Raw genomic sequence first — 57,671 nt, forward strand, 5'->3', positions numbered from 1 at the left:
GGTGCTGCAAAATGAAGGCGCTATTAACGCCACCGGTAAAGTAGAAGGAAAGGTGGTAGATGAGCCTATTCATTTAAGCACCTATTATAAAACCGAGGCCGAACTTGCCGAACAGATCATCCGGCAGGACGCTAACGGCAATTCGGTGCGCCTTCGTGATGTAGCTAGCCTGAAACGTGAATATGACGAGCCGGACAGCTATGTAACATCAAACGGTACCAAATCTATCGTGATATCGCTGGAAATGATCACCGGCAAAAACATCGTGCAGTTTGGTAAAGAACTGGAAGAACACATCGAAAAAGTAAAGCAGCGCCTGCCGCCCGATATTCAACTGGTAAAACTGGCCGATCAGCCGGAGGTGGTGGATGATTCGATCAGCCACTTTATGAAAGAGTTTGCTTTTGCGCTTATCGGCGTGGTGTGCGTTGCCTTACTCTTGCTTCCTTTTAGGGTTGCCGCGGTTGCAGCCGCAACTATACCGATTACCATAGCCGCAACGCTGGGTATTATGTATATGACCGGTATAGAACTGGACACCGTTACGCTTGCAGCGTTGATTGTGGTACTGGGGATTGTGGTTGATGACCCTATTGTGGTAATTGATAACCACGTAGAAAAGCTGGACCACGGCATGTCTGTTTGGGATGCCGCCATTAGCAGCGCCAAGGAATTGTTTCCATCAGTGTTTACTGCTACGCTGGCCATATCAGCAACCTTTGTACCACTGGCATTTTTTATGACCGGTACGGCAAAAGATTTTATCCGCCTGTTCCCGGTAACGATCATGATCGCTTTGACACTGTCGCTGATCATCTCCATGATGGTGGTGCCGTTTTTCAATACGCTGTTCATCAAAAAAGGCTTGCTGCATAATAAGGCGGATGAAAAAAGATCTTTCCTGGATCGATTACAGGATTTCTTTAATAACCATATCGGCAATTCCATGAAACATTACAAGCTAACCGTATTTTTTGCGGTGCTGTCGGTAGTGATCGGCATAGGGATTATGGGAGTACTGCCGCAACAGTTGTTTCCTAAAGTAGAGCGAAACCAATTTGCAATGGAGATCTACCTGCCATCGGGCTACAGGCTTTCGCAAACGGATAGTGTGGTGAAGGGAATGGAAAAGATATTAAAGCAGGATAAACGTATTCTTAATTATACCAGCTTTATCGGCAGTAGTTCACCGCGTTTCCACTCGGTATATGCGCCAAATCTTCCATCAAAAAATTATGCACAGATCCTGATCAAAACAGTATCTGAAGACGCAACCGCAGAGGTAATTGTTGACTATCAGCATAAATACAGTAACCTGTTTCCGGCTGCTTATGTTCGGATGAAACAATTAAACATGATCAATGCGCTGGCACCTATCGAGGTAAGGATCAGCGGAAATGATATTTCAGCCTTAAAACAGGTAGCTAACCAGGTTTTAGCCATTGGTAAAACGCATAAACAGGTTACCTGGGCCCGGACAGATTATAACGAGATCCAGCCAACCCTTAAAATAGATGTAAAAACAGCGGAAGCTGCACGGCTTGGATTAAGCAAGAGTGATATCGCCAACGCAGTAGCCATGCATTCAGAAGGTATTACAGCAACACAAGTTTGGGAAAACAATTACGCCATAGATGTAAAGATAAAATCGCCTAAAGCGTCCCGGAGTGACCTTTCAGCCCTGCGTGACCTGAATATCGTAGCCCCACAAACTAAATCCCTGATCCCTTTAAGGCAGGTTGCAGACGTAAACCCGGAGTGGAATGATGGCCAGATTGCCCGCAGAAACAGTGTACGTACGCTGACAGTACGTATGGACGTAACCCAGGAAGCTGTTGCCAATGCCGTATTGCTGGAACTGCAACCGGCCATCGAAAAAATAAAACTTCCCGCCGGCGTTGACCTGCGTTACGGGGGCGAACTGGAATTGCAGGGAGAGAACCAGGGCCCAATGGGTATCGCGCTTGGTGTAAGTATCATATTGATATTCCTGATTTTATTATGGCACTTTAAACACCTTAAACATGCCCTATTGAGTATTACCACTATGCCATTAAGCTTATTGGGTGCCTCTTTTGGCCTTTTTATTATGGGCTATCCCTTTGGCTTTACGTCATTCCTCGGTTTACTTGCGCTCTGCGGAATTGTAGTTCGTAATGGTATCATCCTGATAGATTTTGCGGAAGAACTACGATTACATGAGGGTAAATCTGTTTTTGAAGCTGCAAAGCTTTCTGCCGAACGCAGGATGCGGCCAATCTTTTTAACCTCTTCGGCAGCGGCTGTGGGTGTAATACCGATGGTGATCAGCAGGTCATCCTTATGGGGGCCGTTGGGTACTGTGATCTGTTTCGGGTTACTGTTATCCATGTTGCTGACTCTATTCGTGCTGCCAACGCTATACTGGCTGTTCTTCCGCAAGGAGGATCAAAAGCATCCGGAAAGCAAAACACCGGAACTTGTAACTGCATAAGCTCATTATCATGAAAACATTCCTATTATCAATATTCACTTTTACATGTCTGCAGGCCGGGGCCCAGCAGCATATCATATCCCTGCAGGAAAGTAAACAGGCTGCCATAGCCTACAGTTACGCTTTAAAAAATGGTGAGCTGAGGATAAGCTCTGCAAAAACCGATGTGGCTGCAGCCAAGTCAGATTATCTCCCATCGGTCAGCGCAACCGGGGTGGGTTTATTCGGGTTTAAAGACTTCGTATCGGCCGCGCCGCCATTATTGGAAAAAGGTATCAATAACTTTTACCTGTTTGGCGTAACCGGTACGGAGTCTCTGTATGCTGGCGGCAAAATTAAAACGGGTAACCAGTTAGCGGCATTGCAGCTACAGGTTAGCCAGATCAGGAAAAAACAGTCAGCAGATTCTGTAATATTGCTTACCGAGCAGAAATACTGGAACCTGGTAAACATACAGGAACAACAGAAAACCATACAGGTCAATGAAACATTGCTTAACGCAGTACTAAAAACGCAGAAAGATATGCTGGCATCCGGATTGATTGCCCGGAACGATCTGCTCAAAGTAAAAGTTCAGCTTAGCCAGTTGCTGGTTAATAAAAGCAAGCTGCAAAATGGCCGCCGGGTGGCCCTGCTGGATTTTTCTATGTACACCGGCATTGCCTTTGATTCACTCATGGTGATGCAGGACACCCTTAATAAAAACGGCACCCCTGTATTGCCTTCCTTGCAGCCCGATACCAATTTGGCCCGCAATGCCAATTATCAGTTATTAACCAAACGCATAGTGGGTGAAAAACTACAGACCCGGTTAGCGGGTGCCGACAACCTGCCGAGCCTGGCAGTCGGTTTAAGTGCATCGCAGACGGGATCGATCAACAGCGGGATCGGGAGTAATTTTGCACCCGCCAGTTTTGTCACTTTAAGTATTCCTATCTCCAGCGGTTTATGGGGCCGGGGTAAGCAAAAGATGCAGAAGCAAAGGATCAATGAGCAAATAGCTCAAAATGATTTCCGGGATGGACAAAACCAGCTGACAGTGGGCATAATACGCTATTGGTATGATATGCAGGACCAGCTTACGCAGATCAGCTATGCAAAAGACAACCTGGAACAGGCTACCGAAAATCTGAAAGTTAACCAGGATAATTACAAGGCTGGTTTGGCCACCATTTCTGAGGTACTGGATGCTCAGACTGCTTACCAGCAGGCATCAAGCACAGTTGCTACCGCATTTGCCGATTTTTATGTAAGGTCAGCGGTATATAATTATGTTACTGCGAAAACAGAAAATCAGCCCTGAAGCCAGCTTAAGAAACAGTATCCTTGAAGCGTTAGCCGTCAACAACTAAAGCAACCGGAATGGTAGATAAAAGAAAACGTCTGATTGATATTGCTATAGAGCTTTTTATCAACCATGGTATCATCAGTGTAACGATGGATGAACTGGCAAGTACTGCCGGTATGTCAAAGAAAACCGTTTACCAATGTTTTGCCAATAAGGGAATCCTTGTCGAAGCTGTTGTTGACCAGCTGATAGGACAATCTAAAAATATCATCAGCTCAAATACCGACGCCTCGGATGACCCGGTGCAGGAGTTGGTTCTTCAGCAAGGTCTTTTTAAACATTTGATCGTCTTACGGTACCTTTTTAACGACATGATGTTGAAAAGGTACCCGAGGGCCATGAAAGCGTTCCATGAATTTAAAATCAATCACCTGAAGACGGTTATTGAATCAAATTTATCAAATGGCATTGCAGTGGGATTGTACCGGACTGGTCTGGATGTGCCGGCCACTGCGGGCATCTATATATCGGTAGCAGACTTTTACCTGTTTAATAATACTGTAAGAACCCCGGCTGATATATTTGAAGCGCTCCAGTTATTTATAAACGGCATAATTACCAATGACGGGCGTCGTGTTCTCGCAAATTATAATAAGTAAAAGCAAACGGCTCAGTTTATAACCTGTTGTTAAGCAGATTATTCAGGTAGCGCCACTTCAATTAATTTTCAGGATCACCCTGATTGTCATCCTCCTATCATAAAGAATATAATATACTAAAAAGTCTGTTTAATTAAACTTTTTAGTATATTTTAGTATCGTAAAATCTATTGACATGCTTACTAAAGCCGAAAGAACAAAGCAATTCATCCTGGAAACAGCAGCGCCTATCTTTAATCAGAAAGGAATATCCGGCGCTAATATAGACGACGTGCTTGCTGCCACAAAATTGACTAAAGGATGCCTTTACGGTCATTTTGAAGGAAAAGAAGACCTTGCCTTACAGGTTGTTGATTTCATGCTGAATACTAACGGCGAGAAAATGTTGTTAACTATCAGCAAGGGTAAAACAGCGAAGGCTAAGGTATTTGCTTTTCTCGATTTTTATAAAGATCCCTTAAATACTTACCTTAAAGGCGGATGTCCTGTATTTAACATTGCGGTGGAATCCGATGATAACTTTCCGGCAATTAAAGAAAAAATAGCTGGAGTCATCCGACATGGACAGGAATTGTTTGTGAGTATTTTAAACCAGGGCATTGCCAACGGTGAATTTTCTGACCAGCTTGATCCGGCTGTTTATGCGTTCAAAGCGGTGTCTGCAGTTGAAGGAGCCGTTGTGATGTGCAGGGCGATGAATACGGCAAAGCCAATGGCCGGTTTGCTCAGGAGCCTGAAAGCGGAGTTAGAAAGTTATGCGATATAATTTTTTTTAATATAAAATATACTAAAAGGTTTTTTTTAAACGCGAAAGCTATTTTTCGACAGCGTACTCAGTCCGCTTCCGCAGACATTATTTAGTAAAGACGACAAGCAATCAGAACGATAAAAAATATACTAAAAGGTATAAAATAAAAATTAAACAACGATGAACCAGGGCTGTAAACCTGCTTCCTGGTACAATTTAAATGCAAAACAATGAATGATCAAATAATTTTCGAGCCATATAATTTAAATGGCCTTTCTCTGAGCAACCGCATGGTAATGGCACCGATGACCCGCAGCCGTTCGGCTAATCCGGGCAATGTGGCTACAGAACTGACGGCACGCTATTATCAGCAGCGCGCTTCTGCCGGCCTGATCATCACTGAAGGAACTTATGTAAGCCGTGAAGCTGTAGGGTACCTTAATGTACCCGGAATTTATACAGCAGAACAGGTTGAAGGCTGGAAACTGGTTACAGATGCGGTGCATCAGCAGGGCGGGAAGATTTTCGCCCAATTATGGCATGTGGGACGATTATCACATCCCGATCTGCTTGACGGGGAGCTTCCGCTGGCACCATCAGCACTCAATCCCCTGGCCCAGGCTTTCACGCCCGAAGGGTTTAAGGACACGGTAGATGCCAGGGCGATGACACCGGGGCAAATTAAAAAGACCATTCATGATTTTAAACAGGCTGCCGCAAACGCCGTGGAGGCGGGTTTCGACGGTGTTGAACTGCATGCAGCCAATGGCTACCTGTTGCACCAGTTTTTCAATCTTTATTCCAATAAACGCCAGGATCAATACGGCGGCTCTATTAAGAACCGTGCGCGCATTTTATTCGACATCCTGGATGAACTGCACACGGTAATCGACATAAGGAAAGTAGGCGTAAGATTAAACCCTTCTCTTCACGGTATCCAGGGTATGATGCTCGACGAGGAAACCGTGGCTGTGCACGATTACATCGTTGCCAAATTGAATGAATACGACCTGGCTTACCTGCACCTGACCGAGCCTTTTACCGATCTATCGGGCAATCCTTGGGCTATTGAAGAAGTTGCCAAACGTTACCGCCCGCTTTATGACGGCACTATTATCATTAACCGCGGATTTAACAAGGTTACAGCCAGCCAGGTATTGAACGACGGTGATGCCGACTTGGTATCATTTGGGGTTCCCTTTATTGCCAACCCTGATCTTGTTGAGCGCTTTAAAGCAAACGCGCCGCTCAGCCAGGCCGACCCGTCGACTTTCTACACGCCGGGAGAAAAAGGTTATACGGATTATCCAACGCTAGTTCAATTATCATAGTCAGCAAAAACGATAATAAATAGAATTAACAAAAGAAATAAAACCATGCAATTAAAAGGAAAAACGGTATTGATCACAGGTGGTGCATCAGGTATCGGGCTGGAAGCAGCAAAACAATTTTTAGCCAATGGCGCAAATGTCATCATCACCGGCAGAAACCAGGAAAAGTTAAATGAAGCAAAGAAACTGTATCCTGCTATCACGGCCATTAAAAGTGATGTGTCGGATGCGGGTGACGCCCAAAAGCTTTTAACCCAAGTACAGCAACTGGGCGGTATAGACATTTTATATAATAACGCAGGAGTGTTAACTGCCCCTATCAACCTGGGAATAGTAAATGATCAGCATATTGAAGACGCGGCGTATGAAATGAACGTCAATTACCTGGGGGTGATCCGGCTTAATAACCTTTTCCTCGATATGCTGAAATCAAGGGCGGAAGGCGCCATTATCAACACAACTTCCATACTCAGTTATGTTCCATCATTACTGGAAGCAACTTACTCGGCTTCTAAAGTAGCATTGCGGTTTTACACAGAAACACTTAGAAAGCACCTGCAAATTATAAACAGTAACCTGAAAGTATTTGAACTTTTGCCTCCTGTTGTGGCTACAGAAATGACGGCTGAGAGGAACGGCAAAAAAATGACTACAGAAGGTTTGGTAAAAGCGCTTATTGCAGGTATCAAGAAGGATCAGTTTACCATCCGTGTAGGTGATACAAAAGCATTGTATATCGTCAACCGGCTTTTTCCAGGAATTGCTTTTGGTTTGGTTAATCCCAAGAAAAGTTACGGGCTATTACAATCGTAGAAACCATTCTCATCAAACATATAAAATAAAAAAATGAAAGCATTCATTATAGACAAGTACAAAAGCAAGGATGGCGGACGCATCGGGCAAATGCCTGTACCGGAACCACAGGCAGATGAAGTATTGGTGGAAGTACATGCTGCCGGTATCAACCTCTTGGATTCCAAAATCAGCAACGGGGAGTTCAAACTCATTTTACCGTATAAAACCCCGTTTGTTTTGGGCCATGATGTGGCAGGTATTGTGACCAGGGTTGGGGCCCGGGTGCAACAATTTAAAGTTGGGGACGAGGTTTATGCGCGACCGGCAGATCATCGGATTGGAACTTTTGCGGATTTTATTGCTGTTAAGGAAGCTGATTTAGCGCTTAAGCCGAAAAGGCTGAGCATGGAAGAAGCCGCATCTATCCCGCTGGTGGGCCTGACCGCCTGGCAGGCACTGATCGAAAAAGGGAACCTGAAAAAAGGGCAAAAAGTATTCATCCAGGCAGGCTCCGGTGGCGTGGGCACATTTGCCATTCAACTGGCGAAACATTTGGGTGCTACCGTAGCTACTACTACAAGTGGAGCTAACACCGAGCTGGTTAAAAGCCTCGGAGCAGATGTGGTTATCGACTATAAGAAAGATGACTTTGAGAAAGTGCTGCATGGGTACGACCTGGTTTTGAATAGTCAGGATGGAAAGACGCTCGAAAAATCGTTGCGCGTATTAAAACCGGGTGGAAAACTCATCTCGATCTCTGGCCCGCCTGATCGGGACTTTGCAGAAGAAATCGGGGCCCCCTGGTACGTAAAATTAATCATGCGCCTTTTGAGCGCGGGAGTAAGAAAAAAAGCCAAACAGCTTAATGTGGGCTTTTCCTTTCTGTTTATGAAGGCGAGCGGAGCCCAGCTAAAGGAGATCACTTCTCTTATAAATTGCGGTACTATCATACCTGTTGTAGATAAAGTTTTTCCATTCGAATCGATCCAAGAAGCAATCACTTATGTTGAAAGCGGACGGGCCAAAGGAAAAGTCGTTATTAAAATTAAATAAAGTTGCCGGTTGTTCAACACAATGTTTTAAACCCAGAAGTGAAATATACAGCTGTACCCTTGAAACTAAAGGGTACTAAGCTGAATATCAGGAGATACGTTGGTATGTCTTTATTTGGCCTGACAAGTGCCTGGGAAAGGGCAAAGTAATGCAATAGCGACAATGTATGCTTTACCAGTGATGAGAAATCAACTGACGCATTAACAGGTAGTGTGCTCAAACGTTTAATTACAGCGGCTCAGCATTTTGCCGCTCCTTCATAATGCAACAACCTTAACGCTTATACATGAGAAAGATAAAGGGCTATCAGCAATCTTTGCTGCGACCTGGTTTAAATTGATACTATGACAGAATCGTAGAACGTGTTATACGCAAAGGTGTTATGAGCGTCTTGTTCTTCCTGCAATACCCTTTTCATTTTGCTATTTATCAATTACGGAAAAGGAGTAATTTCCAGATCCCACTTCAATGAGCGCTTTGCCATTTTCAAATCTTAAAAGTTTTATATTTTTATTGGTGCTTATGCGTTTACCACTTTCCCTGATTAAACTATTTTTTTTGGCCGGTAAATAAATAATTGCGCTGGCATTAACCGGGATAGTTGTGTTCATATAAAACGTAGCGGTTGTTTTTTTCCATTCGTTACTAATATTACCATACGGGGATTGATAATTTACTTTCACCTCGTCTACATCACCTACCGGCTCGGGGCGAATGATGATATGGCGAAAACCTATTGATCCGGTGTCTGTCCTGACGCCCCCAAGGCCACTGTAAAACCATTCCATTAAATGGCCCAACATAAAATGGTTATTGCTGGATATGCGGTTCCCTTGCCATGATTCGGTAAGTGATGTCGCTCCCTGCGCAATCTGGTAACCATAACCCGGCACATCTGATCTGTTATTCATATCAAATATCACGTCGGATCGGCCCGCGTCATCCAATACCCTTAATAAATAGCGGTAACCAATATCTCCCGCTGTAATTCCGTTGTTATGGTTACGAATATCCTGTACAATGTTGGCCACCACCTTGTTTTTATACCCGGGCGCAACCAGTCCCATATATACCGACATGGCGTTTGCCGCCTGGCTACCTGTACCGTACTGGCTTGTTTGCGGATTAAAAAACGTTTTGTTGTAAGCCATTTTTACCTCGGTGCCTAAAGCAGCATATTTTTTTTCATCTTCGGGCTTGTTTAGTAAACGGGCAATTTTTGATAGCAGTGTTAAATCATAATAATAAATGGCGGTACTGGTTATTCCTGATGGCGTTAACTGCGATGGCCCCAAATCCCTCGGCCCTATATCATACCAATCGCCAAGACCAAAGTACAGGATATGGCCCTTTGATTTTTTTTCAAGGTAGGCAACATAACGGGTCATCATATCATAACTTTCCTGCAATATTTGTTTATCACCATACCATTGGTAAACATAATAAGGCAAAATAATACCGTTGCTTCCCCATTCCGGCGAATCGCGGAAACCACCACCAAACTGCACAAACTCGGGCGCTATATCTGGTATTAAGCCATCTTTGGTTTGCGCGTTTATCATATCCTTTATCACTTTGCGGCAAAGCGTAGCTATATCGTAGTTATAATGTATTGAGCTGCCAACCAGGTGCGCTTCTTCCAGCCAACCAAGTTTTTCCCGGTGAGGGCAATCGGTAAAAACACTGGCTGTATTGCTTTTTATAGCCCAATCAATCAGCTTAAATATTTTATTAAACAATTCATTTGTACAGTTGAATGATCCTATTGTAGCAGCGCTATTGCGGGTATGGAGGCTCTTGATTTCTACTATGGCAGGCAGTTGCGAACTCCCGGCCTGGTCTGCAGGCACTGCGCCTTCAACCTGAACATAGCGGAAACCATAATACATAAACTGCGGATGCCATGTTTCTGTACCCTGCCCGTTAAGCGTATAATTAAAATAAACAGGGCTTCCAACGGGTGCCTGCATAACCAATCCGTTATCATCCAATAACTCGGCAGGTGTAATTTTTATAACAGCTCCACGCTTGCCTTTTACCGTTATTTGCGGAATGGCCGATGCATTTTGACCCATATCATATACCCAAACCCCTGGCTTGGGTTGTGTGATTTTTTTAACTGTAAACTGATCAAATATCTTTAACGGCTCCTCTGCCTGTGCTTCAAGTACCGGCGGACCAGATACCACAACCGCTTTTCTATACTGCGTATCATTAAAGCCCGTTTTATTCCAACCCTCGCGGTATAAGGTGGCATCATAATCCTCGCCGCCATAAATGCTCGAAAACGTAACGGGGCCGGGAGCAGTCTTCCAGGTTTCATCACTCACCATATTCTCTGTTGTACCGTCTTTGTATTCAATTAATGTACGGCATATCATTTTGGGATAGCCGTAAGCACCCTTCAGTTTATGATAGCGCTCGCCGGGGATGTAATAAAAGCCATTCCCCAACATCACTCCAAACACGTTATTGCCTTTTACAAGGTTGTTAGTAATATCAAAAGAAACGTATAAAGCATGCTTATCATATTGGGTCCAACCTGGATCTAAAAAATGGTCGCCAACCTTTTTGCCATTGATACTCAAATCAAACTGACCAAGGCCGGTAATAAATATAGTCGCCTTTTTAATTTCCTTGTTTACGCTAAACTCCTTGCGCATTAAGGGTAAAATATCTTTGCCTTTATTCCACCTGCTATCATCCGGGTTAGCTATTGCGGGCACAATACGCAATGAATCGGGGATTTTTTCATAGGCTATCCATTTTGCACCCTTCCAGTCACCGGCAGTTAATAAACCCATTTGCCATTCTGAAGGCTTGCTCCAGGCCGATGGTTTACCATGATTATCCCAAACCATCAATTTCCAGTAATAAACCTTTGCAGCTGTTAATTTTTTGCCTGAGAAAATAACTTGTATGGATTGATCGGACGCCGTCTTCCTGGTGTCCCAAATGTTTCCCTCGTTTTTCTGCAACAGCAATGGATCATCAGCAACCAATATGCGATAGGCAGTTTGTTTAACATTTTGGGCTTTAGATGACAAAAGCCAGCTAAGCTGCGGATTTGGCGTATTGATGCCCATAGGCGCATCCCTGTATTCGCACCGTAAAGCCGATACAGCGACCTGGGCGGATATTTTTAGCGAGGCAAATAGCAATAAACCACATACATAAACATTTTTAACACTTCGGCTCATATATTTTATTTATTAAAAAGAATTAAAATTATTCACTGGTAATAGTTACCGGGCCAAGCAAACCCGAGGATATCAACGGCGAGTTTTTATCAAAATAATTCCAGGTTGTAAAACAGTAACGCCCTTTTGATGGCCGGCTTTGGTTATTAAGGAACCAATCCGGGAACTCCTTTAAAAAATGACCTTCGCGATGGCCAGGCAGCCATTCTGTGTCAGCGGGTTCCTGCTCATCGCCAATGAGGCGGTTGGCCCATACATTGGTAACTTCAATTACAAGTGTATTTCCCTTTGGCTTTAGTAAATTGGCTGGTAGTTTTACGCTCCAGGGCGCGGTCCATAAAACACCCAGGTCTTTATTGTTTAAAATAACGCGGGCAAGATGTTTTACCACACCCAGGTCAAGGTATAACGAATCTGTGCTGTTGTTTAAAGGCGCATCAAATGTTTTTTTATAAACAGCTGTACCGCTAAAGTATTTAATACCCTTTTCTGGTTGTTGGGTCCAATCCTGCAACGTTTTAAAAGTCACAGGCTTTGCAGGACCACCCCATTGTTTATCAAACTTAACCTCCCACGGGCCATTTATAGCAAGGGCTTCCCTTTTCGGCAGAAAGTTTTCTTTATAGGCTGCAGTATTAGTAACTGCTTTTTTTCTGAATACTATAAAAAAACTTTGTGCTTTATCAAAATCAAGAGGGATTTCTGTGTTAACGCCATCTGCTTTAAAATTGGGTAAATCGCGCATTGTACCTGTTAATGGGTCCCACAATTCTGGCTGTATATCCATCACATTAAAGCTGCAAACGGCTTTGCCCGCATTGCGCGAAACATTGGCTACAAAATACACATCAACAAGCTTTTGCTTGCGATGAATGTACTTTACAACTATATTTCCGGTAGATTGACTTACCAAAAAATCATTTGCCGATGGTAGTGCAATTGTACCCCATTGTAATAATGCCTGGCAACGTTGCCAGTATTTGATCATGGCTTTGCCGGGTTCCCACCAGGTTTGAGTACGATCAAAGTGGGTACCCCATTCTCCCATAGTTAGTCCTGGTTTGTATTTGTCATCCCATGGCTGCTGTACAAACCGGTGTATTACCATGCGGTTTACGCCGTCGCAAAAAGCGGCATCGCCCATTGGTTTAAGCCATTCTGGTGTTTCATCCCATTTGCTATCGTGCGGATCGCCGGTGAACGCCTCAGCCTCAATAATATTCTGTCCTGATTTTCTTAACGCAGCCACAGTTGGCTGAAGCTCATAAGGAGAATATCTCCCGCCAAAAGTCCAAAACTCGGTCATTACCCGCTCTACATAAGGCATCACCTCATCCTTCCTCCAGGGGCCGCCATAGGGCTCGCATAAAAATATAAGGTTTGCTTCGCGTAGTTTTTTCGCTATAATGGCGAAGTAAACATCCCTGTACAAATCCTTTACAGTTACATTAAAATCGTTTACAAATAATGATGAATCGCGGCGGTCTGTCCCTATGATCCTGCCGGCAAATGTTGGCAGGTACTTAGTAATTTCGTACCCTCTTCTGGCAGCAAACTCCTGGCTCATTTTTGGGGTCCAGGTAGGGTAACCGGCTTCGTAGCTGTCAAAATGAACACTTTTAAAGCCTGTACCTATCAGGTCGCCAAGGTGTTTTTTTATTTCGCCCACCACGTGGTCAATATGAAAGGTTACAGCCTCCCGGCTCATTTTATCACATTCAAGTCCGGTCGCTTTCCATTGGGCGGGCTGTATTAACGTGCCGGTTGTAGTATGGCCAAACCTGTATATAATCCATTTTCCGGCTGGCACTTCCCAATTTAATTGACCATTGGGTTGCATTTTACTGGTAAGGTCTATTACTTTATCAGCAGGTACAATGCCGCTAACTGGCAGAGCCAATACAGCTATATCTTTATAGTAGGTACTTCGCGCTGCAATTTTAGGAATTTCAACAAGGCCAGTTTCCTCATTATAAACCGGGTAGGGGGTATGACCTCGTGGGTTTACTTTTGGGCGGGCGAGCTTAATATGATCAGATACTCCACCTGTTACTGTATCTGTTGACCAGCAAATTTCCTGCATCGAGTTTTCCGGAGTTATCCACGGGCCACCGCTTGATTCATAGCCAGGTCCATTAAACATCCCGAAGTCCATTCCAAGCCTTTTTGATTCTTCTGCCGCGTGACGCACCATTTTCCACCAGGGTTCGGTCCACGAAATAATTTCGGGCGTCGGGCTTTTTTTAATTTCTCCTGCCCATGGAGTAGTGGCATCTGCAAGACTAAACATCGTTGTGCTGTTAAATCCTTCTTTTTTCAATGCCTCCAGATCTTTGGTTATACCGGCTTTGCTTAGGTTAGATCCCATCCACATCCATAATACTCCAGGGCTTGCACTTAACGGAGGAGACAAAAATACCTCTGCTGGGTTGGACGATTGCTTTTGGATATTGCCGCCTGTAGTTGGTTTATCCTGCTGTGCTTGGGTGATAGATCCCCAAAAAACAAAAAATACGGACAAAAGGCATTTTAAAGGTTTAAAAAAACTCATGGAATGATTATGGGCTTAAAAAATGAACAAATTGGTTTGACGTGGAATTAAATAGGTTATTATTGGTTATAACGGTATCTGATGCCAAATCTAAGTGGATTGCAATATTTCATATTACCCATTTTGATATTTAGCTTATCTGTTTTGATAATTAGTAATCAAAATAGCATGCAGCTAAGTTAATAAGCATTCCACGTACAACAATTTGTTCAATCGCCCTTGTAAACTCTTTTTAATGATCAAGAACCAACGGGTTACTCCATCTTTTTAAAAGTTACCTTTCCAATAGTGTTAGGTTTTCCTTTTTCGGGTGCTGAAAGTGTACCTTTTAAAATGCCATTTTTGGAAACTATGTTGATCTCTCTGAAAGAGTATGCGCCTTTCTCGTAGTCAAAAGTTTCGCCATCATCGTCATATAATAAATAATGCCCTGGCTTTTCTCCATAATAGCGTACCTCCAGGTTAACCTTTTCATTTTTGGATGGCGCGTGTAACATAACCGGCATCATGGGTATAACTCCGCCATCTTTTACATAAACGGGGATCTTATCCAAACCCGGAGTAACACTAATCACTTCGCCGTTGCCTACGTATTTGCCGGTATAAAAGTCATACCACTTACCCTTTGGTAAAATGACCTTCCTGGTGGTTTCACCCGTAAACATTGGCGCTACCAGCAGGTATTCGCCTGCCATATATTGGTCTTTAATTTCTTCTGTTGTTAATTTGCCGTAAGGGTTTTCTTTAAGGTTTGTGTTATCTACACTATTTTTTTGTTCGCTATTTGCAAAGCCTGGTTCCAATGCCATGGCCTTAAAAACCGGGGTGCCTTTAAAATGGTATTTTGCAAATTCGCTGTACCAATAAGGCATCATTTTCATGCGCAGGGTTGCCAATTGTTTTACCTGGTCTGCAACTTCCGGGAATGACCAGGGTTTGGTGCCACTTGCCCACGCGTTAATCATAGCCATGGGCGAGAATATATTGGATTGAAATCTTCTCAGCCATTCTTCCCCTGTTTTGGAATCCCGGACCTCAGGAGTCCACAGCACGCCGGCGAAACCACTATTAATAAGCGCTGTAATAAAATCGCGATGATCATAATAATCATTGTAGATAACAAAAGGGAACGATGAGCCACCACCATTTGATGCCCTTACCAGCCCGAAGGTACGCTCGTTTTTTTCGTGATACATTTGCGTTACGTAACGTTGCATCATTAAACCATAGGTTTGTCGCATTTGCTCGGCGCTGTGTCCGGAGGGAAAAGTAGCAACATCGGGCCACAGGTATTCGTCTCCGCCGTCAACTTCATCAATTTTATAACCACTGATACCTATATCTATCTTATTCTTTGACATTTCGCCAAAGAAAATATTCCTGGCCTCGGGCATTGTTATATCGGCAACCGCGCCTACCCAAACACTATGCGAACCTGTATATGGCGCTATTTGCTTGTAAATAGTTGCTTCGGGCGAAATATATGGATTGGTCCACAAGTTTAATCGTATCTTCTGTTTAAGCATTCCCTGAACAAATGCACGGGGATCTGGGAAACGGGTTTTATCCCATTCAAAAGTGCATGGGTATGATTTACTTTGCCAGCCTGGTTCAAGCCCTATAAAATCAAGCGGATACCCACGCTCACTGAATGCCCTCGCTTCATTAGCTACATCGGCCGCGTTTGACAAGCGTTGTACCCGTTGTGTAAAACCAAGTCCCCAGCGCGGCGGCAGGCATCCGCCGCCGTTAAGCAGGTTGTACCGGCGCACAGCATCAAGCATGGTTGGACCTCCTAAAACATAAATTTCTACCCCTTCGGCAGGTATCAACATTTCCACGCCATCAGAGTAAGGGCGGGCCGACCAGTTTTCATTCGTATTCCTGTCCTGCACTTCGGGAGGATTCTTACTATCCGTTCTTACTGCCGAACCGGCGTAAATTTTAATATACCTTGCACTGTTTATAAAAACGCCGTACCCTTTTGATGACAAATAAAATGGCGTAGGAGCATGGGTTCGCCCGTTATCCCGTCCTTCATAATTGTCTACGTGCAGTGTTAATATTTTGCCCCGTTGTTGTACTGTTTTAAAATTCAGGCCAAAACCGTACAATTGTTCGGCCCGGTCCAGCGGAAAACGCAGGTATGTTTTGCCATCAGTTATCTTAGCAGAAATATCTGTTTCCAAAAACGGAAATGGCGTACCTCCCATATCTGTTAACCCGGCATGATACGCAATAGCGCCCGAAGCTGTTAGCAGATTAAAGCTTTCTGGTTTGCCAACAGTTGCTTTCCAAATTCCAGGTTCAATTTCGTTCCATTTGATGGCTTGGGCATGCAGGCAGGATATAGCGCTGCATAAAATAAAAAAAGTTAAAGTGCTCCTTATAAGCCTCATAATTAATAGAAAGTTAAGAAATGTATATCGTCCTTCGTTGTCAAAGGATGGTGTATTGAATTTTGTGGTCGCATATAAACAGAAAATCGTTAGCTGGTTGCTATCTGAAAATCATCCCAAAAAAAGGTTTTGTAAAATAAGGTTCATTTATGTGCCGTATTTTTTCAAGCCATTGTTTCTGTAATCCTGCGGTGTTAGCCCGGTTTTTATCTTGAACAGCTTGGAGAAATAAGGTATTGATTCAAAATTTAAGAGGTAAGCAACACTTTTAACTGAGTTTTCAGGAACTAACAGCAACTCTTTTGACTGCTGAATTTTAAGTTGAATAAGGTATTGATTTGGAGCCATCCCCGTGTACTTTTTAAAAGCTTTCCTGAACCAGGAATATCCTACCTGTAGTTCTTTAGCAACGTCTTCGGGTGTAATGCGTTGGTTCATATGATCGCGTAACAAAAAACGGGCGCGATCAACGATGAGCTGTATATTATCTTCGTCTGCAAATGAGGCTTGTTTAATTTCGGCAAACAAGGTTCCAAGCAAATGGACTGCCGCGCCGGATATAGCAGGCTGATATCCGGGCTTTTCGCTTTTGGTTTTTTCAATAATATCTGTAAACAGGTTAAATAAGGGGTCTTTAAGCCCAATATCTATTATTGGCGAATTGATGCTGAAAAACTCATTTAGCATAATGTTTTCCATAATAGAACCTTTTAAGCCAATCCAGTACTCATGCCAGCCGGTTTTCTCATTTGGTTTATACCGATGGCGCTCATTGGGGAATAGTAAAATTATACTACCCTCTTCAACAGGCTTTAGTTTGCAATGCTCAGATTCAAAAACTCCTTCGCCCTGGGTTATATAGATGATTTGATATTCATGCAACACCCGGCCATTTTTCCAGGTAAAATAATAATTGGAAGGATGGTCCTTGCTTGGGTAAATAGCCGATTTAGGGATGTGAGTATACCCCGCATTCAATATTGTTAAACCCCATGCTTCATCTTCCGGATTTACGGGCAGGTATTTACAATAATTTGTCATTTGAATAATTGGTTTGTGAAAAAACAGTACGATTTGTTTTATCCTGTTCCCTTTTTTTGCTGGGTTGGGCAATACAAATAAAAGGTTAAATAAGCTGAAAATAAAGCATCCCGATCTTTTTGTCAGAAAGTATAACCTATTTATCAAAAAGGATAATTCTGAACGCTCACTTCACGATAGATTTGATTTTGTAAAACCAGGTAGTTATCTATTGTTGAATATCAGGGAGTTATAAGCCAATTAAAGCCAATTTAAATTTATGGGAAAAATTTACCTCTTTAAACCGGGAATAAGTGTAATGCCGTATAGCCCGGCTGGCCAACAAAAAAGACCTTTATCCTAAATCACAATTAGTTCCAGATCATGAATGTATTGAATGATGATTTTCCTAAAAAAGGGTTGTTCCATTACCTAATTCCGAAGCTGCCCTTAATCCCCTATTTTTAATTTAAATATCAAATACATGGCAACTTATTGTTGCCATGTATCTTTATGATACAAACTGTTTTTTTATATTCATCAACAGATTTTAGTAAATGCAATTACCGGGGAAAAAAATAATGGTCTTATGTTTTCTTAATATAATAGGATTGGCGGCTTATGCTCAAATATTCCCGGTAAAGTTAGCTTGCGAGCTTCGTCATGATCCGCTGGGGATAGATGTTGGTAAACCCGGTTTAAGCTATATGCTGATCAATAGCCACATAAATGAACGGGGGACAAGGCAAACAGCCTATCAGATCATGGTATCTGGCACTCCGGAATTTAAGCAGGGCGCGGACCTCTGGAATTCGGGGAAAGTGATTAGCGACCGGATGGCGTATATCAGTTACGCAGGAAAATCTTTGACATCTAATCAAAAATGTTGGTGGAAAGTTCGGGTATGGGATCAGCAGGGTAAAATTTCTGCATGGAGTAAACCTGCCTGTTGGGCGATGGGCATATTAAATGCAGGTGATTGGCAAGCCAAATGGATAAGTGCCGATGGCGCGGATAAGTATGCGTTAAGTTCAGTTGGTTACAAATCTGCAAACGCCGAATCTGAAAGGTCGGAAAAATGGGTACAGATTGACCTTGGCCGGTCCCAGCCTTTTTCTGAGGTAGCGTTATACCCTTTGTTTTATGCAGATAGGGGAGGATATGCCTTTCCACGCAGGTTTAAATTGCAGGTATCGGATAAATCGTCATTTGAAAATGTAGTTACCATTGCCGATTATACCGCCAGCGATTTTAAAGCTGAAAGGTATGCCCCGGCGCGAATTTATAAGGGTAATACTACCGGCAGGTATGTAAGATTAGCTGTAAGTAAACTTGCGGCTGAAGGAGCAGGATACGCCTTTGCTTTAAGGCAAATAGAAATTATTTACAACGAAAAAAATATAGCGGCTGGCCAAAAAGTTGAAGCATCAGACAGCTATGAAAGTGAGGGTTTTAAAAAGAGCAATCTTACAGATAGGCCACAGGATTATAAAACCATACCCAATTACTCATCTGTGTTTTTAAGAAAAGAATTTAAAGTGAAAAAGCGCCTGGTAAGTGCGGTGATCTCCGTTAGTGGTTTATCGGCATATGAACTAACCATTAACGGTAAAAAAGCAAGTAATTACCTGTTTAGCCCCGGTTGGACGGATTATAGGAAAACAGTACTATATGATACTTTTGATATCACCGATAAAATAAAAAACGGTGATAATGCTCTTGGTATTATTTTAGGGAATGGCATGTACAATATTCAGCCGGATACCCTGAGGTATGTTAAGTTTTTAAATACTTTCGGGCCGGCAAAAGCTATCGCGCAACTCAGGTTGGTATATGACGATAAAACTGTAGAGACCGTTTGTACCGATAAAAGCTGGCATGTTTCATCCGGGCCTGTTACATATTCAAATTTTTATGGTGGCGAAGATTATAATGCCAGTCTTGAGCCCGACCGGTGGGATCAGGCAGGCTTTTCAACGGGAGATAAATGGGTTTCTGCTATAGAAACCGATGGTCCGGGGGGAAGCCTAAAAGGTTTATCATGCGCGGCACCGCCGGTTGTTGCAATAGACACCATTGCGCCGGCTAAAATAACCAGGATAAGTAATAAGCTTTACATATATGATTTTGGCCAAAATGCTTCGATGATGCCAGGGCTTAGGGTGAGCGGTCCTAAGGGCTCATCGGTAAGGATGATCCCATCTGAGCTTTTGGGCGCAAATGGACTTGCGGATAGGAGTTCGGCAACCCAGGATGGCGTTCGGCCTGCCTGGTGGCAATATACACTCAAAGGCGGGGGCAAAGAAAAATGGTTCCCGAAATTCTTTTACCAGGGGGCAAGGTATCTGCAGGTTGAGTTGTATCCTTCAGCTGATGGTGTATATCCTGAAGTTGAAGAATTAAATGATATAATTGTTCATTCTGCATCCCAGCCCATAGGGAAATTTGCCAGTTCAAACAAATTGTTCAACAACATTTACGGATTGGTACGCTGGGCTCAAAGGAGTAATATGATGAGTTTTATGACAGATTGCCCTCAACGCGAAAAAATGGGGTGGTTGGAAGAAAATCATTTAAACGGGCCTTCTTTGAGGTACAATTTTGACATGGCGCAGCTATTCAGGAAAACAATGAACGATATGGCTGATGCCCAGTTAGATAATGGATTGATACCCAATATAGCTCCCGAGTATTTTATCGCCGGGTCGCCCCAACTGACAAACGGGTTTCGCAATTCGCCGGAGTGGGGGAGTTCATTTATCATTGTGCCCTGGCAGCAATACCTGTTTTCGGGAGATATTTCATTGTTGGAACGCTATTATGACAGGATGAAGCGCTACATGGCTTTTTTATCAGGCGAAGCAAAAGACAACATCATTTATACCGGACTTGGAGATTGGTATGATATAGGTCCTAAAGAACCCTGGGGATCGCAGCTAACGCCTGTTTCATTTACAGGTACTGCAATTTACTATTACGATAACTGGATCATGAGTAAAATTGCGCGGGTATTAGGCAATCAAAAGGATGCTGAAAGCTTTGATCAGGCCAGTAAAGCGATACGGGCTTCTTTTAATAAAACGTTTTACAACAAGCAAAAGGGTTTATATGCAACCGGTTCGCAAACTACCAGCGCGATGCCTTTATTTTTCGATATAGCCGATACCGAAAACAGGCATCAACTTTTAACAGCGCTTGTAGATGATATCCGTAAAAACCACAATAGCTTTACTTCGGGTGAGGTTGGGTACCGGTTTTTGCTGCGTGCATTAGCCGATGAAGGCCGGTCGGATGTGGTTTATGATATGAATAATCAATCAGAACGTCCCGGATATGGTTATCAGCTAAAAATGGGCTCTACCAGCCTTACAGAAAAATGGGATGCCGGAGTTGGTAATTTCGGCTCCCAAAATCATTTTATGTCTGGCCAGATCAACGAATGGTTTTTCAATGACCTGGTAGGAATAAGTACGGATATACAAGGAGTTGGTTTTAGGCGGTTTATTATAAAACCCGAAATGTTAAGTAACCTGAGTTGGGTAAAAGGCTCTTATTCATCTGTTAGCGGGGACATTAAATGTGAATGGCAAAGAGCGGGCAAAAAACTGACGCTTAATATTACAGTACCTGTAAATACCACGGCAACAGTTTATTTGCCAACAATTAATAAGCGGGATGTTCAAGAGGGAGGTAAGCCAATCTCAAGTGTTAAAGGAGTTAAACTACTTGGCGCCAGCAATAACAGGTTAAAATACGAAGTTGCATCTGGCAGCTATCATTTTTCTTTTGTTAGTAATGAATCTCAAACAATTGGAAAATAGTAGAAACGTGCGCTACATATAGCGTAAAAGTGATTAATCAATTAAAAATAACAAGTATTAAAAATATTACATGCAGCAAAGCACATTAAAAATCGGATTATTTGGTATTGGCCTGGATGCTTACTGGGGGCAGTTTAATGAATTAAAAGAGCGCCTTGAAGGCTATTTATCTGTGGTGGAGAAAAAAATAGCCGATATACATCCATCGGTAGTTAATCTTGGATTGATAGATACTCCCGAAAAGGCGTTTGCCGCCGGTAGCGCCTTCCGCAGAGAGGATGTAGATATAATTTTTTTATACGTTACTACCTATGCGCTTTCATCTACAGTTTTACCGGTAGTACAACGGGCCAAAGTGCCGGTGATTATATTAAACCTATCTCCGGATGCTGCAATTGATTATGCAGCTTTTAACAGCATGAGTGATCGCACCCGTATGACTGGCGAGTGGCTGGCTTTCTGTTCTGCCTGCCCTGTACCGGAGCTTGCTAATGTATTTAAACGTACCGGCATCAAATTTCACCAGATCACAGGCATGTTGCATAACGATCCGGAATGTTGGGATGAAGTAACAGAATGGGTTGAAGCGGCCAGAGTTGCCAACATCATGGCTTTTAACCGCCTGGGATGTATGGGGCACTATTACAGTGGGATGCTTGATATATATACAGATCTTACGCAGCAATACGCCGCTTTTGGGGGGCACATAGAGTTGCTGGAGGTAGATGAGCTGGCTAGTTTGCGTAAAGGCATCTCATCCGAAGCAATTGAGGAAAGGGTACTGCTATTTAAAGATCAGTTTGATGTGCAGGAGGGATGTACCGCAGTGGAATTGCAACGTGCTGCCCGCACCTCGCTGGCACTTGATAAACTGGTAGAAAACCATAAGCTTGGTTCGCTGGCCTATTACTACAAAGGGACAGGGAACTTTGATAACGAGGATACCATCAGTTCGATCATTTTGGGTAACTCTCTCCTTACAGCCAGGGGAATCCCTGTGGCGGGTGAGTATGAAATAAAAAATGCGCAGGCCATGAAAATTATGGACAGTTTTGGAGCCGGCGGCTCGTTTACTGAATATTACGCAATGGATTTTAACGCAGACGTTGTATTAATGGGCCACGATGGCCCGGGCCATATAGCCATTGCAGAAGGGAAAACCAAAGTAAGGCCATTATTGGTTTACCATGGCAAGGTGGGGCAGGGCCTTTCGGTAGAAATGTCAGTGAAGAACGGGCCTGTAACGTTGCTTTCGGTAGTTGAACAAGCTGGCGGCAAACTGATGCTGCTGGTGGCAGAGGGGGAATCGGTTGCCGGGCCAATTTTAGAAATCGGCAATACAAACAGCCGTTATAAATTTCCTATCGGGGCCAGGAGGTTTGTTAACGATTGGAACAGCCACGGGCCTGCTCACCATTGTGCCGTAGGTATAGGTCACATTAGCTCCAAATTGCAAAAACTTGGTCAGTTGCTTGGGCTGGATGTGGTGAAGGTTTGTTAAATCAAAAACCGTTGTGTTGCACAACAGATGAAACAGTAGGATATTGCATCTATTTAATAATTAGTAAATTAATAATGTCATATTTTTCAAATTGCAACAGCCAACTAAAAAAAGCGATCAGTAAGCGCAATTTTGGGGTTTTAAACCACGGAGGGCGTCAGATATTACCGGTCCCTCTTCCTTCCTCAAGTTTGTGATTAAACACTCAGCTGTCCTTTTTATTTCTTTCAATCTCCAAAGGTTTTATATATGTCTGATGTTAATCAGGTGTAAAGCACAATGGATGATTCGCCTGAATTTTAAATTTAGCTTTCTGATTTTGTTTTGGGGGATTACCCGGTAATCAGGAAGCTAAACATCAGGTTCTTACTGTTTTTCAACATCGTTATTTATATCAAATTAGATAAGAGAAATGTCATTTTATATATCCTTTTAGATGTGATCTGCAATACTTTTGATAAAGATGATTATGGGGTTCCTTCCTCAAAATCGTCTCATAAACCAATTGTAATAGAATTCATTTTTAACCTGTCGCAGTATAGGTAACTCAATAATAATTGTTACTGTACTACGCTAACCCTTAGTAAGATAATTTGAAAAAAGAAAAGAAAAAAACATAAGCAGGATATTTTAGAAATACCCCGCTTAGTTAAATGATTTTATTGCCTGGTCGAATAGATAATACAATCATTTAGTCAATCAATTAAATAACTAACCTAATTCAAAATTATGACTTTTTTTACAAATTTACACTCCTTTTTAGGAGGTAGGCATCGCTTTTTCTGTTTTTCGATGCTGGTTTTGATTTTCGTAGGCGCCGCCTCCCCAATGGCGATAGCTACCGAAAAAAATAGCAAACCACTTTTTGAAGTATCTGGTAAGGTAACCGGCGAAAATGGCGAAGCCCTGGTTGGCGTAACAGTTACCGAAAAGGGTTCAACTAACGGTGTTGCTACCGATGTAAGCGGCAATTTTAAGCTTAAAGTGAGCAGCGGCAGTGCCGTTTTAATAGTACGATACATTGGATATGTAACAAAAGAAGTTGCCGTTAATAACACATCTGTATTAAATATTCAATTAACAGGAGGTTCCAAAAGCCTTAATGAAGTTGTGGTTGTGGCTTACGGATCGCAACGAAAAGGAGATATAACAGGTGCGGTAACGTCTATAAAGGCTACTGATGTACAAGACCAGCCGGTAACCCAGTTTACGCAAATGATACAGGGAAAAACGCCGGGCGTGCAGGTAAATCAAACAACAGGTGTACCGGGTCAGGGCATACAGATCCGAATTCGTGGCGCGGCATCTTTTGGCACCAATTCCCAGCCATTATATGTGGTTGATGGTGTTCCTTTGGTGAGCGATATTAATAACCTTAACCCGGAAGAAATAGAAACCTTTACCATATTAAAGGATGCATCTTCAACCGCCTTGTATGGTTCAAGGGCTTCAAATGGTGTGGTTATCATTACCACTAAACATGCTAAGGCAGGCCAAAACTCGTTGACTTTCAACGCTTTTTATGGTGTGCAGAGTGTTCCCCAAAAGGGGCGGCCAGATGTGATGAATGCACAGGAGTTTGCGCAATATGAGCAAGATGTGTTTACAGAAAAAATTCGTCTCGGGCAGGCTACAAGCATCCCCGTTGAATACCAAAATCCATCGCAATATGCAGGTAAAGGTACCGACTGGTATAATGTTTTATTGCGTAACGCGCCTATTCAAAGCTACAACCTGGCTTTAAACAGCGGCACCGAAAAATCAACCACTACCGCTACCCTTGGCATGCTGAACCAGGACGGCGTACTTATCGCATCAAATTATAAGAGATATTCTCTGCGTGTTAACTCCGAGTATAAGTTTAATAGTAAAATTACAGTTGGTTTAAACGTAGCGCCAACTTATGAAAAACAGGCTAACGGCAATAGCGATGGTAATATTTTTGGCGGCGGTATCATTCAAAACGCGATAACCAGCTCGCCATTATCACCTTATAAAAATGCCGATGGTTCTTTGCCTTTAACTTCACAGTCGCCTGGTCTTTTTGGTAACCCCAACTGGTACCGTGTAGCAACAGAAGCAAAGAATAACACGCAAAAGGGGCGTTTGTTATCCAACGCTTATGCTAACCTGGAAATTATAAAAGACCTGAATTTCAGGACCTCTTTAAATATCGATTATGTAAATGAGCAAAATAAAGTCTGGAATCCCTCTACATCCGGCGGATTGTTTGCCCCACCTCCAAACCAGGCCAATGCATCTTCAAGAAGCAACATTTATTATTCATGGCTTACCGAAAATACGCTGAATTATAAACATTCTTTCGGGGATCATAATTTTGATGTACTGGTAGGTTATACAGCTCAAAAATATCACCAGGATAATAGTTATATATCCGGCTATGGTTTTCCTAATGATAACATACCATCATTGGCAGCCGCCACGCTTTTTAATAATCCTCAAACGGATATCCAGGAATGGTCATTGGCTTCGTTTGTATCGCGTTTAAATTATAATTATAAAAACAGGTACCTGGTTTCTGCTTCATTCAGAAGGGATGGATCATCCCGTTTTGCGCCGAATACCAAATACGGAAATTTCCCGGCGGTATCAATTGGCTGGAATGTTTCTGAAGAGCCCTTCATGCAGAAGATCTCCTTCGTATCCGATCTTAAATTGAGAGCCGGTTATGGTGTTAATGGTAATTTTAATATCAGGAACTACGGTTTCATACCTAATACCCAAACAAGTAACTATACATTCAACGGAACTTTAACCCCAGGTACTTCTATTGCCAATATCGGTAATAATAATTTAAGCTGGGAAAAATCCAGGCAGCTGGATATTGGTGCGGACTTTAATTTGCTTAACGGACGCATAAGTATCAGTTACGATTATTTCCGTAAAATCACCTCTTCGCTGTTGTACCAGATTAACGTGCCGCAGGAATCAGGTTTTTCCAATATATCTGACAATGTTGCCAAATTGCAGTTTCATGGCCATGAATTTTCCATTACCAGCCAAAATTTAGTTGGCAATTTAAAATGGACAACTAATTTCAACATCAGTTTTGTTCGCAGCAAGATCCTGAATTTAGGCCCTTACGGCAGTTATTTGCCAAGAAATATAAATGGTTCAAATATCGAAATGATAGGCCAGCCATTAGGAATGTTTTATGGCTATAAATTTATTGGTGTTTATAAAAATCAGCAGGATTTTGATAGCTCGGCAAAATACCTTGGCAGCGATTCTCCGTCGCAGGTTGGAACGGTTAAATATGCCGATATCAATAAGGACGGTGTAATTGACCTTAAAGATCAAACCTTTATCGGTAATCCTAACCCGGATTTTACCTACGGTATGACAAATAACCTGTATTACAAAAAGTTCGATTTTGGTGTTACCGTATCTGGCGCTTATGGTGGCGATCTGCAAAACCGTACGTTAGAGTATACCCAGAATCTGGATGGTGTATTTAACGTAACCAAAGATGTTGCTAACCGCTGGAAATCGCCAACAGACCCTGGTGCCGGTGTGCATCCCCGCATTGTTGTAGGTACCGCTTTGGCAAGGTATACCAATTCAAGATGGGTAACCGATGGCAGTTACCTTACCGTTAAAAACGTAACGTTAGGCTACACTATCCCGCTTAATAAAAGCAATAATTATATTAAAAGTATAAGGGTTTACACCAGCGCCCAGCAACTGTTTGTATTTACAAAATACAAGGGTGCCAACCCGGAAGTAAGCGGACTTGAAGGCAGCAGCCCTTTGAATATCGGTATAGACAATACCTCATACCCGGTGCCGCGCACTATCAGTTTTGGTGTAAATGTTAATTTAAAATAAAAGATATAATCATGAGAGTCAGGATATTATTAACGGCGGCATTGGCATTAAGCTTATCTGCCTGCAAAAAAAGCTTCATTGAATTAGTGCCCCAAACGGTTGTAACCGAAGCAACTTACTTTAAAACAGCCAATGACTATACCCAGGCAGTTGTAGGATCATATGTGCCTTTGCGCAATATATACAGTGATGCCTATGTAATGGGCGAAATGCGATCAGACAATGCTACTTATTTTGCCAGCCCCGGTTTGCAGGGTGGCCAGTTTAGCGATAAGTGGAACATTTCGGGCTTTTTGGATATAACTATCAATATGAACGGCCTTAACAAATACGCAAATTGCTACGTTGGCATAGCCCGTACCAATGCTATTTTAGATCGTATTGATAATTCAACCATTGATGCTGCTGTAAAAGCCAATTTAAAAGGGCAGGCGCAATTTTTACGTGCCTATTATTATTTTGAGCTTGTGCAGTATTTTGGAGGGGTACCCCTCCATTTAAAAGAAGTTACCTCAGTAGCAGAAGCTTCTTTACCACGCTCAACTGCAGATGACGTATACAAACAGATCATTGCTGATGCCACCAGCGCCGCCGGTTTATTGCCGGCAAAGCAAACTACCATTGGTATGGTTACCAAAGGTTCGGCTAAAACATTGCTCGGCTACGTTTATATGACGTTAAAGCGATATCCTGAGGCCGAAACCGCCTTGACAGATGTTACCGCTTTGGGTTATAGCCTGGTGCCCAATTACGCAAATATTTTTGCCAGCCGCAATACAGCCGAATCTATTTTTGAAGTGCAATATTTAGAGGGACCGCAAGGACAGCAAAGCAATTTCGCATTTCAGTTTGCGCCTAATATTTCAAACATAAAAAATATTTTAGGCCCGTCTGGAGATAATAAAACAACCGGAGGTTGGAACAAGCCAACCCCGGATTTGATTGCCGCTTATGAAGCAGGAGATACCCGTAAAGCAGCATCTATTGCTTTTAGCTATGTAGATGGCGACGGCAATACAGTTAATGATACCTATTGCAAAAAATACACTCACGGGCCCTATGCAAACTTTAACAATACCGGCGACGACTGGATAGTTTACCGTTATGCAGATGTTTTACTATTGCTGGCCGAGTGTTTAAACGAAGAAGGTAAATCAGGCCAGGCCATTCCTTATCTTAACCAGGTAAGGGCAAGGGCAGGGCTGGGCATAACTACAGCTGTAGCCCAAGCAGATTTGCGTACCGCCATAGCAAAAGAGCGCCGTGTTGAGCTGGCTTTTGAAAATCACCGCTGGCTTGATTTGGTACGTACCGGACAGGCTATAAATGTAATGACAGCTTTTGGAACTAAGATTAAGCAGCAGCAGCCTTACCTTCCTACGGCAGCATATACAAACATTACACAAACCCGGTTAATATTTCCGCTACCCCAAACAGAGATAGATATAAATCCCAAGCTTAAACAAAATCCTCGGTACTCATAATTGGTTTACAATGGTTAATAGTTGGTTGGAGTATAGCTTTAGGGCTGTACTCCTTTTTTAACATGCATTAGCCCTATCCGGGTAACTACCAATTGTTTTCCAGTAAGTAATTCGTCCTTATTGATCATTATGAACAAGCCAGCTAAATTTTAGGGTTTGTAAGTACAATGCAGTTAGTAAATGAAATCAGTTTAAGAATAAAGCAATGCGGGCTTTATTAAAGACAATTAATATCAAAAAAGAATACTGTATACAACGCAAGGGTGTAAAGGATGGAAATAAAAAAAGTTCATTTACCTTCATAAAGCAACCATTACTAACCAAATTGAAAATAAATTATAACTATTTTACGCATCTACCAATATGTACAAGACAATACTAAGGTCATTGGCATTTATTTGCTTTTTCATTTGTTGTATTACACGTTCAAATGCCCAGGAACGCTTTCAGCCCGATTGGAACTCATTAAAGAGATACCAGACGCCAGAATGGTTCAGAGACGCCAAGTTTGGTATATTTATTCATTGGGGCGTATACTCCGTTCCCGCATATAAATACGAATGGTATCCGAGGCATATGTACCGTGAGGGGAGTGATGAATATAAACATCAGGTAGCTACTTATGGCCCGGAAAACAAATTCGGTTACAAGGATTTTATACCAATGTTTAAGGCCGAAAAATTTAATGCCGATGCCTGGGTAGCTTTATTTAAAAAAGCTGGTGCCAAATATGTAGTGCCGGTTGCCGAGCATCATGATGGTTTTGCCATGTATAAAACGGCTTTATCTAAATGGAACGCGGCAGAAATGGGACCGAAACGGGATATTATAGGTGAATTGGCAGCCGCAATACGTAAAAATGGACTGATTTTCGGCCTTTCATCTCACAGGATAGAACATTGGTGGTTTATGGGAGAAGGGACAAAGTTTAATTCGGATGTGAGAGATCCCGATTTTGCAGATTTTTACGGCCCTGCAAAAGTGTATGATCCGTTTAGTAAAAGCCCCGATAATGTAAGGCCAATAATGAGCACCGAGTTTATGAACGACTGGTTAATGCGCAATATTGAATTGACCGATAAGTACAAACCACAATTGTTTTGGTTTGATTGGTGGATAGAACAACCGGAACTTGAGCCTTATCGTAAATCATTTGCATCGTATTATTATAATAAGGGGATTGAATGGAATAAGGGCGTTGTACTAAATTATAAAAATGACGTAGCCTTCCCGGAGGGCACAGCTGTATTTGACATGGAGCGCGGAAAGCTGGATGGGATACACAAACTGCCCTGGCAAACAGACGACGCTATCGGAAACACCTCATGGGGATACGCGAACGGAAATACCTTTAAAACGGCTCAATATGTAATAACCAACCTTATAGATATTGTAAGTAAAAATGGCAACCTTTTATTAAATATTGGTCCCCGTCCTGATGGCAGTATTACCGACGAAGAAACGCAGGTGTTACTTGGCACAGGCAAATGGCTTAAAGTAAACGGCGAGGCTATTTATTGCACTCGTCCGTGGAAAATTTATGGGGAGGGGCCAACCAGGTCGGCCAGCGGCCAGTTTGTAGATCAAAAAATACCTTTTAGTTCAAAAGATATTCGGTTTACAATAAAGGGTGATAAACTTTATGCCATAACACTTGGCTTACCTGCACCAGGCGAAACGGTGTCTATCACTTCGCTGGGATCCGATGCCGGAAATGGAACCGTAGCGGGAGTTGAGCTTCTGGGTAGTAAAGTTAAAGTTAAATGGAAACAGAATAAGAATGCGCTGATAATCAATAATAGCGCGGTTTACCCCACGCAAAATGCGGCTGCATTCAAAATAATATTTAAAGGGCTTAAATAAAATTCAACTTATATGAAATATCTGATAACCAGGCGCACGCTTACTTTAGTCTGTTTTATTGCCGTTCAATTAATAACTTTTGATTGCTTTGCTCAGGGTAATAAATTATGGTACAAAAAACCGGCGAAATTGTGGACGGAGGCTTTGCCTTTAGGAAACGGGCGCTTAGGGGCTATGGTATTCGGGAATCCCGGTGATGAACTTATCCAGCTGAACGAGGCCACGTTGTGGTCTGGTGGGCCTGCTAAACAAAACCCGAACCCCGGGGCTTTCAGTTACCTGGAAAAGATAAGATCTGCACTCTTTAAGGGAGATTATAACCTGGCACATGATCTCGACAAAAAAATGCAGGGGGTATATTCTGAAAGCTTTTTACCGCTGGCAGATCTGCACATCAAACAAAATGTAAATACATCTAAAGCAAATGCTTATTACAGGGACTTAAATATTGACGATGCCGTAGCCACCACAGTGTACACCATTAACGGTGTAAAGTATAAACGGGAGATTTTTGCATCAGCGCCCGACCAGGTTATTGTAGTTAGAATAACAGCTAGCGTTCCTAAACAGTTAAACTTAAAGATTACGGCTTCAAGCCAGCTTCGTTTTAAAAAGGAGTTGACAGAAAATAACTTATTAATACTTAAGGGAAAAGCACCTTCCCACGTTGAACCAAGTTATGTCGATTACAAACAGGACCCTATCGTTTATGATGATAACAATCCTTGTAAAGGAATGCGTTATGAATTGTTAACAAAAGCCGTAAGTGATGATGGGAAAATAACAGCCGATACAAGCGGAATTACAATTAAAGGAGCATCGGCAGTTACACTTTTCCTCTCGGCCGCAACCAGTTTTAACGGCTATGATAAATGCCCTGATAACGACGAGCACGCTATCGCGTTAAGTTACCTCCATAAAGCCGCTGCAAAGTCTTATCAAAAGTTACTGGCTGCTCATCTTGCAGACTATCACCGTTTTTTCAATCGTGTTTCATTAACATTGAATAATAATGAGGGCAGCAGGGCTGATCTTCCTACCGATGAAAGGCTTGCCGCTTACACAAAAACGGGGAAAGACCCTGGAATTGAAGCTTTGTACTTTAAATATGGCCGTTATTTATTAATCAGTAGTTCCAGAACAGCTGGCGTTCCCGCAAATCTCCAGGGAATCTGGAACAAAGAATTGCGCGCGCCCTGGAGTTCAAATTATACCAGTAATATCAATGTTCAAATGAATTATTGGATGGCGGAAGATTGTAACCTGACGGAAATGCACATGCCTTTGTTTGATCTTATAAAGGCATTATCGGTAACGGGTACCTCTGTTGCAAAAGATTTTTATCATGCAGGCGGATGGGTTACACATCATAATACCGATATATGGGCGTTGGCTAACCCGGTTGGCGATTTTGGGCACGGTGATCCAAAATGGGCTAATTGGCCTATGGGGGGCGACTGGCTTACCCGTCATTTATGGGAGCATTATTTATATACAGGTGACAAGCAGTTTTTAAAAAATACGGCATATCCGATTATGAAAAATGCAGCCAGGTTCACATTTGACTGGCTGATCCCGGATAGCAGCGGTCACCTCGTCACTGCTCCGTCCATGTCACCCGAAAACGATTTTATTTATGGCAAAGGCAAAGTTGCAGATGTTTCCATTTCAACCACCATGGATATGGGCATTATAAGAGACTTGTTTGATAATTTAATAGCGGCCAGTAAGGTGCTTGATGTTGACAAGGCTTTCAGGGATACCTTAACGCTTAAAAAAGCAAAGCTTATACCTTATCAAATTGGCAGCAAGGGTCAGTTACAGGAATGGTTTAAAGATTTTGAATCACCTGATCCGCATCACCGGCATGTGTCTCATCTATATTCCGTTTACCCGGCAAATGAAATATCGGTATCAAAAACACCCGATCTTGCTGCAGCGGCAAAAAGGTCATTGGAACTCAGGGGGGATGAAAGTACCGGGTGGAGTTTGGCCTGGAAAGTGAATTTATGGGCACGCTTGCTTGATGGTAACCACGCCTATAAATTATATAAGGACCTTTTAAGGCTTACCGGCGAAAGTGGTTATAATTATAACGAAGGCGGCGGTTTATACCCCAATATGTTTGATGCGCATCCGCCGTTTCAGATAGATGGAAACTTTGGTGGAACATCGGGAGTTGTCGAAATGCTGTTACAAAGTCAGGATGGCTCAGTTAGTTTGTTACCGGCCATACCGGATGCCTGGAAAGCAGGCAGGGTAAAAGGCTTAGTTGCCAGGGGCGGATATGTGGTAGATATTAATTGGCAAAACAACCAGGTAAGCAGTGCCTCGGTTTATTCCAGAAACGGGGGAGAATGCCGCGTATATTCCAAAACCCCTTTAACGTTAAAAAACGCCGCTATTAAGCCAAAAAAAGTTGTTGGTGGTTTCGAACTTGTTTTTGCAACTGTCGGCGGTAAATCCTACCAACTAATCAAATGATCCTATCACAATTTAAAATGATCCGAAATAAAAAGAGCATTACTGTAATCTTATCAGTTATTTTAAGTTTAAATTCCCTAACCATGATATTTAAAAGAATCGTTTTTGTTGTTTTGATGTTGCTCTCCGCATTTGTTCATGCCCAGGTTCATCAAAAAAAAGAGGTTTATTTGTTTGCCTATTTTAAAAATAACGGCGAGGATGGACTACACCTGGCCTATAGCGATGATGGATTTAAATGGTCGGCTTTAAAAAATGACAGCTCATTTTTAACGCCAATGGTATCCAATGATAAGTTGATGCGCGATCCCTGCATCATCCGCGGTGCCGATGGCTTATTCCATATGGTTTGGACGGATAGCTGGAAAGATAAAGGCATCGGCTATGCCAGCTCAGCAGACCTGGTACATTGGTCAGGGCAGCAACAATTACCAGTTATGGAACAACAGCCAGGTGCACGTAACTGCTGGGCTCCAGAAATTACTTATGATGCAGTCACCGGGCTATATATGATCTATTGGGCTACTTCTGTTGATGGTTTGTTCCCGGTAACGGATAGCCTTGCCGAGAGTAAGTATAACCATCGTATTTATTACATCACCACTAAGGATTTTAAAACCTATACTTCGGCAAAAATGCTGTTCGATCCGGGTTTTAGCAGTATTGATGCAACCATTGTGCCCGATGGAAAGAGATTTGTAATGGTGTTTAAAGATGAAACCCTGCATCCTGTGCAAAAAAATATCAAAATAGCTTATGCTAAAAACTTAACCGGCCCTTACTCAAAACCCCAGGGCCCTATAACCGGTAAATATTGGGCCGAAGGACCAACTACCTTACGAATTGACAATAAGTGGATTGTTTATTTTGACAAATACACCGAACATAAATATGGAGCCATCACTTCAACTGACCTGAAAAAATGGACAGATATTTCTGATCAGATCGATCTCCCTAAAGGCATCAGGCACGGTACTATTATCAAAATAACACCGGCTGAGCTGGAAAAACTGAAACAATAGTATTTATACAGCGTACCACCCGTGGTACTTTTTATACCGAAATAAAATATTTTTTTAATACAGAGATGCAATGGCCCAAAGTGATGTTAATATTGAATTTTATTACCAAACACACTCAGGGTTAAATGAACAATATGATACTTTATAAAAAGTTACACTTATATATTACTTTATTATTGTCGGTTGTAACCACATCCATATTTGCGCAGGATGTAGTTAAATATGTGCAGCCTTTGGCGGGTACCGCTGTTGCTACAACAGCATCGGCACTAAAACATGGCTCGGGGTATGCAGCGTCACAGGCCAATACTATACCTGCGGTGAGTACACCATTTGCAATGACACAGTGGACGCCCGAAACCCAGGCTACTGAAAATAAGTGTGTGCCGCCCTATCTTTATAAAGATAGCCTGTTTTACGGCATTCGCGGTTCGCATTGGCTAAGTGGTTCCTGTACGCAGGATTATGGTAGTTTTACCATTATGCCACTTACCGGTAAATTAAACATCAGGGGTTACGAAACACCATTTAAACATACTGACGAACTGCTGACCCCATATTTATACCAGGTCAATTTAGCTAAATACAACTTACATGCCGCTGTAACAGCAACACCACGCTGTGGTATGATGCAGTTTACAATGGATAAAGCAGATAGCCTTTATTTGTTAATTATGCCCAACAGCGATAGGCATGAGGGTTACATAAAAGTGGATGAAAAAAGCGGCGAAATCTGTGGTTACAATCCTGCCCATCGTATTTACCAGGGCTGGGGTAAAAGCGCTGGCTTTAGCGGCTATTTTGTGATCCGGTTTGAAAAAATTGCAGGCAGAGTGGGCACTTTTACAGGGGATAAGGTTTTAACTGCCACAAGTGTAAAAGATAAGCCGGGGGTAGGCGCGTTTGCAGGTTTTAAACTGAGCAAGGGCGAAAAGCTGGTAATGCGCATAGGTACGTCCTTTACCAGCCTGGATGGCGCCCGTAAAAACTTAGATGCAGAAATGCCCGGGTTTAATTTTGATAAAGCGGTTGCCGTTTGTAAAGCAGTATGGCAAAACGCCTTAAGCCAAATTAGTGTGACTACCGATAATCTTAAGGATAAAAATATTTTTTACACAGCTTATTACCACACCATGCAGCAACCCCGGTTGTTTAATGATGCGGACGGCAGCTACCCTATGTTTGCCGGGAACTATAAAACAGCAAAGCTGGCCAAAGGCGACTATTATGATGATTTTTCGATGTGGGATATATATCGCGCCGAAATTCCTTTGTATGAAATATTGAAACCCGCTTTTGTGAATGATTTGGTCAGGTCATTAATTATTAAAGGCAGGCAGGGAGGCTGGATGCCAATATTTCCGTGCTGGAACAATTACACATCAGAAATGGTAGGCGACCATACGGCCTCGGTGATTAGTTCGGCTTATCTTAAAGGTATCAGGGATTATGATGTAAACGAAGCCTATGGCTTATTGCGGCATAACGCTTTTGACATACCTGCAAATAAAAGTGATTATGAAGAAGGTAAAGGCCGCCGGGCATTAGATAGCTATTTAAAATATCACTACATACCCCTGGAAGATAGTGTGCCCGATGCTTTTCATAAAAAAGAGCAGGTTAGCCGCACTATGGAGTATGCTTATGACGATTATGCGCTATCACAATTCGCCAAAAAGACAAATAAAACAGCAGATTATAAATCACTTTTAAAACGCGCCGGCTATTATAAAAACGTATTTGATGTTCCTACGGGTTTGGTACGGGGCCGCTATGCCAACGGTAGTTGGATATCAGATTACGACCCCGATAAAAAGGAAAGCTATATTACTGAAGGCACGCCCCGTCAATATACATTTTATGTTCCACAGGATATTCCGGGCCTTACACAATTGATGGGAGGCCCCGCCCAGCTGGAAACTGCATTGGATAGTTTGTTTTTGAAAAAAGAATACTGGCATGGTAATGAACCTGGCCATCAGATCCCTTTTATGTACAATTACACCCCTTCGCCCTGGAAAACGCAACAGCAGGTTCGCCAGATACTCGCTACAGAGTATAGTGATGGTCCGGGCGGCCTTGGCGGCAATGACGATGCCGGGCAAATGTCGGCATGGTATGTGTTCGCGGCCATGGGTTTTTACCCGGTAAACCCCATATCGGGCGAATATCTTATTTGTGCCCCTATTTTCGATAAGGTGATATTGAAATTGCCGAAAGGGAAGGAGCTGGTAATAACTTGCCACAAAAAAAGTAAAAGTTCGGCATACATCCACCAGGTGAAATGGAACGGCAAATTAAGCGGAAACAATTACATTAATTATAAAAACATGATGGCGGGAGGAAGCCTTGAAATTTTCTTGCAGGATAAAGCAGATAAGAAATGGGCTGCCCAACCACAATACCAGCCTGCAGGGGCATTGGAAAAATGATATGGAAAAGGAGGGGTTCTGAATAGGTTTTGCTGCTGCTTGTCTCATCAGGAATAATCAAATATCGTTTAGTTAATATGCAGTTAAAGTACCTGATCGAAAATCAAATTAATTTAATTTCAGGAAATATTATACCACCTTTGTTTATATAAAAAAGTACTTTAAAAATCATTAACCAATTAACCTGGTTTAAAAATCAGTGTAAGTAGCTTATCTAAATGGGCAATTATTTAATGCATACTGATGAAGACCTTGTTTCGTTACTGAAGCAAGACCAGGTAGGGGCTTTTGAAACTATTTATACACGCTATTGGGATAAGCTATTTGACTCTGCCTACAAGCGGCTGCAAAACACAGCCATTTGCGAAGAAATTATACAGGATCTTTTTGTTAAGCTATGGGAAAAGCGGTTTGTTTTGAATTTAACTACCGGCTTAAAAAACTACTTATATACTGCAGTAAAATACAAGGTTATAGATCATTATCGTAAAGAACTGCTGCAAAGTTCTTTTGCATCTGCCAGCAAGCATAATCCCGATATGGATAATGCAACGGAAGATAGTATTTTTCTTAACGACCTTAAAAAACACCTGGAAGGTATTATAAACACGTTACCACCTAAATGCCGCAATGTTTATGAATTAAGCCGGTTACAACATAAAAGTAATAAAGAGATAGCTGTAATTTTAAATATATCCGAAAAAACGGTTGAGTGGCACCTTACCAAAGCATTGCAGCATATTCGTTTGGCTGTCGGCGATACGTTAGTACTCCTGGTGGTTTTTTTACTGAAATAATTTTTTTTCAAAAAAAAGCAAGGGTTGTCTCTCCTTGCTTCGACTTACCTTTTATAAGCCTGATTATAAACTTTCTTTACCATGGATAAAGTTCAACTTTCTGAATTATTGGATAAGTATTTTAACGGCACTTGTACGCCCGAAGAAGCGGAAGCTATTGACCGGTGGTACAGGCAATACACCGATAAGGCCGGTTATACCCAAACCTTATCAAACGATAAAAAAGAGCTGCTGAAAGCAAAAATGTTTAACGCCATTCGCCAGCAAACCTTTGCCGAAGAAACTGCAGTTGTACGTCCGATGTACCGCAAATTGTGGATAGGGGTTGCGGCTGCGGCAGCATTGCTCATTTTTGTTAAATTCTTTTTTCTGGATAAGGCTTTAAAGCCTGTAGAAGAGGCTCAAGTGGCAAGTTTAGATAATACCTTCAGTAATCACACCCACAATATTGTTAAGCAATTGCTGCCCGATAGCAGCGTGGTATGGCTTAGTCCTGATGCCAGTATAAGCTGGCCCAAGCAATTCCGGATTAAATCGCGGGAGGTTGCTATGAAGGGCGACTGTTTTTTTGAAGTGACGAAAAATCCAAACCGGCCATTTATTATCAGCAGTGAGCATATTGTAACTAAAGTTTGGGGTACCAGCTTCAGGGTGGTTGATAGCAAGTATGTTAGTACGGCCGCCGTTACGGTAGTTACCGGTAAGGTATCGGTAAGTAAAAAAGGAAGCGAAGCGGCCAATGCCGGCGCGCAATTAATGGCTGGCGAAGTGATACTGTATCCTAAAGAGCAGGTTATTCTTAAAAACACTCAACTTATTACCAGTAAGCAAGCCGATATATCTGATTTGACGATTTACAGGCACGTAGATTTGTCTTTTGATAATGCTAAACTGGCAGATATTGTATTGGTGCTCAATAGAAAATTTGATGTAAACATCAGGATCGGGACTGGAGAATTGGATAAAGCGGTAATGACCGCAGATTTGACCGATTTAAACTTACCCGAAGTTTTAGAAGTATTGAAGGCTTCGATGAAACTTGATTATGAGATTTCCAACAATCTCATTGTACTAAAAAAGACCAATTAAATTAGTAAATAACCCTAAAGATTTAAACTTATGAGAAAACCCAAACCATCTTAAAGCGATAAGCTACTTTATTATTCCAAAGAAGGTACAAGAGTGCTGTAACACTCTTGTACCAGGAAATTTCACAGCCCTCGGATAACATCAATAAAAATTGGTGATAGGGCCGTTTATTATATTTTTTCACAAAATACAACTAACTCAAATTTATGATTTTTTGTTTACAACATTCGCATTTCTGGTACAAGATTATGAGAATCACATTTGTTCAGTTATTGATCATCGTATTAATGGCTGGTGTCACTTACTCAAAGCCGATTAGGGCGCAGGGGGTACTTAATAAAAAGATTAGTCTTACGGCTCAGAATAAAACACTGTCCGACGTTTTGAAAACACTATCTAAAACACATCATGTTGAATTTATTTACAATCAGGATGTGATAAAAACCACCGATAAAATTTCGGTTGATTTTAATGATACAAACCTTAAAGATGTATTGGATAAACTATTAACCCAATATCATATTAAGTACGAGGTTTTTAAAAGCAAAATCATCTTAATTGATGCCGAGCAAACAGCTGCATCATCAAAAAAGGATGCTGATGCAGATATTACAATTACCGGTAAAGTTATTGATGAAAAAAATGAAACACTCATAGGCGTTAGTGTTACCATTAAAGGTACAACCAGCGGCACTATTACCGGTATTGACGGTAGCTTTAAAATAAACGTTAACAGTAAAGCCGACATACTTGTATTTAAATATGTTGGTTACCAAACATTAGAGGTGCCTGTTAACCTTAACCAACCAATGGCTGTGCAGATGCTTGCCGAGCAAAAATCACTTAACGAGGTGATAGTAATTGGTTATGGTACAAAAAAGAAGATTGACCTTACCGGAACTGTTAGTTCTTTACAATCTGACGAAATTGTTAGGGCCAGGGCCTCCGGTACGCAGGAAGCAATGCAGGGCCGTATAGCAGGTGTGGATATTAAACGCTGATCTGGTAAACCGGGGTCTGATTTCAATATCGAGATCAGGGGCGCCAATTCAATAACCGGAAGTACACAACCGCTTTATGTAATTGATGGTATTCCAGTTGGTCAAAACGGTAGCGCTACCAATCCGGTAAACGATATTAACCCTGCCGATATTGAGCGAATTGATGTATTAAAAGATGCGTCATCTACCGCAATTTACGGATCACGCGGTGCTAACGGCGTAGTATTAGTAACCACCAAAAGGGGAATTAAGGGTAATACCAAGATCACTTATGATGGTTATTACGGCGTGGTAAATCCTTATCATTTGCCTCCGGTAATGGATGGGCCAACTTTTGTTACTTACGCACGTGATTATTATAATGCCTTATCCGGTTACCCTGCTATCCCGATTGCAGATGATAAAATATTTTCGGCAACTGAATTAACCAATATTAAAAACGGAACCTATACCAACTGGATAGACCTGATCAAAAGAAATGGTTCACAATCCAACCACAACCTTTCTATAACCGGAGGGGATGAAAAAACTACCTATTTTTTATCCGGAGGGTATCAGGTATACCAGGGTACAACTAACGCCGAGGATTCTAAAAAATATACTTTAAAAGCGGGGTTAGATAAAACTATTAACAACACGTTTAAAGCGGGTGGTTCAATATATTCTATTTTTGTAAACAATCACTTAGGTAGCGCCGAAGTTTTTCGTTCGGCTTACCGTTTACGCCCTACCGGCAGTGCTTATAATGCTGATGGCTCTCCGCGGTTTTTTGCTTATGAAAGCGAAGCTCAGATCACTAACCCCTTGTTTGAATTTAAAAACGAGATCAGGGAGCAGCAATATGTACACGTATTGCCAAACGTTTATGCCGAGGCAAATATCATAAAAGGGTTAAAGGTACGTGCCTCATTCAGCCCGGATATTACCTTCCAGCGCCAGGGTCAGTATGATGATACTTTTACTAAACAACAGGCGGGTACTAAGCCGGCACAGGGGCAAAGCAGTTCAAACAAATGGGTTAACTACACCTGGGAAAACCTGCTATCTTATAACAGAGAGATAGGTAAAAGCAAATTTGATATTACCTTAGGTAACACCTTTGAATATCATCAGCAGGATTTTTCCTCTATATCGGTTACTGGTTTGCCTTACAGGTCGCTTTGGTATAATTTAGGTACTTATCAAAACGTTTTAGGCCAAATACCGGTTGTAGGTATAGGCAGCGGTTACTCCAAACAAACAATAGCGTCTTATTTTGGCAGGGCTAACTATACCTTCAATAACAGGTATCTGCTTACCGCTACTATGCGGGCTGATGGCAATTCTATTTTTGCACCTGGCCACAAATGGGGTTATTTCCCATCGGGAGCATTTGCCTGGATTGCCAGCGAAGAAGATTTTTTAAAGAATGTTACCCCTATTAATCTATTAAAAATAAGGTTAAGCTATGGTAAATCGGGCAACGCTGCATTGCAAAACCTTATATTCTATCCGTATGTTACCCAATCTACTATTTATCAAACACCTTATGATTTCAATGGCACCCAGGCCAGTGGATTTGCACCAAATTTTGGTAATCAGAATCTTACCTGGGAAAAAACTGACGAATTTAATGCCGGACTTGATTTAGGCGTTTTAAATAACAGGGTAAATTTAACGGTTGATCTTTATCGCAAAACATCTAATGGGTCGATTTTGTCACAGCCGGTGCCTCCGGAAAATGGTTATTCGGCCCAAACCACCAACCTTGGATCAGTAAGAAATCAAGGTATAGAAATTGGTCTGAATACGGTGAATGTACGGTCGGGTAAGTTTAGCTGGACTACCAATATCAATTTTGCAGCTAACTCCAACAAAATTGTTGATCTGTACGGAACTGGTAAGGATGACGTTGGAGCAGCCAGATTTTTGGGTCAAAAAGTACGCGTACAATACAACTATAAAATAATTGGAGTGTGGCAAGCCGACGAAGCTGCTCAGGCTGCCGTTTATGGCCAGAAGCCAGGTACATACAAAATACAGGATCTTAATAACAACAATAAAATTGACGCAGGCGACCGCCAGGTGTTAGGTAGCGATATACCAAATTGGTTTGGTGGCTTAACCAACACCATGAATTTTGCCAATTTTGATTTCAGTTTTACCGTATACACCCGGCAAGGAACGCTTGAGGGCAGTGAGTTTTTAAACCAGGCTATGAACGGCGACCAGCGCAGGGCGCGCTTTGGCGCCTTTGACCGCAGTTATTGGACACCCACCAACCCAAGTAACAAATGGGCCAACACAGCTTTAGAAACCCAATATGGCGGTATTGCAGTATTGCAAAACTCATCATATACTAAGATCAGCAATATCACATTAGGATATACCATCCCCAAAAAGCTGTTGAGCAGGGTGAAAATCACCAATTTAAGAGTGTATGCCAATGCGTTCAATCCTTTCATCTTCAGTAAGTTTATAGGTTGGGATCCTGAAAATCCAAGTAGTACCTCAGCTTTAAATCAGGATTTCAAAACGCGCACCTTTATGCTGGGCTTAAATTTAACTTTATAATTATTGATCATTATTTAACATAACTCGTTATGAAATATATAAATAAAAAACATTTGCTGCTTAGCCTTGCTGTTGTGCTATTCAGTATAAGCGGATGTAAAAAATTTACTGATGAAAACAACCTGGGAGGGCAAACAGCCGAAACCTATTATAATACGCCCGCTGGCTTTGAGGACCTGGTAAAAAGCAATTATAGTACTTTAAGAGGCATAGTTAACTTTGGGGGGCTTTATTTTATCGGAACCGATGTTTTTTCGTCGCCCGGCATTAATGATAATAATAGCGAAAACCTTTATAATACCAATCTCAACTCTTTTAATGGCGATGTAGACGGTTATTTCAGGCAGATTTATTCGGCAATTAATATTGCTAATAACAGTATTTACTGGGCAACAAAGGTAACCAACGGTAATGCCGCAAATATTAATATCCGCGTGGCCGAGGCTAAAGCATTACGTGCCTACTATTACTATTTACTAACCGAAACATTTGGCGATGTGCCTGTGGTTTTAACCCGTACCACAGTTATTAATTTCATATTTACCCGCACTCCTGAAAAAGAAGTTTATACCCAGATTATCCAGGATTTGAATGATGCTTTGGCCGTGCTGCCTGCTACAACTACAGATTTTGGCCGTGTAACCAAAGGTTTTGCGCAACACTTATTATCAAAAGTTTATTTAACACGGGGTTATAAAAGCTATGGCGGCGGTAATGCCGATTTTCAGTTGGCGGCAACCAATGCCGAAGCTGTAATGGCGGGTCCTTATTCCTTAAAAACTAAATATGCCGATCTGTTTGATCCTGCTATAAACAATTTTCAGGTAAACAATGAAGTGATCTTTTCTGTACAGTACAGCACCAACACCAATGCAGGTGCAAATGGATCAGGCAACAGCTTACAGCAATATTTTATGTGGGATACACAAAATACAGGTTTGGTTGGCCGAAGTACATTTTACGGAAAAACAAATAACGCGGCCTCTCTGGATCCATACTGGTTTAGCCTGTTTGACAAAACGCGCGATAGCCGTTATTTAGCTAATGTATATGATGTGGTTTATGTACAGGTTACAGGATCTTATAACAGTAAAACTTTTGCAGTAGGCGATACCTTAATTTATTACCCTGCAGTGCCGTTTACGGCAGCACAAAAAGCGGAGAAAAAGTATGTTGTTATCAATCCCGATGAGTATCGTAATTCGCCATTTGTATCTGGTCAGCGTAACTATCCGCAGTTTAAAAAATTCCGCGACCCTGGGGTACCGGGGTATGTTGATGGCGGAGGCACCCGCGATACTTATGTTTTCCGCCTTGCAGAAACTTATTTAGTGGCAGCTGAAGCGTACCTTAAAACAGGTAATTTGCCTAAAGCGTTACAATACTTTAACGCCATCCGCGCAAGGGCAGCCAAGCCAGGGAACAATCCGCTTACCGGGATTGCCTATAGTACAGAAATGCAGGCATCAACTTTAACTATTGACGATATACTTGACGAAAGAGTAAGAGAGCTTACCGGCGAAGAATTCAGGTGGTTTGAGTTAAAGCGCACAAGTACTTTGGTAGCGCGGGTGTTAACTTATAACGATGAAGCTAAAGCTGCAAATGCAATAAAGGCATTCCATTTGCTAAGACCCATCCCGCAGGCAGTTATTGATTTAAACCGCGAAACTTTTCCACAAAATCCAGGGTATTAATTAATAATGAACAATGATCCTCCGGCTTGGTCCGGAGGATTTTTGCCGCCCGATGTTTATTTTTAAAAGCTTAACCGTTTAAAATGATGAAAAATATTTTTACGAGCATACTGTTGTTATTTGTGGTAACTACCGCTTTTTCACAAAAAAAGGATTATAATATTATAGCTTATGGTGCACGGGCTGATAAAAATCATCTCAATACCATTGCTATTCAAAAAGCTATTGATGCCGCAAATAATGCAGGGGGAGGGCGGGTTATAATTCCGGATGGTAATTATATTACCGGCCCAATTATTATCAAATCAAATGTTGAACTCCATTTAACAGATAACGCCGTGTTGTTAGGATCAACTAACAGGATGGATTTTAACGATAAGTCAATGGCGTTAATTAGCGCCGGGGGCCAGCAAAATATAAGCATGACCGGCAGCGGCACCATCAACGGGCAGGGGCGCGAATTAGTTGAAAACGTACTGGAACTATTAAGCAAAGGCATAATAACAGATCTTCAATGGAAAGTTAAAAGGCCTGGTGAAAAAAACAGACCTACACTAATTTCATTTAGCAACTGCGATGACGTTAAAGTAACAGGCGTTACTTTAAAAGATGCTTCGGGATGGGTGCAAAGTTATAATAAATGCAAAAATGTATTGATTGATAGCATATTGGTACAAAGCACAGCTTACTGGAATAATGATGGAATTGATATTACTGATTGTAAAAATGTAAAAATTATCAACAGCACATTTAACGCCGCTGACGATGCTGTCTGTTTAAAATCAGACGACCCCAATGACGAATGCAATAATATTGTGGTTGAAAACTGTATCCTGCGTTCAAGTGCAAGTGGGTTTAAATTAGGCACTGGTTCTACAGGTGGGTTTAAACATATCCGGGTTAATAACATAAAGGTTTATAATACTTACCGATCGGCAATTGCGCTTGAAAGCGTGGATGGCGCTGTGCTGGAAGATATTGATATCCGCAACGTAACGGCAACCAATACAGGCAACGCAATATTTATACGCCTGGGCCACCGTAATACCGATAATCGTTATAGTACTTTACGCCGGGTGTACATTGCAAATGTTAAAGCAGAGATACCCGCCGGTAAGCCCGATATCGGCTATCCAATGGAGGGGCCTCCACCAAAAGTAGCCCCGCACAATGTTGTTCCGTCATCTATTACGGGCTTGCCTGGCCACCCGGTAGAGGATGTGGTATTGGAAAATATTGAGCTTAATTATGCTGGTGGTGCCGATAAAAATATGGCTTTTATCAGCACTGATAACCTTGGCCAGGTTACCGAAAATGCAGCCGGGTATCCTGAGTTTACCATGTTTGGCGAACTGCCGGCCTGGGGTTTTTATGTTAGGCATGCCGCCGGAATAACAATTAAAAACATGAAGGTTACAGTGAGCACAAAAGATTTTAGGCCTGCTTTGGTATTTGATGATGTAAATGGCTTAAAACTGTATAAAATTATTATCCCAACAGTAAATCAATCGCCGGCTATTATTATGAACAAGGTTTTACAGCCGTTACTGAAAGATGTTAATATGCCCGGAGATCTTAAAGTGTTGATAGTAAAGCAATAATAGGTGTCTTTACCGGTGTTTGATGGAATTCGTTACCAACACAACATTAATGACCTTTTCAAAATTTGTTGACGTTGCATGAAAAGATTGATTTCGTTATATGGCAGAGATAAACATTACATCTACTGTGTTTTAGGTTCAGAAAAAAAGATCACGCCCGAAATGTTAAAGCAGTGTGGAGAGGTTTAAAAATTAACATTAGCGGAAATATTTGGTTATTGATATTATACCAGATTGATAGCATTAAGGTCAATATAAACAGGCAACATCTTTACAAGTTGTTGCCTGTTTCATTAAGGGCGACGGGAAGTTCATTAAACCGTTTTTGTTTACCATTATAGTTTTTTAGTTAATTGTACCGACACCATTAATCATTGCCAAATTTAAAGTACCCTGTTCATCAAATTCGATAAGAGTAACCGTTTTACCTATCTTAAATCTACTTTCAAAACACGGTGATTGGACGTCAGATAGAGGGTCTTTTCATCAGCAGAAAAGCTGCAATTTGATACCACATCGTTAAATATCATTTTTCCAAGCAATTTACCGGTACGGTTAAATATCCATAAGCCTCCCGGCCCGGAAGCAAAAACATTGCCTTTTTTATCAATCTTCATTCCATCGGGCATACCTGCAGCTGTTTTGGTTGCCGCATTTGCGCTGTAAAATATCCGGCCATGCGTAAACAAACCATTTCTATCCAAATCATAGGCATACCAGTTGGCTTTTCCCTGGTCAGAATTTGAGATCAGTATGGTTTTACCGCCAGGAAAAAAAGCGATGCCATTTGGTCGTGTAAGTGTATCTGTAAGCAGGGTTATTTTGCCATTCGCCGAAATTTTGTAAACACCCTGGTATTTGGCTTCTTTTAGTGGATCATGCACGTTTTTTTCGAGTCCGTAAGGAGGGTCGGTAAAGTAAATATCACCATTGTTCAAAAAAGCCAGATCGTTAGGGCTGTCAAATTTTTTGCCCTGATAGCTGACGGCCAGCTTGATGAATTTTGCTTTTGGCTTATCCAAAGGGGCGTCCATTATGGATACTGCCCTATCACCATCCTGGCATATAACCAACTGCCCTTTTAAATTTAAACCCAAACCATTTGAGCCTAACTCTCCTCCACGTGGTATTTTACCGGTATAACCCGAAGGTGAAAGATAAATCTCTTTACCTTTTTCTTTGGTCCATTTATAAATGACATTCTTTTTAACATCAGAGAAAAGGAACATGTTATGGCGCTCTATCCATACAGGCCCTTCGCTCCATATAAAACCATCGGCTAAAATTTCGGCCTTTGCTGTTTTACTTACTAAAGTTCTAAACTGCGGATCAATCTGTTCCGTTGTCATCAATGGTTTTGCAGCCTGGGCATAACCCGCCGTAATCCCGCTTATTAAAATACCCAGGGTAACCGGTAAAAATTTATTCCACGTTATCATATTAATGTATTGGGTTTAAAGGTTTATCTAAGTTAATGCAAAATCACCGATAGGTTGCCTGAAACAAGTTGATTGCCAGTTGCTTTTATCAAAATTTTCCCGGGTTTATCCGTCCCCATTATCAATGCAGGTGTTATTCCGGCTTCCGCATTGCCTGTTTTGTCACCAATAATCTTTGCGCTGCCATTAACAGAAAACTTCAACAGGTTTGTGGCATCAGAAACTGTTATCCCGTTTTTATCGGTTACATAAGCATAGATAAATAGTACATCGTTGGTTCCTGCTTTAAATGGTTTGCCGCTGTAATCTGCCCTTAATATAATCTTATATGGCTTTCCTGGGGTAGCCGATGTTGAAGTAATCATTTTTCGGCCATTAATATATCCCGTTGCCTGTAAACTTCCGGGCTGATATTTGGCAACCTTAAACGTAAATGGCGGATGTTTTAAATTATTAGTATTTATCCCGGTATCTGGTTTTTGCCTGGCGATAGGAGTGCCATTTAGCTTTAGTTCAACTTCATCGCAATTACTATAAATTTTAACTGCGGTATCAGTTGGGTCGTTCCAGTAATTGGCTATAAAAAGCATAGGCTGGCTTTCATCAGCATTACGCTGACTTTCGTAAAAATGATAGGCAAATTTTGGAATCCTGAAAATATCCATTACTCCCGACATCTCGATGTCTGTGGCGTAGCCTCTTTTGTAATCAAAAATCAGCCAGTTAACGTCGCCTACAATATTGCCGTTAAAATTATCATTATGAGCTTCCTGGTAATTAAGGGCTTGTTGCAATAACCGCTCCTGCCCATAACCGCGCACCTGCCTTGATGATTTTTCTTCCTTAGTTAAGTTTTGGTATTCTGTTTGATTAAACCCTGCATTTTGTGCATAATATTCCCAATCGCCGTACTCTGCAATCAGTAATGGTTTATTTTTATTGTATTTTTTCCAGTAATCCGGCGCTTTTAAATGCTGGCGGGCAGGGTTAAAAACATCAAATGCATAATCTTCCCACCCGGTTGAAAAAACATCTTTAAAAGGAAGCTCGCGGTGCACTATGTGGTTTGCAGTATCCATATAAGACTTACTCATATCTGTTTCATTTAAGGATGCCTCCCATAAAACAATAGCAGCATGATTACGGTCGCGGCGAATCATATCATGGATATTCTGAAAGCTGTTTTCCTGAAATGTACGGCCTCCAAAAAACTGCCATCCGGGGATGGCATCCATTACCAGTATGCCCAATTCATCGCAGGCGTCCAGAAATGCAGGCGATGGGGGATAATGAGAACACCTCACAAAATTATAGCCTGCGTTTTTTATCTTCCAGGCATCCCGGTATTGTGCATTGTCTGAAAGGGCATAACCAATATATGGATATTCCTGGTGGCGGTTAGTACCAACAATTTTGAATTTTTCACCATTCAGATAAAAACCACCTGCCTCAAACTTAAACGTCTTTATGCCGGTGTTAAATTTTTGTTCGTCAATGATTTTTCCGTTTTCTAAAACCTGTACCAGCACACTGTACAAATCAGGGTGAGCGGGCGACCAGAGCTTTGGATTATTGACTGTTAAATTTTGAGTAAAAGATCCAAAGGAATTGGCTTTTAACAACTGCTTACCGGCAAGCGATGTAGCAACTGTTTTGCCTGTTTTATCTGTGAGGCTAATTTTTACGCTTACTGTTTTTTGCTGATCAAAGTCATTATTGACCTCTGTTTTCACAACCAGCGTGGCCAGCTTGTCGCTTACCTCTTCGTCATGCAAAAGAATGCCTCCACCATTTTCATGGGCGGCCTGTACCGCATCATTAATATAGATCTTATTTTTAATAATTAGCCAGGCATTACGGTAAATTCCTCCGTAATAGTTATAATCCAGGTCCTTTATTGGCTTTGCCGGCGGGATATCCGGGTTATCCTGGTTGTTTAATTTAACCAGGATACAATTTGATTTGCCAAACAATACATGATTAGAAATATCAATGTAAAACGGCAAAAAGCCGCCCAAATGCTTATATACATGCTTACCATTAAGATAAACATCTGCCTCGTGCATAGCGGCATCAAACTTAACAGCTATGTGTTTACCCTTATTTGCGGTGGGTATGGTAAAATACTTGCGGTAAAAGCAAGTGCCCTGCCATTGTTCTTTAACCTTTTTAACAGGTTCTATATGGGCTGTATGGGGCAATGATATTTTCTTCCAGTCAATTTTAGGTGTGCTGGTATTACTCAGCAACTGAGCCGAGTTTGTTGTATCAATATCTTTTACAAACTCCCAGTTGGCATTAAAGCCGGTGGTTGATGGGATTTTTAGTTGTGCTTTAGTTTTTATTAAACAGCCGGTTATCAGCAATATACAAAGTAGGAGCTTTTTCATTTAAAGGGTATAAAACTTAGTGAACATTATATTTTCGGGCGATTTATCAATTTTCCAGCCATGCTGATTCTATTTCTATACCATAGGGTTTATTAAATTGATCGGGACTGAGATCATCAACAGTAGTGATTTCCAGCTTATCAAATTGGGGGATGCTTAATCCGCTAAAAGTGCCTGCTTTAAACCATAGTGCCTGAAATTCGGGATAAGGTCTTGGCACCATAAGATTAGAATCGGGCTTAAATGCTGATAGCGGTATCTCTATATTTTTATACTGATCGCTCATATTGATGTAGGCTGCATATGCTGATGCATCTTTGTTTATGATGGCCACCCGAAGCTTACCGTTTTGGCCAGTTTGCATGCGTGCCCTTATCACCATTTTACTATAGGATGCAACTTCAGGCAGGCGATCTTTTATTTTGTCGCCTATATAAAGCTGAAAACCCATTTCCTGGTTTTTCCTGATGTTTGCAGTTGCCGCTTTAAAGGCAAGCTGGCCCGTTACTTCCCCGCTGATGTACTGAACTCCGCCATTACGGCCTGAGCCCGAAAAATAACTGTTTGCATTTTCCCGGTCGGTTGTAGCATTAAACAAGCTTAAATTCCCCAGTGGGGCAGCTACAAAAGTTTGCCAACTTTCGGTGTTCAGATAATTCCATGAAGCCGGGTCGCCTTCGTGCCCTCCGGGGAAAGACAGGTATTTATCGCCCTGCTGTATCAGGATGTGGTAATTTAACAAGCCCGATACTATTTGCGCTGCGGGGATGTTTGCACTATAATCATATGGTGTACTCTTTTCCATAACGATAGCCGTCTGGCCACCAAAAGGTTTATTTACCAGCAGGGTTACTTTAGCATCCGGGTCAATATTGATAATTTTTGCTTTCACTGTAAAATCCTTTCCCGTGCTGATCTCTGTAGCAGGGGTATGCCGAACGAATGGTTCCTTGCTGAAAGACTGCGGGGCAACAAACTCGTTAAGGCCAATAACATCCAAAATTCTTTTATCTGCACTATTTGTTATTGAGCTGCCTCTTTTGGATAATAAATAAGTTCCGGGTTTTATGATGAATGAGCCGTTGGCCGCCGTTGTGCTGTAATTGTTGCCGGCGTTAACTGCCTTAACTTTAAAATCGTTCCCAAGTTGGGTTAAACTGATCTGCATTGGTTGGTCATGCCATTGAATATGCACTACCTCACGTGCCGGTGATGGTTTTGAAAACGGATCACGTACGGTAATAGCGTCCGGCATAACCTCAAGCCGCCAGATACCGTTTTCAACTTTGTCTAAAAAATAAGCGCCATACCCCTTGTATTGTATTATAGTCGAAGAGCCTAAGCCGGCAACGTGTTCTAGTTTTTTCACATCGGCAGGTGCTGAAGATGTTGTACCCGAATAGTAAAATTCGCTGGCCGTATTCATCTCACTCATTGACTGATTGTAGCTTACATGGTAGGCATCAAAAACGCTATCGGCCGGGTAAGTACCGTATTTTTTTTCCTTTGGAAGCTGGCGGAATACCCTGGTGGCAATTAAATAGCTAATAGCTTTTGCGGGGGTATAAGCCAGGTTAAGGTAATGGGTTTGATATTCTGTATTGGCATAGCCATTTCCCAAGGGATCATATGCGAACTGCGTTATCCATTGAAAGCCGGCTTGTTTAAAGCTGCGCGCAATTGCCGGGTATAAGCATGATTGTAAAACATCGGCTGCATCAAACTCATATATCATGCGTGCTTTATTTTTGAACTCGGGTATGGTATCAAAAGGGATATGGTAATGATCCACATTGGGTAAAAAATTGCCTTTTTGTTCGTGCCCCTCTACGAGCCCGGTAGGGTACCACTGAAAACTGAAACCATTAACGTTTGATTTGGCAACCGCATCAGCATAGGAGGGGTTTTGGCTGATATTATAAAATATAGGTTTACTCCAGCCAGTACTGCGCGCTGCCGCCTCTAACCTGTTAATATAAGCTGTTACCTCGCTTTTGGGGCCGCTATGGGCAGGTTCGTTATTTAGTTCGGCACCGATAATATTGGGCTCATCGCGGTAGTTTATTTTTGTATAGGGGTTAACATGCTGTAAAAGCTGTTTAATATAGTTTTCCTGTGCTTTAATCCCTGCTTCAATCCGAGTAACAGGGCCTTTACCATATTTTGCTGAAAACCCTATCGAAGGTTCGTCCTTTTGAGGATAACCATTGCCATAAAAAGCTATGGTGGTGATAATAATGCGAATATTACGCTGCTTTAAGCGATAGAGTAGATAATCAAAAAGTTTCAGGTGCTCATTCTGTAACAGGTTACCCGTTGAGTCGCTGATTTCTGTATCCCAGATATGCACCCTGAAAGCGTTCACTCCCATACGGGCCATGTGATAGATATCTTCATCAATCTCTTTCTCAATATCCTTATTTATGGCTTTCATGGAACGGTAGCCATAAGCAAAGGGCACAGTATAATTTACCCCGAAGAGATAAACTTCTGATTGGTCCTTTTCCCATCGCAATCGGCCTTGCTTATCCATATACACTAAATTCTTGCTTTGTTGTGCATGGGTAGGCTGGGTAAACACTAAGAAAATGGAAATGATGATTAGTAAAATGCGGTATTTCATAGATGAAGGTAAAAGTTGTATCATGTAATTATCAAGTGCTGCCTTGGGGCAGCACTTGATAAATTGAAAGGCCAAACCTTAGGGAGGTATATTATTGAGAATAACCCGGATTTTGTTTGAGGATTCCGTTACCTTGTATCATGACGTTGCTTGGTATCGGGAAAAGGGTCATGAAATCCTGTGCAGCTGTTTTTCCGCGTGCTTTGGCGTTAGATATCAATACGCCTTGCCTTATCAGTGTTTGGCGGCGTGAACCTTCACAATATAACTCGCGGCCGCTTTCATCGATCAATGCGGCACGGAAATCGGCTGTACTCATGCCCGCAAAATTGCTGACTCCTGCACGTTTACGTACCATATTTACATATTGGTAAGCATCGGCCGGGCCACGTTGTTCATTAATAGCTTCGGATAATGATAGCAACACTTCGGCATATCTAAACACAACCACGTCAAATGAGTAGCCTGGTCCATCGCCCAGCACGCCGGTATATTTTACAGGAATAGCACCTCTTAAGCCGGTTGACTGGTTAATTGTTTTTCCGCTGGTGTTGGTATATGATGCTATAATGGTGCTTTTTCGGCTGTCGGCTGCATCAAATTTATTGTAAAATGCCCAGGGCATATAATAACCTGCCCATCCCGGCCCCCTTGTTAAAAGCGGTGATGCGGTAAAATCGCCTGGCAGTACTTCCTGTACCCAATAATTAGGGCTTGCACTGTTGGTAGGGGTAGCATATATCAGCTCATTGTTCTGTTTTACATTAAACACATCGGCATAATTTGACATCAGGCTGTAGCCCATACCCATAATGGTTTTAGCTGTAGCTTCTGCTTTATCCCATTGTTTATTCATCATATAAATTTTCAACAACAGCATTTGCGCAACACCTTGCGACATGCGGCCCCAGTTGGCATTGTCGGTATTATATTTTGCCGGCAAATCGGGGATGGCTGAAGTAAGGTCGCTTATCATTTGCGCGGAATATACTTCGGTAGTGGGGCGTGGTGCAATGGTAAGGCTGGCCAGCTTTGTAGCGTCGGTTGTTGCATTAACCGGGCCGTAAAAGTCATATAATACAAACATCAGCCAGGCGCGTAAAACTTTTGCTTCGGCGGTATATCTCTTTTTTATCTGGTCGCTTACGGCAGTAACTTTTGATATATTGTCAATAACGTCGGTTGCCTTAGCCACATAACTTATGTACGGATAAACCGAATTATTTAAACCCTGATAGGTAGCCGGCCCCCAGGTAAAGTTGGTTAAATTCTGGTCCCAATCCGTACTGGCCTCATCGGTTGTCATTATGCTTTTTAACAGATATGTTTTTATATCTGCATTATATAGCGATGCTGATTGCTGATTATTACCTAAGTCGGTTTGGTCCCAGTTTGAAGAGAAGGGACTGTAAATGACTATCACCGCGGCGTTGATGTCCGATTCGGTTTTGTAAAAGTTACTTGGGGATATCTGGCTGTAAACCTTTGAGTTCAGCGCCTTTTTGCAACCTGAATCAAACAGCACCAGTGTACAGCAGCTTAGCAGGAGTACAGTGTACTTCGCTAATTTATTTCGTTTATTTTTTAAGCTTTCCATTTATTTAGCGTTTAAAATTTTAAAAAGTAGCGTTTACACCAAACGTAATTGATGTTGCCAAAGGGTAGGGGTTTGTTTCGGTATATTCAGGATCGTATCCTTTGTAATTGGTGATGATGAACAGGTTCTGCGCATCGGCAAAAAACCTTAACGTTTTGATGAATTTATCATGTAAAGGCAATTTGTAGCCCAGGGTTACATTCTTTAAACGCAGGAAGTTGACGTTTTGCCCGTAAAAATTATTTGTTTGGCTTGGGTTATTTCCGGTATAAACATTAGCAGCATAACCTGGATAAATTCCGTTTGTATTGTCGGCCGAGAATATATTTGCAGCGCCTGCCAGCGTGTTATGGGGCCTTGTTGATTCATTAATTACAGCCGGATCATAAAATGCGCCATAATTATTTACTTCATACATGCCAAAGCTGCCATACATAAATACGTACAGATCGAAGTTTTTATAGGTAAATGTGTTGCCAAAGCCAAGTGAAAACTTAGGGTCAGGGTTACCCAATGCAATTACATCATTCACATCTAATTTTCCATCGCCGTTACGATCTTTGTAGATAATGTTACCCAGGTTTGCATTTGGCATGTATGATGGAATTTCACTTTTATTGTGGATGATGCCATCAGTTTGCCAGCCGTATACTTCCCTTATCGGATCTTTATAGCCTATGTATGAGGCCAAAGGCGTTTCTGGATTTCTTGCAACCCAGTAGTTTTTATAGGCTGATATATTGAAGTTAGTTGTCCAGTTAAAGTTTTCGCTTTTTACGTTTTGCGATAGTATCGAAAACTCGATACCGCGGCTGCGGGTTGAACCAATGTTGGTCACTACCTGTCCAACCTCGTTATTTACAGGTAGGGGGTCATAATCTATCAGGCCTGATGCGGTCTTTTGAAACACATCTATCGAACCTGTTAGACGGTCGTTAAACAAGCCATAATCCAAACCAAAGTTGATTGTTTTGTCGGTTTCCCATTTTAAATTATTATTGGCAATTTGGGTAATGCCGATACCCGGATAGTAAGTGCTGCCGATCACAAAAATTGGGCCTGCCGATCCGTAAAGCGGCAATGCACCTGATCCTAAAATAGGTGAGTTACCTGATGTACCATAGCCTGCACGCAGTTTCAGTGATGAAATAACTTTCGAGTTTTTAAGAAAATCTTCCTGGTTTATTCTCCATCCCAGTGACGCACCAGGGAAGAAACCGAATTGTTTGTTAGCGGCGAAATAGCTTTCACCATCTTCGCGTCCGGTTATTGTTAACAGGTATTTATTCTTGTAAGAGTAATTTGCCCTGAAATAACCTGAAACCTTAATTAAATCGCGGTCGCGATTGGAGAAATCAAAGCTTTTGTCCTTATCACTTGCCAGGCCTACATTGTAAAATCCAAGCGCATCTGTCGGGAAACCTACAGCTTCCAAACCATAGCCTTCATTCGAGCTTTTATAGTAGCCCACACCACCAACTACCGAAAAATTATTATCACTGTTTATCCTTTTGTTGTAGGTGAAAAATGATTCTGCACTATAATTTTGTATGTGATTATTTGTTAACTGAGCCATACCTGTAGGTAACTGGTAATTTTGTGCTTTTACAGGCAGGAAAAATTGCAGTTCGCTGGTTTGTTTGTCAATACCTACTACCGTATTCCATTTTAAATCGTCAGTTATCTTTACTTCGATATTTGGCGATGCCATAAAACGGTTGGTATTTGTGTTGTTTTGTATGATTAGAAACGCTGCTGGGTTTGTTATAATGTTGTCGTAACTTTTGGTGTACGAACCATCGCTATTGTAAGCATTGAGATTAGGTGCAAATGAATAAGCCGCCTGCAACTGATTGTACTTTTCGGCGCCACCGCTGTTGCTTCCTGTAGATGCATTGTTGCTGTTTATTTGGCTGAAAGTAAGGTTTAGAGAAAATTTAACCCTTTCACCCAATTGCTGATCGATGTTTACACGACCCGAATAACGCTTAAAGTTGGAGTTTTGCAGGATAGCCTTATTGTCGTAATAATTGAATGATGAGAATATCTTGGTTTTATCGGTGCCGCCGGATACGGAAATATTATGTTCATCAACATAACCATTTCTTATGATCGACCCCAGCCAATCTGTTCCCTTACCGGCAGATGCAATCTGGTCAGGTGTAAACAGCGGCGTAAATCCCGGTGCTGCAGCCGGACTATTACTGCCGTAAGGAGCAAGGCCGTTATCGAATAAATATTTATCATGAGCCAACCTTACCTGTTGAGTTTCAAAGCCGGTTGCATCCAACAGATTAAAATACGACTTTGGTTTTTGTATGGTATAACTGCCGCTGTATGAAACTACCGCATTTCCTTTTTTTCCTCTTTTGGTAGTTACCAATATTACACCGTTAGCAGCCGCGGCACCGTATATGGCAGTGGCGCTGGCATCCTTAAGTACGGTTACATTTTCGATATCTGAAGGATTGATACTGCTCAAAGGATCCTGATCTACGCCACCAGAAAACCCGAGGTCTTTATCGTTTATTGACGGTGTTGCAGAACTGTTATTGGTTATAGGAACACCATCAATAATGTAAAGGGGTGTGTTGGCGCCATGTGGTGAAATTGCACCGCGGATGGTTACGGTTAAACCGCCGCCCGGCTGTGCACTTCTGGTATCAAGTGTTAAACCTGCCGCCTGACCTTGTAATAAGTTGTTAATTGATGTTTGGGCAACCTGCGGAAGATCTGACGTTTTTACCGAAACAACAGAGCCGGTTACATCCTTTTTGGTTGATGTACCGTAGCCCAGTACAACAACCTCATTCAATGATTTGCTATCGGATGTTAGCTGAACATTGATTTTTACACGGTCATCAATGGCTTCTTCTTTAGTGATATAGCCTATAAATGAAAAAACAAGTGAACTCGTATTGCCATTTACGGTTAATTTGTAATTTCCATCATTATCTGTTTGGGTGCCGGATTGGGTACCTTTTACGGTAACGGTTACGCCAGGCAGTGTCTCGCCCGAAGCACCGGTAACTTTACCTGTAATAGTTTTTTGCTGCGCGAAAACCGAAATTGAAAACAACAATTGTAAGAACAAGAGCAAAGGCCACCGCCTTTTAAACAAAAAAGTAAAATTTTGCATAATAAATTAGGGTTAATTGGTTTATATTAGAGTTCCTCCCCAATGAAAGAAGCCTCCGCCCGAATAACAGCAGCTGTTAAAACACGTTCAAGTCCTGCAATCTTTCGAAGCGTGAAATGGGGCGCTTAAATTGGTGAACAAATGAAAGACTATTTACTATGATATGATTTGTGCTATTATTCATATATTTTGTTCAATCGGACATTTAGAATACAACAAGTCCTTCGGCAGTTTTCATCTATCCTTTTATGTATAACTTTATCTGCATATTAATTTGCTATAACCAATTACTACAATCATTTCACCACATCGGGAAATCATGCTGCTGAAGAATCATAGTCAAACACGCAGGTACCTGCGCATGTTACCGCAATCAATTATATTCATACTGCTTATTACAACGGGATATGCCCATGCACAAACGCTGAACCTCAAATTCAAGCACATCAACATAGGCCAGGGGTTATCAAACAGCACCATTGAATCAATTTACCAGGATAGTAAGGGGTTTATCTGGTTTGGCACAAGGGATGGCTTAAATAAATATGATGGTTATCAGATTACTGTTTTCAGGAACGACCCTAATAATAAAAACAGCATAAGCGATAATTTTATTAAATGTATCAATGAAGATGCATCCCATAATTTGTGGATAGGTACCAGCGATGGCCTAAACCGTTTTGACGCTTACAAAAATACTTTTACAAGGTATGGCCATAACCCTGTTAATAATCAAAGTCTTCCGGGTAATGGTATTAATTGTATTTATAAATCTAAAAGCGGGTTGCTTATTGTTGGCAGCAATGGCGGTGGTTTGAGCGTGTTCGATGCCAAAAAAAACGAATTTAAACGTTTTGTGCCCAAAAATAACCAGCCGCTTGCAATTGATAATTTTGATGTAAACAGTGTTCTTGAAGACCGCAAAAATAATTTTTGGTTAGCTACAGATAAAGGTGTGGGCTTGCTCGATAAAACAAAGGGAACTGTAAATACAAGTTTTAACCTTAATAACAACCCCGCTTTCGTAATAAGCCTTCCAACATTAAGGCTTCAGGAAGATCAGCAAGGTAATATATGGCTGGGAACCATAAACAATGGTTTAGTGATGGTAAACCTGGTCAATCATGTTTTTAAACAATTTTTACATGACGACAAAAAAACATACAGCATCAGCACCAATTTAATCAGGAGCTTATTGGTTGATAATAAAGGAAACGTGTGGACTGGAGGAGTTAATGGCAGCCTTGACCTTTTGAAACCGTCGGGAAACACTTTTCTGCATGCGCAAAATGAACCGGGTAACTCCCTCAGCTTGTCACAAAAAACAGTCTCGTCATTGTTCCAGGATAATCAAAACAACCTGTGGATAGGTACACACCGGGGTGGTGTAAACTTTTATGCGCCACTTGCCGAAAAATTTAAGTTACTGCAGCAGGGAGCTACCGAAAATAGCCTGAGTTACAATGATGTAAAGTCTTTTTACGAGGACAGTAAAGGAATTATATGGATAGGTACCGATGATGAAGGACTGAATCAATACGATGAACAAACAAATAACTTCAAACATTATAAATATAATGCTTTTAACTTAACCAGTATCAGTTCTGACGCGGTTTTAAACACCACCGAGGATAGGAACAAAAACCTTTGGATTAGTACCTGGGGCGGTGGCTTAAACCTGATGGACCGAAAAATGGGCACCTTTACCCATTTTGTAAATAAACCTTCTGACGCAAATTCTATAAGCTCGAACTATGTGCAAACTACACTGC

General features: G+C 41.7%; 30 protein-coding genes and 1 pseudogene (2 of these 31 running past the window's edge). 22 read left to right on the plus strand and 9 right to left on the minus strand.

The genetic code is table 11. From position 1 onward, the window contains the following. The 7 genes from AC1DYB_RS00620 to AC1DYB_RS00650 form a co-directional block, all read left to right on the plus strand. Window positions 1-2,473, plus strand: partial view of an efflux RND transporter permease subunit gene (locus tag AC1DYB_RS00620; RefSeq protein WP_477431534.1) — the 3' portion only. Its footprint begins 635 nt before the window's first position; only the last 2,473 of its 3,108 coding nucleotides appear in the window; its start codon lies off the left edge, out of view; its stop codon occupies window positions 2,471-2,473. A gap of 10 nt (window positions 2,474-2,483) precedes the next feature. Further along, window positions 2,484-3,776, plus strand: a complete 1,293-nt coding sequence (locus AC1DYB_RS00625) for a TolC family protein (protein WP_477431536.1) — start codon at window positions 2,484-2,486, stop codon at window positions 3,774-3,776. 59 nt (window positions 3,777-3,835) lie between these two features. Further along, window positions 3,836-4,420: a TetR/AcrR family transcriptional regulator gene (locus AC1DYB_RS00630; RefSeq protein ID WP_477431538.1), complete on the plus strand. Its 585-nt coding sequence runs from the start codon at window positions 3,836-3,838 to the stop codon at window positions 4,418-4,420. A 175-nt stretch (window positions 4,421-4,595) separates the two neighbouring features. Beyond that, window positions 4,596-5,186: a TetR/AcrR family transcriptional regulator gene (locus tag AC1DYB_RS00635; RefSeq protein ID WP_477431540.1), complete on the plus strand. Its 591-nt coding sequence runs from the start codon at window positions 4,596-4,598 to the stop codon at window positions 5,184-5,186. Between the two features lie 212 nt (window positions 5,187-5,398). After that, window positions 5,399-6,499 (plus strand): alkene reductase, encoded by a 1,101-nt coding sequence (locus tag AC1DYB_RS00640; protein WP_477431542.1) that lies wholly within the window; start codon window positions 5,399-5,401, stop codon window positions 6,497-6,499. Window positions 6,500-6,544: 45 nt separating this feature from the next. Then, window positions 6,545-7,312, plus strand: coding sequence for an SDR family oxidoreductase (locus AC1DYB_RS00645; protein ID WP_477431544.1), 768 nt, complete (start codon window positions 6,545-6,547; stop codon window positions 7,310-7,312). Between the two features lie 33 nt (window positions 7,313-7,345). Further along, on the plus strand, window positions 7,346-8,347 hold the full coding sequence (locus AC1DYB_RS00650; protein WP_477431546.1) for an NADP-dependent oxidoreductase: 1,002 nt from the start codon (window positions 7,346-7,348) through the stop codon (window positions 8,345-8,347). A gap of 422 nt (window positions 8,348-8,769) precedes the next feature. On the opposite strand, the gene AC1DYB_RS00655 is transcribed toward AC1DYB_RS00650, so the two are convergent. From AC1DYB_RS00655 to AC1DYB_RS00670, 4 genes are all read right to left on the minus strand, one after another. Further along, the gene (locus AC1DYB_RS00655; RefSeq protein ID WP_477431548.1) at window positions 8,770-11,547 is read right to left on the minus strand and encodes a family 78 glycoside hydrolase catalytic domain; all 2,778 of its coding nucleotides are present in this window, start codon (window positions 11,545-11,547) and stop codon (window positions 8,770-8,772) included. 28 nt (window positions 11,548-11,575) lie between these two features. Continuing rightward, window positions 11,576-14,098, minus strand: coding sequence for a glycosyl hydrolase (locus AC1DYB_RS00660; RefSeq protein WP_477431550.1), 2,523 nt, complete (start codon window positions 14,096-14,098; stop codon window positions 11,576-11,578). 254 nt (window positions 14,099-14,352) lie between these two features. Continuing rightward, window positions 14,353-16,497, minus strand: coding sequence for a glycoside hydrolase family 31 protein (locus tag AC1DYB_RS00665; RefSeq protein WP_477431552.1), 2,145 nt, complete (start codon window positions 16,495-16,497; stop codon window positions 14,353-14,355). A 147-nt stretch (window positions 16,498-16,644) separates the two neighbouring features. Further along, window positions 16,645-17,538, minus strand: coding sequence for a helix-turn-helix domain-containing protein (locus tag AC1DYB_RS00670; RefSeq protein WP_477431554.1), 894 nt, complete (start codon window positions 17,536-17,538; stop codon window positions 16,645-16,647). Between the two features lie 560 nt (window positions 17,539-18,098). Here AC1DYB_RS00670 and AC1DYB_RS00675 point away from each other — a divergent pair. From AC1DYB_RS00675 to AC1DYB_RS00740, 14 genes and pseudogenes are all read left to right on the plus strand, one after another. Then, window positions 18,099-21,338 (plus strand): family 78 glycoside hydrolase catalytic domain, encoded by a 3,240-nt coding sequence (locus AC1DYB_RS00675; protein ID WP_477431556.1) that lies wholly within the window; start codon window positions 18,099-18,101, stop codon window positions 21,336-21,338. A 70-nt stretch (window positions 21,339-21,408) separates the two neighbouring features. Continuing rightward, on the plus strand, window positions 21,409-22,839 hold the full coding sequence (locus AC1DYB_RS00680; protein ID WP_477431558.1) for an arabinose isomerase: 1,431 nt from the start codon (window positions 21,409-21,411) through the stop codon (window positions 22,837-22,839). A gap of 729 nt (window positions 22,840-23,568) precedes the next feature. Then, a complete protein-coding gene (locus tag AC1DYB_RS00685; protein ID WP_477431560.1) occupies window positions 23,569-26,688 on the plus strand; it encodes a SusC/RagA family TonB-linked outer membrane protein in 3,120 nt (1,039 codons plus the stop codon). 11 nt (window positions 26,689-26,699) lie between these two features. Then, window positions 26,700-28,172: a RagB/SusD family nutrient uptake outer membrane protein gene (locus AC1DYB_RS00690; RefSeq protein ID WP_477431562.1), complete on the plus strand. Its 1,473-nt coding sequence runs from the start codon at window positions 26,700-26,702 to the stop codon at window positions 28,170-28,172. A 363-nt stretch (window positions 28,173-28,535) separates the two neighbouring features. Further along, window positions 28,536-30,035 (plus strand): alpha-L-fucosidase, encoded by a 1,500-nt coding sequence (locus tag AC1DYB_RS00695; RefSeq protein WP_477431564.1) that lies wholly within the window; start codon window positions 28,536-28,538, stop codon window positions 30,033-30,035. Window positions 30,036-30,047: 12 nt separating this feature from the next. After that, window positions 30,048-32,519, plus strand: coding sequence for a glycoside hydrolase family 95 protein (locus tag AC1DYB_RS00700; RefSeq protein WP_477431566.1), 2,472 nt, complete (start codon window positions 30,048-30,050; stop codon window positions 32,517-32,519). Between the two features lie 83 nt (window positions 32,520-32,602). Continuing rightward, a complete protein-coding gene (locus AC1DYB_RS00705) occupies window positions 32,603-33,541 on the plus strand; it encodes a glycoside hydrolase family 43 protein (RefSeq protein ID WP_477431568.1) in 939 nt (312 codons plus the stop codon). Between the two features lie 134 nt (window positions 33,542-33,675). Then, window positions 33,676-35,973 (plus strand): GH92 family glycosyl hydrolase, encoded by a 2,298-nt coding sequence (locus AC1DYB_RS00710; protein WP_477431570.1) that lies wholly within the window; start codon window positions 33,676-33,678, stop codon window positions 35,971-35,973. Window positions 35,974-36,191: 218 nt separating this feature from the next. After that, on the plus strand, window positions 36,192-36,770 hold the full coding sequence (locus AC1DYB_RS00715; protein WP_477431572.1) for an RNA polymerase sigma-70 factor: 579 nt from the start codon (window positions 36,192-36,194) through the stop codon (window positions 36,768-36,770). A gap of 81 nt (window positions 36,771-36,851) precedes the next feature. Further along, complete coding sequence (locus tag AC1DYB_RS00720) at window positions 36,852-37,859, plus strand: FecR family protein (protein WP_477431574.1); 1,008 nt, start codon at window positions 36,852-36,854, stop codon at window positions 37,857-37,859. 248 nt (window positions 37,860-38,107) lie between these two features. Further along, entirely contained in the window at window positions 38,108-38,860 is a 753-nt protein-coding gene (locus AC1DYB_RS00725) for a DUF4974 domain-containing protein (RefSeq protein ID WP_477431576.1), read from the plus strand. 12 nt (window positions 38,861-38,872) lie between these two features. Next, window positions 38,873-41,413: pseudogene (locus AC1DYB_RS00730) on the plus strand (SusC/RagA family TonB-linked outer membrane protein); the annotation flags it as partial. A gap of 29 nt (window positions 41,414-41,442) precedes the next feature. Next, window positions 41,443-43,110, plus strand: coding sequence for a RagB/SusD family nutrient uptake outer membrane protein (locus AC1DYB_RS00735; RefSeq protein WP_477431578.1), 1,668 nt, complete (start codon window positions 41,443-41,445; stop codon window positions 43,108-43,110). An 83-nt stretch (window positions 43,111-43,193) separates the two neighbouring features. Continuing rightward, on the plus strand, window positions 43,194-44,711 hold the full coding sequence (locus AC1DYB_RS00740) for a glycoside hydrolase family 28 protein (protein WP_477431581.1): 1,518 nt from the start codon (window positions 43,194-43,196) through the stop codon (window positions 44,709-44,711). A 428-nt stretch (window positions 44,712-45,139) separates the two neighbouring features. On the opposite strand, the gene AC1DYB_RS00745 is transcribed toward AC1DYB_RS00740, so the two are convergent. The 5 genes from AC1DYB_RS00745 to AC1DYB_RS00765 all read right to left on the minus strand — a co-directional run bounded on the left by AC1DYB_RS00745 (window position 45,140) and on the right by AC1DYB_RS00765 (window position 55,899). Next, a complete protein-coding gene (locus tag AC1DYB_RS00745; RefSeq protein ID WP_477431583.1) occupies window positions 45,140-46,150 on the minus strand; it encodes an SMP-30/gluconolactonase/LRE family protein in 1,011 nt (336 codons plus the stop codon). 32 nt (window positions 46,151-46,182) lie between these two features. Next, on the minus strand, window positions 46,183-48,540 hold the full coding sequence (locus AC1DYB_RS00750; protein WP_477431585.1) for a glycoside hydrolase family 2 TIM barrel-domain containing protein: 2,358 nt from the start codon (window positions 48,538-48,540) through the stop codon (window positions 46,183-46,185). A 46-nt stretch (window positions 48,541-48,586) separates the two neighbouring features. After that, window positions 48,587-51,187 (minus strand): glycoside hydrolase 5 family protein, encoded by a 2,601-nt coding sequence (locus AC1DYB_RS00755; RefSeq protein WP_477431587.1) that lies wholly within the window; start codon window positions 51,185-51,187, stop codon window positions 48,587-48,589. A gap of 67 nt (window positions 51,188-51,254) precedes the next feature. Beyond that, complete coding sequence (locus AC1DYB_RS00760) at window positions 51,255-52,760, minus strand: RagB/SusD family nutrient uptake outer membrane protein (protein ID WP_477431589.1); 1,506 nt, start codon at window positions 52,758-52,760, stop codon at window positions 51,255-51,257. A gap of 19 nt (window positions 52,761-52,779) precedes the next feature. Continuing rightward, window positions 52,780-55,899 carry a SusC/RagA family TonB-linked outer membrane protein gene (locus AC1DYB_RS00765; protein WP_477431591.1) on the minus strand — a complete coding sequence of 1,040 codons (3,120 nt, stop codon included), beginning with the start codon at window positions 55,897-55,899 and terminating at the stop codon, window positions 52,780-52,782. Between the two features lie 319 nt (window positions 55,900-56,218). Here AC1DYB_RS00765 and AC1DYB_RS00770 point away from each other — a divergent pair, with 319 nt between their 5' ends. Further along, window positions 56,219-57,671 carry the start of a hybrid sensor histidine kinase/response regulator transcription factor gene (locus tag AC1DYB_RS00770; RefSeq protein ID WP_477431593.1) on the plus strand. Its footprint extends 2,732 nt past the window's final position, so 1,453 of the gene's 4,185 nt are visible here — the first part of the coding sequence; its start codon is at window positions 56,219-56,221; the stop codon falls past the right edge of the window.

Source organism: Mucilaginibacter sp. P2_A4 (assembly GCF_056405015.1).

Excerpts from the sequence above, each read along its gene's own strand:
- AC1DYB_RS00625 (WP_477431536.1), top strand. The coding sequence starts at position 2,484 with ATGAAAACATTCCTATTATCAATATTCACTTTTACATGTCTGCAGGCC.
- AC1DYB_RS00630 (WP_477431538.1), top strand. The coding sequence starts at position 3,836 with ATGGTAGATAAAAGAAAACGTCTGATTGATATTGCTATAGAGCTTTTT.
- AC1DYB_RS00635 (WP_477431540.1), top strand. The coding sequence starts at position 4,596 with ATGCTTACTAAAGCCGAAAGAACAAAGCAATTCATCCTGGAAACAGCA.
- AC1DYB_RS00640 (WP_477431542.1), top strand. The coding sequence starts at position 5,399 with ATGAATGATCAAATAATTTTCGAGCCATATAATTTAAATGGCCTTTCT.
- AC1DYB_RS00645 (WP_477431544.1), top strand. The coding sequence starts at position 6,545 with ATGCAATTAAAAGGAAAAACGGTATTGATCACAGGTGGTGCATCAGGT.
- AC1DYB_RS00650 (WP_477431546.1), top strand. The coding sequence starts at position 7,346 with ATGAAAGCATTCATTATAGACAAGTACAAAAGCAAGGATGGCGGACGC.
- AC1DYB_RS00655 (WP_477431548.1), bottom strand. The coding sequence starts at position 11,547 with ATGAGCCGAAGTGTTAAAAATGTTTATGTATGTGGTTTATTGCTATTT.
- AC1DYB_RS00660 (WP_477431550.1), bottom strand. The coding sequence starts at position 14,098 with ATGAGTTTTTTTAAACCTTTAAAATGCCTTTTGTCCGTATTTTTTGTT.
- AC1DYB_RS00665 (WP_477431552.1), bottom strand. The coding sequence starts at position 16,497 with ATGAGGCTTATAAGGAGCACTTTAACTTTTTTTATTTTATGCAGCGCT.
- AC1DYB_RS00670 (WP_477431554.1), bottom strand. The coding sequence starts at position 17,538 with ATGACAAATTATTGTAAATACCTGCCCGTAAATCCGGAAGATGAAGCA.
- AC1DYB_RS00675 (WP_477431556.1), top strand. The coding sequence starts at position 18,099 with ATGGTCTTATGTTTTCTTAATATAATAGGATTGGCGGCTTATGCTCAA.
- AC1DYB_RS00680 (WP_477431558.1), top strand. The coding sequence starts at position 21,409 with ATGCAGCAAAGCACATTAAAAATCGGATTATTTGGTATTGGCCTGGAT.
- AC1DYB_RS00685 (WP_477431560.1), top strand. The coding sequence starts at position 23,569 with ATGACTTTTTTTACAAATTTACACTCCTTTTTAGGAGGTAGGCATCGC.
- AC1DYB_RS00690 (WP_477431562.1), top strand. The coding sequence starts at position 26,700 with ATGAGAGTCAGGATATTATTAACGGCGGCATTGGCATTAAGCTTATCT.
- AC1DYB_RS00695 (WP_477431564.1), top strand. The coding sequence starts at position 28,536 with ATGTACAAGACAATACTAAGGTCATTGGCATTTATTTGCTTTTTCATT.
- AC1DYB_RS00700 (WP_477431566.1), top strand. The coding sequence starts at position 30,048 with ATGAAATATCTGATAACCAGGCGCACGCTTACTTTAGTCTGTTTTATT.
- AC1DYB_RS00705 (WP_477431568.1), top strand. The coding sequence starts at position 32,603 with ATGATATTTAAAAGAATCGTTTTTGTTGTTTTGATGTTGCTCTCCGCA.
- AC1DYB_RS00710 (WP_477431570.1), top strand. The coding sequence starts at position 33,676 with ATGATACTTTATAAAAAGTTACACTTATATATTACTTTATTATTGTCG.
- AC1DYB_RS00715 (WP_477431572.1), top strand. The coding sequence starts at position 36,192 with ATGGGCAATTATTTAATGCATACTGATGAAGACCTTGTTTCGTTACTG.
- AC1DYB_RS00720 (WP_477431574.1), top strand. The coding sequence starts at position 36,852 with ATGGATAAAGTTCAACTTTCTGAATTATTGGATAAGTATTTTAACGGC.
- AC1DYB_RS00725 (WP_477431576.1), top strand. The coding sequence starts at position 38,108 with ATGAGAATCACATTTGTTCAGTTATTGATCATCGTATTAATGGCTGGT.
- AC1DYB_RS00735 (WP_477431578.1), top strand. The coding sequence starts at position 41,443 with ATGAAATATATAAATAAAAAACATTTGCTGCTTAGCCTTGCTGTTGTG.
- AC1DYB_RS00740 (WP_477431581.1), top strand. The coding sequence starts at position 43,194 with ATGATGAAAAATATTTTTACGAGCATACTGTTGTTATTTGTGGTAACT.
- AC1DYB_RS00745 (WP_477431583.1), bottom strand. The coding sequence starts at position 46,150 with ATGATAACGTGGAATAAATTTTTACCGGTTACCCTGGGTATTTTAATA.
- AC1DYB_RS00750 (WP_477431585.1), bottom strand. The coding sequence starts at position 48,540 with ATGAAAAAGCTCCTACTTTGTATATTGCTGATAACCGGCTGTTTAATA.
- AC1DYB_RS00755 (WP_477431587.1), bottom strand. The coding sequence starts at position 51,187 with ATGATACAACTTTTACCTTCATCTATGAAATACCGCATTTTACTAATC.
- AC1DYB_RS00760 (WP_477431589.1), bottom strand. The coding sequence starts at position 52,760 with ATGGAAAGCTTAAAAAATAAACGAAATAAATTAGCGAAGTACACTGTA.
- AC1DYB_RS00765 (WP_477431591.1), bottom strand. The coding sequence starts at position 55,899 with ATGCAAAATTTTACTTTTTTGTTTAAAAGGCGGTGGCCTTTGCTCTTG.